At 42.7% G+C, this 56,217-nt stretch carries 53 protein-coding genes and 3 pseudogenes; 39 read left to right on the top strand and 17 right to left on the bottom strand.

Annotation, left to right across the window (positions count from 1 at the left end):
- Positions 1–90: 90 nt before the first annotated feature.
- Positions 91–2,352 (top strand): 5'-nucleotidase C-terminal domain-containing protein, encoded by a 2,262-nt coding sequence (locus ACWNM1_RS18840; protein WP_449602187.1) that lies wholly within the window; start codon positions 91–93, stop codon positions 2,350–2,352.
- On the opposite strand, the gene ACWNM1_RS18835 is transcribed toward ACWNM1_RS18840, so the two are convergent.
- The 3 genes from ACWNM1_RS18835 to ACWNM1_RS18825 all read right to left on the bottom strand — a co-directional run bounded on the left by ACWNM1_RS18835 (position 2,349) and on the right by ACWNM1_RS18825 (position 4,278).
- Positions 2,349–2,534, bottom strand: coding sequence for a hypothetical protein (locus tag ACWNM1_RS18835; protein WP_449602186.1), 186 nt, complete (start codon positions 2,532–2,534; stop codon positions 2,349–2,351). The two genes, ACWNM1_RS18840 and ACWNM1_RS18835, sit on opposite strands and share 4 nt — an antisense overlap.
- Positions 2,535–2,857: 323 nt before the next feature.
- On the bottom strand, positions 2,858–3,574 hold the full coding sequence (locus tag ACWNM1_RS18830) for a glycosyltransferase family 2 protein (protein WP_449602185.1): 717 nt from the start codon (positions 3,572–3,574) through the stop codon (positions 2,858–2,860).
- Positions 3,571–4,278, bottom strand: a complete 708-nt coding sequence (locus ACWNM1_RS18825) for a glycosyltransferase (RefSeq protein WP_449602184.1) — start codon at positions 4,276–4,278, stop codon at positions 3,571–3,573. The genes ACWNM1_RS18830 and ACWNM1_RS18825 overlap by 4 nt, the downstream gene beginning before the upstream one ends.
- Positions 4,279–4,630: 352 nt before the next feature.
- Here ACWNM1_RS18825 and ACWNM1_RS18820 point away from each other — a divergent pair, with 352 nt between their 5' ends.
- The 7 genes from ACWNM1_RS18820 to ACWNM1_RS18790 all read left to right on the top strand — a co-directional run bounded on the left by ACWNM1_RS18820 (position 4,631) and on the right by ACWNM1_RS18790 (position 9,426).
- Positions 4,631–5,203 carry a hypothetical protein gene (locus ACWNM1_RS18820; protein WP_449602183.1) on the top strand — a complete coding sequence of 191 codons (573 nt, stop codon included), beginning with the start codon at positions 4,631–4,633 and terminating at the stop codon, positions 5,201–5,203.
- Between the two features lie 68 nt (positions 5,204–5,271).
- A complete protein-coding gene (locus ACWNM1_RS18815) occupies positions 5,272–5,940 on the top strand; it encodes a hypothetical protein (RefSeq protein WP_449602182.1) in 669 nt (222 codons plus the stop codon).
- A complete protein-coding gene (locus ACWNM1_RS18810) occupies positions 5,903–6,913 on the top strand; it encodes a hypothetical protein (protein ID WP_449602181.1) in 1,011 nt (336 codons plus the stop codon). Before ACWNM1_RS18815 ends, ACWNM1_RS18810 begins: the two co-directional genes overlap by 38 nt.
- Positions 6,914–6,948: 35 nt before the next feature.
- Positions 6,949–7,698: a hypothetical protein gene (locus tag ACWNM1_RS18805; RefSeq protein ID WP_449602180.1), complete on the top strand. Its 750-nt coding sequence runs from the start codon at positions 6,949–6,951 to the stop codon at positions 7,696–7,698.
- 37 nt (positions 7,699–7,735) lie between these two features.
- On the top strand, positions 7,736–8,302 hold the full coding sequence (locus ACWNM1_RS18800) for a hypothetical protein (protein WP_449602179.1): 567 nt from the start codon (positions 7,736–7,738) through the stop codon (positions 8,300–8,302).
- Positions 8,303–8,364: 62 nt separating this feature from the next.
- Positions 8,365–8,823, top strand: coding sequence for an SMI1/KNR4 family protein (locus tag ACWNM1_RS18795; RefSeq protein ID WP_042189330.1), 459 nt, complete (start codon positions 8,365–8,367; stop codon positions 8,821–8,823).
- A 42-nt stretch (positions 8,824–8,865) separates the two neighbouring features.
- Positions 8,866–9,426 (top strand): DUF4303 domain-containing protein, encoded by a 561-nt coding sequence (locus tag ACWNM1_RS18790; protein ID WP_449602178.1) that lies wholly within the window; start codon positions 8,866–8,868, stop codon positions 9,424–9,426.
- Between the two features lie 312 nt (positions 9,427–9,738).
- Here ACWNM1_RS18790 and ACWNM1_RS18785 read toward each other — a convergent pair whose 3' ends face one another.
- Positions 9,739–10,314, bottom strand: coding sequence for a hypothetical protein (locus ACWNM1_RS18785; protein WP_449602177.1), 576 nt, complete (start codon positions 10,312–10,314; stop codon positions 9,739–9,741).
- Positions 10,315–10,537: 223 nt separating this feature from the next.
- On the opposite strand from ACWNM1_RS18785, the gene ACWNM1_RS18780 reads away from it, so the two are divergent.
- The gene (locus tag ACWNM1_RS18780) at positions 10,538–10,816 is read left to right on the top strand and encodes a DL-endopeptidase inhibitor IseA family protein (protein WP_449602176.1); all 279 of its coding nucleotides are present in this window, start codon (positions 10,538–10,540) and stop codon (positions 10,814–10,816) included.
- Between the two features lie 461 nt (positions 10,817–11,277).
- Here the strand turns inward: ACWNM1_RS18780 and ACWNM1_RS18775 are convergent, their stop codons facing one another.
- The 3 genes from ACWNM1_RS18775 to ACWNM1_RS18765 all read right to left on the bottom strand — a co-directional run bounded on the left by ACWNM1_RS18775 (position 11,278) and on the right by ACWNM1_RS18765 (position 14,388).
- The gene (locus tag ACWNM1_RS18775; protein WP_149646055.1) at positions 11,278–12,108 is read right to left on the bottom strand and encodes a carbohydrate ABC transporter permease; all 831 of its coding nucleotides are present in this window, start codon (positions 12,106–12,108) and stop codon (positions 11,278–11,280) included.
- Between the two features lies 1 nt (position 12,109).
- Positions 12,110–12,997 carry a carbohydrate ABC transporter permease gene (locus ACWNM1_RS18770; RefSeq protein ID WP_449602175.1) on the bottom strand — a complete coding sequence of 296 codons (888 nt, stop codon included), beginning with the start codon at positions 12,995–12,997 and terminating at the stop codon, positions 12,110–12,112.
- Positions 12,998–13,065: 68 nt separating this feature from the next.
- Positions 13,066–14,388 (bottom strand): ABC transporter substrate-binding protein, encoded by a 1,323-nt coding sequence (locus ACWNM1_RS18765; protein ID WP_449602174.1) that lies wholly within the window; start codon positions 14,386–14,388, stop codon positions 13,066–13,068.
- Positions 14,389–14,632: 244 nt separating this feature from the next.
- Here ACWNM1_RS18765 and ACWNM1_RS18760 point away from each other — a divergent pair, with 244 nt between their 5' ends.
- From ACWNM1_RS18760 to ACWNM1_RS18725, 8 genes are all read left to right on the top strand, one after another.
- Positions 14,633–16,204 (top strand): response regulator transcription factor, encoded by a 1,572-nt coding sequence (locus tag ACWNM1_RS18760; protein WP_449602173.1) that lies wholly within the window; start codon positions 14,633–14,635, stop codon positions 16,202–16,204.
- Positions 16,201–17,916: a cache domain-containing sensor histidine kinase gene (locus ACWNM1_RS18755; protein WP_449602172.1), complete on the top strand. Its 1,716-nt coding sequence runs from the start codon at positions 16,201–16,203 to the stop codon at positions 17,914–17,916. Before ACWNM1_RS18760 ends, ACWNM1_RS18755 begins: the two co-directional genes overlap by 4 nt.
- 174 nt (positions 17,917–18,090) lie before the next feature.
- On the top strand, positions 18,091–23,535 hold the full coding sequence (locus ACWNM1_RS18750) for a glycoside hydrolase domain-containing protein (protein WP_449602171.1): 5,445 nt from the start codon (positions 18,091–18,093) through the stop codon (positions 23,533–23,535).
- Positions 23,536–23,620: 85 nt separating this feature from the next.
- Positions 23,621–25,036, top strand: a complete 1,416-nt coding sequence (locus ACWNM1_RS18745; RefSeq protein WP_449602189.1) for an alpha-L-fucosidase — start codon at positions 23,621–23,623, stop codon at positions 25,034–25,036.
- Positions 25,037–25,430: 394 nt separating this feature from the next.
- Positions 25,431–26,111, top strand: coding sequence for a nicotinamide riboside transporter PnuC (pnuC, locus tag ACWNM1_RS18740; RefSeq protein ID WP_449602170.1), 681 nt, complete (start codon positions 25,431–25,433; stop codon positions 26,109–26,111).
- On the top strand, positions 26,108–27,118 hold the full coding sequence (locus tag ACWNM1_RS18735) for an AAA family ATPase (RefSeq protein ID WP_449602169.1): 1,011 nt from the start codon (positions 26,108–26,110) through the stop codon (positions 27,116–27,118). The genes pnuC and ACWNM1_RS18735 overlap by 4 nt, the downstream gene beginning before the upstream one ends.
- 27 nt (positions 27,119–27,145) lie before the next feature.
- Positions 27,146–28,039: an NUDIX hydrolase gene (locus ACWNM1_RS18730; RefSeq protein WP_449602168.1), complete on the top strand. Its 894-nt coding sequence runs from the start codon at positions 27,146–27,148 to the stop codon at positions 28,037–28,039.
- Positions 28,036–28,587 (top strand): NADAR family protein, encoded by a 552-nt coding sequence (locus ACWNM1_RS18725; RefSeq protein WP_449602167.1) that lies wholly within the window; start codon positions 28,036–28,038, stop codon positions 28,585–28,587. Before ACWNM1_RS18730 ends, ACWNM1_RS18725 begins: the two co-directional genes overlap by 4 nt.
- A gap of 140 nt (positions 28,588–28,727) precedes the next feature.
- Here ACWNM1_RS18725 and ACWNM1_RS18720 read toward each other — a convergent pair whose 3' ends face one another.
- A complete protein-coding gene (locus tag ACWNM1_RS18720; protein WP_449602166.1) occupies positions 28,728–29,600 on the bottom strand; it encodes an AraC family transcriptional regulator in 873 nt (290 codons plus the stop codon).
- A 189-nt stretch (positions 29,601–29,789) separates the two neighbouring features.
- Between ACWNM1_RS18720 and ACWNM1_RS18715 the strand changes: the two genes are divergently transcribed.
- The gene (locus ACWNM1_RS18715) at positions 29,790–31,865 is read left to right on the top strand and encodes a beta-galactosidase (RefSeq protein WP_449602165.1); all 2,076 of its coding nucleotides are present in this window, start codon (positions 29,790–29,792) and stop codon (positions 31,863–31,865) included.
- A gap of 43 nt (positions 31,866–31,908) precedes the next feature.
- On the opposite strand, the gene ACWNM1_RS18710 is transcribed toward ACWNM1_RS18715, so the two are convergent.
- Positions 31,909–32,454 (bottom strand): N-acetyltransferase family protein, encoded by a 546-nt coding sequence (locus tag ACWNM1_RS18710; RefSeq protein ID WP_449602164.1) that lies wholly within the window; start codon positions 32,452–32,454, stop codon positions 31,909–31,911.
- Positions 32,451–33,101, bottom strand: a complete 651-nt coding sequence (locus ACWNM1_RS18705; protein ID WP_341145682.1) for an NUDIX hydrolase — start codon at positions 33,099–33,101, stop codon at positions 32,451–32,453. Before ACWNM1_RS18705 ends, ACWNM1_RS18710 begins: the two co-directional genes overlap by 4 nt.
- A gap of 142 nt (positions 33,102–33,243) precedes the next feature.
- Here ACWNM1_RS18705 and ACWNM1_RS18700 point away from each other — a divergent pair, with 142 nt between their 5' ends.
- Together ACWNM1_RS18700 and ACWNM1_RS18695 are read left to right on the top strand one after the other, a co-directional pair.
- On the top strand, positions 33,244–33,765 hold the full coding sequence (locus tag ACWNM1_RS18700) for a hypothetical protein (protein WP_449602163.1): 522 nt from the start codon (positions 33,244–33,246) through the stop codon (positions 33,763–33,765).
- A gap of 5 nt (positions 33,766–33,770) precedes the next feature.
- Positions 33,771–34,205: a DUF5301 domain-containing protein gene (locus tag ACWNM1_RS18695; protein WP_449602162.1), complete on the top strand. Its 435-nt coding sequence runs from the start codon at positions 33,771–33,773 to the stop codon at positions 34,203–34,205.
- Positions 34,206–34,250: 45 nt separating this feature from the next.
- Here the strand turns inward: ACWNM1_RS18695 and kduD are convergent, their stop codons facing one another.
- From kduD to kduI, 3 genes are all read right to left on the bottom strand, one after another.
- Positions 34,251–35,009, bottom strand: coding sequence for a 2-dehydro-3-deoxy-D-gluconate 5-dehydrogenase KduD (kduD, locus tag ACWNM1_RS18690; RefSeq protein ID WP_042189303.1), 759 nt, complete (start codon positions 35,007–35,009; stop codon positions 34,251–34,253).
- A gap of 43 nt (positions 35,010–35,052) precedes the next feature.
- Positions 35,053–35,808: a DeoR/GlpR family DNA-binding transcription regulator gene (locus ACWNM1_RS18685; protein WP_076286209.1), complete on the bottom strand. Its 756-nt coding sequence runs from the start codon at positions 35,806–35,808 to the stop codon at positions 35,053–35,055.
- A gap of 132 nt (positions 35,809–35,940) precedes the next feature.
- The gene (gene kduI / locus ACWNM1_RS18680; protein ID WP_449602161.1) at positions 35,941–36,774 is read right to left on the bottom strand and encodes a 5-dehydro-4-deoxy-D-glucuronate isomerase; all 834 of its coding nucleotides are present in this window, start codon (positions 36,772–36,774) and stop codon (positions 35,941–35,943) included.
- 236 nt (positions 36,775–37,010) lie between these two features.
- On the opposite strand from kduI, the gene ACWNM1_RS18675 reads away from it, so the two are divergent.
- Positions 37,011–38,687: a hypothetical protein gene (locus ACWNM1_RS18675; RefSeq protein WP_449602160.1), complete on the top strand. Its 1,677-nt coding sequence runs from the start codon at positions 37,011–37,013 to the stop codon at positions 38,685–38,687.
- Between the two features lie 297 nt (positions 38,688–38,984).
- Positions 38,985–40,409 (top strand): aspartate ammonia-lyase, encoded by a 1,425-nt coding sequence (gene aspA / locus ACWNM1_RS18670; RefSeq protein WP_379423841.1) that lies wholly within the window; start codon positions 38,985–38,987, stop codon positions 40,407–40,409.
- A gap of 106 nt (positions 40,410–40,515) precedes the next feature.
- On the opposite strand, the gene ACWNM1_RS18665 is transcribed toward aspA, so the two are convergent.
- Positions 40,516–41,055, bottom strand: a complete 540-nt coding sequence (locus tag ACWNM1_RS18665; protein WP_449602159.1) for a MerR family transcriptional regulator — start codon at positions 41,053–41,055, stop codon at positions 40,516–40,518.
- A 212-nt stretch (positions 41,056–41,267) separates the two neighbouring features.
- Here ACWNM1_RS18665 and ACWNM1_RS18660 point away from each other — a divergent pair, with 212 nt between their 5' ends.
- The 5 genes from ACWNM1_RS18660 to ybaK all read left to right on the top strand — a co-directional run bounded on the left by ACWNM1_RS18660 (position 41,268) and on the right by ybaK (position 44,134).
- Positions 41,268–41,888, top strand: a complete 621-nt coding sequence (locus ACWNM1_RS18660; RefSeq protein WP_449602158.1) for a bifunctional transcriptional activator/DNA repair enzyme AdaA — start codon at positions 41,268–41,270, stop codon at positions 41,886–41,888.
- On the top strand, positions 41,878–42,411 hold the full coding sequence (locus tag ACWNM1_RS18655; protein ID WP_449602157.1) for a methylated-DNA--[protein]-cysteine S-methyltransferase: 534 nt from the start codon (positions 41,878–41,880) through the stop codon (positions 42,409–42,411). The genes ACWNM1_RS18660 and ACWNM1_RS18655 overlap by 11 nt, the downstream gene beginning before the upstream one ends.
- Positions 42,408–43,226, top strand: coding sequence for a radical SAM protein (locus ACWNM1_RS18650; RefSeq protein WP_449602156.1), 819 nt, complete (start codon positions 42,408–42,410; stop codon positions 43,224–43,226). Before ACWNM1_RS18655 ends, ACWNM1_RS18650 begins: the two co-directional genes overlap by 4 nt.
- Positions 43,227–43,312: 86 nt before the next feature.
- Positions 43,313–43,564, top strand: a complete 252-nt coding sequence (locus ACWNM1_RS18645; protein WP_042189285.1) for a YolD-like family protein — start codon at positions 43,313–43,315, stop codon at positions 43,562–43,564.
- 96 nt (positions 43,565–43,660) lie between these two features.
- Complete coding sequence (gene ybaK, locus ACWNM1_RS18640; protein ID WP_449602155.1) at positions 43,661–44,134, top strand: Cys-tRNA(Pro) deacylase; 474 nt, start codon at positions 43,661–43,663, stop codon at positions 44,132–44,134.
- Here ybaK and ACWNM1_RS18635 read toward each other — a convergent pair.
- Positions 44,123–44,875: a YdcF family protein gene (locus ACWNM1_RS18635; RefSeq protein ID WP_449602154.1), complete on the bottom strand. Its 753-nt coding sequence runs from the start codon at positions 44,873–44,875 to the stop codon at positions 44,123–44,125. The genes ybaK and ACWNM1_RS18635 overlap by 12 nt on opposite strands.
- A gap of 249 nt (positions 44,876–45,124) precedes the next feature.
- Between ACWNM1_RS18635 and ACWNM1_RS18630 the strand changes: the two genes are divergently transcribed.
- The 10 genes and pseudogenes from ACWNM1_RS18630 (at position 45,125) to ACWNM1_RS18585 (ending at position 51,881) form a co-directional block, all read left to right on the top strand.
- Complete coding sequence (locus tag ACWNM1_RS18630) at positions 45,125–45,247, top strand: hypothetical protein (protein WP_449602153.1); 123 nt, start codon at positions 45,125–45,127, stop codon at positions 45,245–45,247.
- Between the two features lie 36 nt (positions 45,248–45,283).
- A complete protein-coding gene (locus ACWNM1_RS18625) occupies positions 45,284–45,853 on the top strand; it encodes an RNA polymerase sigma factor (RefSeq protein WP_449602152.1) in 570 nt (189 codons plus the stop codon).
- The gene (locus tag ACWNM1_RS18620) at positions 45,846–47,327 is read left to right on the top strand and encodes a DUF4179 domain-containing protein (RefSeq protein ID WP_449602151.1); all 1,482 of its coding nucleotides are present in this window, start codon (positions 45,846–45,848) and stop codon (positions 47,325–47,327) included. The genes ACWNM1_RS18625 and ACWNM1_RS18620 overlap by 8 nt, the downstream gene beginning before the upstream one ends.
- A 56-nt stretch (positions 47,328–47,383) precedes the next feature.
- Positions 47,384–47,638 carry a hypothetical protein gene (locus ACWNM1_RS18615; RefSeq protein ID WP_449602150.1) on the top strand — a complete coding sequence of 85 codons (255 nt, stop codon included), beginning with the start codon at positions 47,384–47,386 and terminating at the stop codon, positions 47,636–47,638.
- Between the two features lie 107 nt (positions 47,639–47,745).
- The gene (locus tag ACWNM1_RS18610; RefSeq protein ID WP_449602149.1) at positions 47,746–48,156 is read left to right on the top strand and encodes a hypothetical protein; all 411 of its coding nucleotides are present in this window, start codon (positions 47,746–47,748) and stop codon (positions 48,154–48,156) included.
- 97 nt (positions 48,157–48,253) lie between these two features.
- Positions 48,254–48,704: pseudogene (locus ACWNM1_RS18605) on the top strand (DUF1569 domain-containing protein).
- A gap of 215 nt (positions 48,705–48,919) precedes the next feature.
- Positions 48,920–49,442, top strand: a pseudogene (locus tag ACWNM1_RS18600) (phosphotransferase-like protein).
- Positions 49,443–49,909: 467 nt separating this feature from the next.
- Positions 49,910–50,311, top strand: coding sequence for a GNAT family N-acetyltransferase (locus ACWNM1_RS18595; protein WP_449602188.1), 402 nt, complete (start codon positions 49,910–49,912; stop codon positions 50,309–50,311).
- A gap of 210 nt (positions 50,312–50,521) precedes the next feature.
- Complete coding sequence (locus tag ACWNM1_RS18590; RefSeq protein WP_449602148.1) at positions 50,522–51,322, top strand: hypothetical protein; 801 nt, start codon at positions 50,522–50,524, stop codon at positions 51,320–51,322.
- Between the two features lie 85 nt (positions 51,323–51,407).
- Positions 51,408–51,881: a hypothetical protein gene (locus tag ACWNM1_RS18585; RefSeq protein WP_449602147.1), complete on the top strand. Its 474-nt coding sequence runs from the start codon at positions 51,408–51,410 to the stop codon at positions 51,879–51,881.
- Positions 51,882–51,996: 115 nt separating this feature from the next.
- Here the strand turns inward: ACWNM1_RS18585 and ACWNM1_RS18580 are convergent, their stop codons facing one another.
- Entirely contained in the window at positions 51,997–53,013 is a 1,017-nt protein-coding gene (locus tag ACWNM1_RS18580) for a phosphotransferase (RefSeq protein ID WP_449602146.1), read from the bottom strand.
- A 26-nt stretch (positions 53,014–53,039) separates the two neighbouring features.
- Positions 53,040–54,083, bottom strand: a complete 1,044-nt coding sequence (gene rsgA / locus ACWNM1_RS18575) for a ribosome small subunit-dependent GTPase A (RefSeq protein ID WP_449602145.1) — start codon at positions 54,081–54,083, stop codon at positions 53,040–53,042.
- A gap of 828 nt (positions 54,084–54,911) precedes the next feature.
- On the opposite strand from rsgA, the pseudogene ACWNM1_RS18570 reads away from it, so the two are divergent.
- Both ACWNM1_RS18570 and ACWNM1_RS18565 read left to right on the top strand, forming a co-directional pair.
- Positions 54,912–55,331: pseudogene (locus ACWNM1_RS18570) on the top strand (phosphotransferase); the annotation flags it as partial.
- Positions 55,332–55,456: 125 nt separating this feature from the next.
- Entirely contained in the window at positions 55,457–55,939 is a 483-nt protein-coding gene (locus ACWNM1_RS18565; protein ID WP_449602144.1) for an NUDIX hydrolase, read from the top strand.
- Positions 55,940–56,217 lie beyond the last annotated feature (278 nt).

Below are 56,217 nucleotides of genomic sequence, written 5' to 3'. Positions count from 1 at the left end.
TGATTAGTCTTATAACGGTAGTATTCAGTCGGTACTTGCTGATGGAATGCTATCTTTATATAAAATTTACATAAAAGGAGAATGAACAGCATGCAGAAATTTGTTCCAAAGCGTTATGTCGGACTGTTGCTCACATTCATGTTATGCGTGACGGCCCTCATCACGCCTCTCTCTAGTAACAAAGTTCAAGCCGCAGAGGCAGAACCGGAAACAACCATAACACTGCTCGGAACGTCGGATATCCATGGAAGGTTTATGCCTTGGGATTACGCGCTTGACGGCCCGAACAAGACGGGCAGCTTGACTCAGCTGTACACGATTGTCAAAAAGGTTCGTGAAGAGAATCCGAACACGATTTTGCTTGATGCAGGAGACATGATACAAGATAACTCTGCAGAGTTGTTTAATGATCAACCGAAGTCACCTATGATGGTAGCTATGAATGAGATGAACTATGACGCATGGGTAATGGGAAACCACGAGTTCAATTTTGGGCTTGATGTGTTAGAGAAAATCTCCTCGCAATTTAAGGGACAACCCTTAGTTGGAAACGTATTCAAAGAAAATGGTGACCGGTATATGCCGGCTTATACCATTATTGAGAAGGCCGGGGTCAAAGTTGGCATTATCGGCATGAATACACCTATGATTACTGAGTTTGAAAAGGGAACCGACCACTTAGACGGAATTATCGTGAAAGATCCTGTAGAAGAAACAAAAAAAGCTATCGCTGAGCTAAAAGGCAAGGTGGATGTTATTGTTGGTCTCATGCATATGGGACTAGATAATGAGAATGGAAAAGCAGGTACAGGTGTAACGGATATCGCGAATGCGAATCCCGAACTGACTGCTATTTTCGCTGGACATATGCACACCCTAGTTGAATCGAAAACAGTGAACGGCGTGCTCATTTCTGAACCTAATAAATATGGATCACATATTTCGCGTATCGACCTGAAGTTCACGAAGCAAGGCGATAAAGTGGTTCTGAAAGACAAACAAGCAAAGGCGCTGGCAGTAAAATCCTCTGACGGTTCGTTTGAGGAATCCGATGCTGGACTAGAAGGCATTTTACAGCCATTCCACGAGTTCGCACGTGCGGACGCGAATACCATTGTCGCTGAACTGAAGGGAACAAACCTTGTCCCATCCAATGAAATGAAAGGCATTCCTGCTGTTCAAACCCAAGAGACGCCGTTATCGGACTTCTTCAGCGAAGTGATGCTTCACTATAGCAAGGCCGATGTCGTCGCCCACCAGATTGATAATGATAAGGCTAAACTAGACGTTGGGCCGATTAAGAAAAAAGATATTGCTTACAATTATCAATTCGCGCTTGGTGAAGTTACGGTGTATCAGGTAACAGGCAAAGATTTAAAAGACTATATGGAATGGGCAGTAGGTTATTTCAACTCGACGCGTCCAGGCGATGTAACCATCAGCTTCGATTCCAAGAGACGTGCCTCGAAATACAGCACCAATGATTTCTTTGGTGGCGTATCTTATGACGTTGATTTATCCGAGCCTTATGGAAGCAGAATTAAGAACCTGAAGTATGCGAGTGGGATTTCCGTGAAAGCAGACGATACGCTGAAGCTTGGAATGAACGCCTACCGAATGGAAGCCCTGAAAGCTAAAGGTGGCGCTCTGGAAGGAAGAACATTCAAGCAGCTCTGGTCTTCTAAAGATGCTACTGCCTATGGCGAAGATAAAGGTACCATTCGAAATCTCTCAATCGCTTATTTGAAAGATGTAAAAAAAGGCGTGTACGAACCAACAATCCATCATAATTGGAAAGTGACAGGTGTCGATACGACAGCACCAGCACGTGCAGATGTTGTGGAGTTAATCAATGATGGTATTCTATCTGTTCCAACAACGGAAGATGGTAAATATTCCAATATAGCTTCTATTAACATTCTAGATGCGGTAACGCAAGAAGAAATCGCTGCGCTCTCTACAAAAGCGAATGTAAACCAAGCGTTGTTCTCCGACGTAAAAACCAAAGGTGATTTCTATCAAAAGCTGAATCAAGCGAGAAAAACCTCATCGGATGTAGTAGTTAAAGAACAACCTAAACCTAGTGAACCTGCAGTTGTTGAAGAGCAGGCTAAACCAAAGCAAGTTCTACCTGTACAAAAACCTGCGGATAAAGCAGAGAGACTAGCTAAAGTTACAGCGTATTTCTTGAATGTACGGGCTAACGCCTCATCCACTGCAAAAATTTATACAGCAGTGCCTAAGGATACCGTCTTGGAGGTACTAAGCACCGATAAGTATGGATGGGTGAAGATTAACTTTAACGGCAAAGAAGCCTATGTGTACGGACAATATGTAAAAATGTTGCCTTAATCATAGCTGTGAAGTGCAATCTTAACCAAAAAACCAGCAAATCTCCTTTGACCGGAGACTTGCTGGTTTTTATTTACGGTCGATTCCTCCCCTTTGATGAACCGCAACGCCATCTGCCGGCTTTGACCTAGCGTGTTATTGATTACGATTGATCCTCCATCGCTCCATGATTGTTTTAGCAATGGCAAGCCCCATTTCTATAACTTGGTGCCGAACTTTTTAAAAAGGGGATTGGAATCATTACGTAATTCGGGCTGCTTCCTACTATTCTGTTGACACTCTTTGGGAGTGTTGCAACAGATAGATATATTAAAAAAGCCATCGTTGGTGCAACGGCTTTATGATCAGGACTCTGTTGTATTATATAGGCCTGCCCAAGTAAGTTACTGGAGATTTAGCTTGATAAATTTGTTGGATGACCATTTTGGCATAAATTTTCTGAACAGTTTTCTCAGCCGAATCCCAATTCGTGTTCAGTGGAGCTGTTAGCTTTTTGAGGATTAAATCAGCTTCGAGAGACGTATTTTTTGAAGTTTTTTACTTTTATAACTTTAACACTTTTGGATAAAAGCTTCTTGTCGCTGATGATCCAAGTGTGATCTTTGGAGTTTTTTCTACGAATTGCTGCGAAGTTATACCTGTTTCCTGCGTAAAGCTTAAAGCCATGTGCAGCGCAATCAGAACAGAACTTGACGCATTCCCCTCGGTTCCGATTTGGAAAAGAAATCTGTTCGAACACCTTGCGTTTAATGAGTAGGGTCGCACCTTGAAGATTGGTTACATATTTATTCTCCATACTGGGGTAACGAAGCAAAAGTAACTTCTTATCATTCAAATACATATAGTGAGCCCGTTTTCCAACGATATCTGCTTTAGTCTTATGGAGTATTTGCATGCTATCAGTTAAATAGTTGGAAGCGTAATAATCGTCATCATCAAATTTAGCGATATAACTATATTTCGCTAATTTCACACCGAAATTCAAACAAAATCCGAGGGAACGGTATTCCGGTACTTTAAAAACCCGTACATTCATATGTTTTTTTGCAGCAGTTATATAGTCATTGATCTTCAAACTATCATTATTTATGATAACGATAAGTTCTTTAGGACTGAAGTTCTGTCGTCGATAGTTATCAAACAGAGTATTTATACAGTCTGCTCGTTTCGTACAGGTCAGGATAGATACAGCAGATACTGTGGAATCAGTAGTCCTTTTCATAACTTGATCTTTGGACTACGTCCAACAAAGGCCTTATAATTTTTAATATTACGGATGATCTTATGGTTTGCTATTAAAGTGCTATCACTGATGATCCATGTGTGCTTTGAAGAGTTTTTTCTACGGATGGCTACGAAGTTATTCTTACTCGCAGAATAAACCTTATAACCTTTCTTTCTGCTTCTGCTGCAAAAAAGATCATCTTCACCCACGTTTTTATTAGGGAATTTCACATGATCGAATACTTTACGTTTGAAGACGAGTGTAGCGCCTGGGAGATGGGAAACTGTTCTATGTTCGTCATGTGCAAAACGAAGGATTAAAGTCTTTGAACCACTTAAATACATATAATGAGCTCGTTTTCCAAGAATATCAGCATTTGTTCTATTTAATGTCTGAATACTTTCCGTCAAATAATGAGGGGCATAATAATCGTCGTCATCGAATTTGGCGATGGTATGATATTTGCATTTTGTTACGGCATAGTTTAAGCAGGAACCCAGCGTTTGATGTTCTGGCTTACGAAATATCTTTATATTTTTGTGATTTTTAGCTAACTGTTGGTAGGGAGATAGTGGAATTGCATTGTTATTGATAATAATGATGAGTTCTTTTTGGGCATATCGTTGTCTGTTGTAATTTTGGAGTAGGTTGTTTAAATAATTTTGACGATTTGTACAGGTAATAATGGAAACACCATTCATTTAACCAACCCCTCAGATGCTTTTTTTGGAAAAAGTCTCATAATACGATATGTCCAAGTTAGGATAGAGTAACGGCATATTAACCTCAGGGATGCAAAAATGGATTTTTATAAAGAACACAAAACCACAGTCATGACTGTGCTATCGAGATCTAGCTCAGCTTGAAGCAACAATACAGTATCTACTAGATAATAATTGGGAAAATGAAACTCTTGTTACCCAGAAAGTGAAAAGTAGGGAGACTCAGGACAAATGATCACTATAATGGAAATAAGAGACATACTTAGATACAATCTATAGGATATAAACAAGAATCAGTCTGACTAAGAAAGCGATTAGAGGAGGCCATCTCGTGGGAAGATCATTCGCAAATTTGCATATCAAGTCGAACAACATTGAGAAGACTGTCGGAGCATTAAGAGAGCTAAGCGAAGGGCATGCCACAGTATTAGGCAAGCCAAATAATGAGGCTCAAGAGTTCAATGTTGTCATGTACGTAAGCAAAAGCAACGAGTACTGGATCAGCGTGCTCCATGATTATTTTGTATGGGGTACGGTGAAGAAGATCGGCAAAATGCTGTCTCGGCTTATCGAGGAGCCAGTGATGACCGCCGGATATATAAATGAGGAAATATTCGAGTTGTCGTTGTTCGAGAATGGAGATATTGAGGCCGAAAGAATCTTTTGTGAACAGTGGACGAGGGATGAATATGAACAACTCAAAGAAGAGCGTCTTAACGATGACTATTTGCAGAAAGCGTTGGATATCCGCAATGAGGATTTTGACGACTTCATTAGCATTACGAGTCCGGCACAAGCCGTAGATAAGCTGTCAGAACTCGTAAGAATGTCATTATGGAGCGATTGGGAGTGGATCCCGCACGAAGAAACTCTCAAAGAACGATTTGCGAAATATGAATTTTGAAAATACATGAGCAAATGGCTAAGGTCATCTGAGATGACACTTTAGAACATGGCGGTGAGAGAAAAGAAATGGATAGATTAAAGAACAGCGGATTTTATAAACTTAGATTCTTCATAAGGCCGGAAGAGTTTGAAAGCGTTTTGAAGCTTTTTGAGCATAAGCAAGCGCAATTTCATCTAACCAATTATGCCCAGACAGAGCATGACCGGAATCAGGTGTATGAGGCGTATCAATTATTTTATCATTATTTTACGGCAGAGGAAAAAAGAAATGATGGTCACCCTTTCTTTGTTTATGCCATTTCTGTTGCGTCTGATAATGAAAGCTCCGGATTTTTTGCGAGAAATGAAGGTGTCCATTTTCCTTATTACGGACAATGGGCAGAGGATGAATTGCCGTGTATCTTGCTTTCATTTCCTAAAGGCTTTCAAATGGATTTGGAAGATGAGAACGGGAAGTATTATATCTATGAGGATATCAGGGATCATAAGCCGTTAACATATAAGTTTTTCGATGAAATAAAAGACTCTATTAATAAAATGACAAAGCCGCTTCGCTTCTCAGCGCATGACGCAGATGCTATGAAGGAGCAAAAGCCTTCTGTGCGTATAAGCCATGATGCGATTCACGATTTGAGCAAATCGTGGATTTTCAGTAAATACGGACTTGTGATCAATGGCAAAAAAGGAGGATTAATGGATGCGGAAAATATGGAAAAAAAGAATTCTGATCAATAATCCTGCCCTGCTGGACCGGGATCTGATCGAGCGGGATTTGCACGACGGTAACCAAGTGATTATTCAATTCTCTCACCCGGATTTTTATGGCTCCATATTGGAAGATGTGGATGAGCTTTGCGCGCGCTGGAATGAGGATTTCGGAGTACGTTTCTACGCCCACTATTCGCTGTCTTTTGATTGTCATACTCTCTTGCGGATTCCTCATGTGAAAATGCTGCACCTCGATAGTCTCACCCAGGCACATAACACTGAAGCATTGGCGAAGCTGGATCACCTGCGCAGTTTGAGCATAGGTATATACGAGCTGGAGAATTCGGAAATTCTGGGGATTGATACGTTGCACTCTCTAAATAAATTAAACATTATCTCGGATAAAAAGACCCTCAACCTGCAATATTTTAAAGAGTTCTCTGATCTGGAGGAATTGCATGTAGGGGGTAAGGTTAAAAACCTTGATGCTGTAGGTTATCTGAAGAACTTGAATTATCTTGCACTGCATTCGATCAGTAAACTGCCGTTACATTGTATTAACCGGCTAAGGAAGCTGGAGCACCTTCGCATTTTGCTTGGAGGCCGGGAGCATATTCAGGAAATTGAAGAGAATACAATCGAGAACCTGGAGATCACTAGAGTTCGCGGCTTCCATGACCTGACCAATATTACGGCCTTTCAAGGGCTGAAGAGGCTTGTTATTGAGGATCAGATCCAACTGCAGGAAATCAGCTTTAACCAGGAAATGAAGGCACTGGAGGAACTTTCTATTAGGAATTGTAAAGGCTTAACCCGTTTGACGGGAATGGAGCAACTGCCTTTGCTGCACACACTTCGTATTCTCAAGACGGCAATCGATTTTGACTCCTTTATCCATCAGAAACTTCCAAATTCTTTATCTTCAGTGGAGTTTGCAACTTTCAAAAGTAAAGCAGACCGGGAAATACAACAATCTTTAGCAGAATTGGGTTTTCAATAAAAGGTAGGATCGTTCAGTTAACAGGAGGAGTATTTATGTACATCGTATCTCAGCCAAAACCGCTATCTGATGGACAGAACCAAGCCCTTGCGAAGGAAGACGTCACTGTTTATCCACAGGGCTACCTTCGGTTTTTGCGGCGATTCGGCGAAGGGACTTACAGAGGGTGGTTGAATGTTCAGCTTCCCGATGCGGAGGTGCTTAAACCTTTTGCCGAGTACGGATTATGGGAGCATGACGAAAACAGCCCCATTAGTGAACAACAGATCGGCGAGTGTATCGTTATAGGTACAACGGTGGACGGTGATTTTCTGGCTGTACATCCCCAGACAGCTGGGCTGCTCTGGCTACCCCGGCATGCGGAGCACGTAAAGGCGATTTCCCTGCAGGCACGTGAGCAGGAAGAAGAAGGGATGTACGCCTTGGTGCTGGATGAAATATATCGTCAGGTGTATGGAATCAGCCAAGGGGAGAGCATCTACTATGAACCGTGGACGGGCACTCGGAGCCATCTCTTTTTGCGTTTGCCACAAGGACAGGATCAGCTTACGCTGCCCGAACTGGCCGACTTATGCCAAAACGAATTTCCGCCGGATTTGTCCATTGAGAATGCCAATGCTTGTTTCCTGTTCTACCGGCAGCTGGGCGGCTATGTACGATTGAATTATGCCTACCAGCAAGAGGTGGCTGTCTTCTATGAACAGGATGCGGGGCAGGCGTTTGAAGTTATGGAGCAGTGGCTCTTGTCGAAAGGCTGCGAAGCGATCTCAGAAAATAACAGATGATCCGGATGCTCCTTAAGTGTGGGAGAGGGAGGTATGTATGAAACTAGTTTTTACTTTGGATACACATGGAACGTGTGTGGGTCAATTGAGAGATGAGCTGCTGCCCTTAGAGGAATTAGCAAATAGGTGGAAGTTTCCCTATGATATCTTTTTTGTATTGCGTGTTTTACCTGAAAGTTATGGTCGAACAACATCCAGACGTTTTGATAGCAGGGATCATACCCTCGAATTAGATATCAGCATAAGTTATGAACAGTACCAACGGATGTCCAAGCATGAGCAACGTGAGGTATTAGGCAGTCACCTTTGTAACTATTTGTCAGAGTCAGTCGCTAAATATAATAAGCATGCAGATAAGGAAACTCAAAATCAACTACTGGATCTGGTGAAAAAATGGATGCTTGAAAACAATTGGCTAAATGGAAAGTTAAATCAAGCACGGAAACTACTTTCGCAAGACATGGGTCTTTATGAAGTCAGCCAAAAATTGCAGATGCCATTAGAAGAGATTGAGTATATCCTTCTCCGTATGAATGACTATGAGCCAACTGACGTTCATCCTGATAACATTGTAGCAGGAAAAGCGCCGCCATATCATTTGTAGAAGATTGGAGAGATATCCAAAACTTACAATAAACCCATGTATAAGGAGAGGGGATCGAACTTATGTATGAGCGTTTGGCAGAAAAACTGAAAACGACCTCCGCTTTAAAATGGTTTCCTGGCCATGGTGCGGAAGAAAGCTGGATAGCAGAAGCTGAAGAGGAATTAGGATTCTGCCTGCCGCCATCTTATCGCTGGTGGCTGGTTCATTACGGTAATGCCCGGTTGGGAGACGGCAATATTCTAGCGATCGCAGCTCCGGAACATAGAGAGTATTACGACGGCGACCTTCTTTACATACATAGACTGAATAAAGCCGAGGAATGGTGGGTAGGTCGGTTTCCCCACAGACTGGACTTGTTCGTGCCGGATAGCGACGAGCTTTATTTTTTTGATACGTCTACTAGAGATAAACAGGGGGAATTTCCGATCATGTGTTATGATCTCATGAATGATTTGATCGACAAGTATGCTTCAACTTTTGCGGAATTTCTAGAACGGCTAATTGACGAGCGTTCTTAAATAACCTGAGCTGATCGACTAACGGAAAGGAGGACCATTATCATGAAGCCGATGCAAGAAATAGAGACGCTGGCGATAGAAATCGCCGCTGCTGCCAGAAAGTCATTTCGTGCTCTTTTTGAAAATGGCGAACATTATTATTACTGTACGCTACATACTACTGGCGAGGGACATGCGCCTAGCATCTCCGCCTGGTCGTGGGAAGCTTTGGAGATGGAATCAACCAGACAAGGAGACGAAAGTGACACACCGGGATCGACGATTGCTGAACTCATCAAATGGTCCTATGCCGATTCACCCTATTGTTGTTTCGGGGATGAGAACTTTGATCACGTTAAACAACGATTTGCTGAGCGTCCTTTCATTGCGGATCTTGAGAATGACGAAGGGAATCGTGAGTTTGATTTGAGGCTGAAGGCCATGGAGCTGGCAATGAAAATGCTTGATGATGAAGGCATGTTTGCCATGAATCAGCTGCGAGAGTCAGTATGTGTCCTTGTCGAAGTCATGCCGCCGGATGAGGTTAATACCGAAATTGCCCTACGTTTAAATCGGGCGGAATCACCGGTTATGCAAGCATGGTTGACGGAAGCGGCGGAGTAGAAGCTCATCTTTAAGGGAAGTGTCAAACCCTTAAAGGAAGGTGTTGAAAGACATTATGTTAAAGAAATTCGGACTAACAGCCTGTTAAATGATTTTACTTTCAGGAGTAGCAATAACTGCAAATTCATTAGCGGATTCTGTTACAAGAAAGACTCTGATTTGTAGGTGAGATTTATACAACGCACGGTGTGTTTCTACGGGCAGATCCATTAGGAGACGTTAGTCTCCCGTACTTAGGAATCTTGCCACTTTAGTCGCGAGTAGTTCAATCAGTTGCTGCCACCAGTGAAAGCCGGCAGTCTTAACAACAAACTAACCCACTCCTAGTAAGGTGTAATTAGTATATATTTTGCGACTGATCGGAAATCTAAAGCTGATTCTGAAGCCTGAATCTTGTGCTCTGATAGTTAGTAAAAAACGGGAGCGTATTAATCCGCGAATTAAACTGTTCAGTCTTGCCGTATTACCTGAATTAATTGCGGCAGTGACACGCGTTGCAAATGGAATATCAGTCGCCAACCTGAGGTATAAGGGAAGAATAGCTTGTACTACTACGAGATGTTCTCCCACTTTATACTTACTTTGAGCGGGGTCAAGAAAAAAACCGTTGACGTATAGTCGATCCCGCATAGGTGTACGAAAGCCGAAACTGTACCCTGATCCCAATTCTGCAATTGGGGCATGGCTTACCTTAATAAACAGTCTTTCCATCTGCACAAAATCAATCTTATTCACCGCTTGTACCCATGCAGCTGAGTATGCTGGATTGCGCACGATTTCGCGATAGAAGGGCAGCACATTTCGTATCGTTCGTCTTAAAATTGCAGGTGTTATAGATTCGTTTTGTTGTTTGCGAACGGGGAGTTGACGTTTTCTTTTCTTATTCAATATGCTTCCCACCTTGGAAATTCAGTTATCTGCAACATATGCTTTACCGGAAAGATGCGTTTGGACATTTCATCGAAAAAGCACTCAAGGCATGATGCGGCTGCCGGTAGGATCGATATTCATGAAATGAAAAATCATGAAACACGAGGACCCATCCTTGCCGTGCCTTCCATAAGGTAACATACATAGAATGCAATGGAAGAGCGATAAGGAGGGAGACGGCATGGTTTCGAGAAAACGACTTATGGCATTTATTCAGAATGCGGAAAAGGCATGGGAGAAAGTAGTCTTTTCGTATGATCTAAACAGTCCACCGATTCGAATCGGTGATTTTGATTACTACAGACTTCCCTTGCGGTTCTCGACCCGAATCAAAATTTTTCGGTATTATCGCCAATTTTGGAACAATGTGTACGCAAATCGTATGATCTGCTCCGCAGATTTTAAAAACATTCGAGGACGTCTTTACTCTCCTGATGCAGATACGGGGGGGGTTGCCTAGCAGAGTGTTGGGTTTGAAAATTATAAAACAGACAAGCACAAATATAATAGTTGATGCTATTCTAGGTATTCCAGGCGACTCAATCGCTGATGGGGAAACTATTCGTTATTTCATCTTGCGCAACCCATCCACCCAAGTACTTACGATCAATTTACGCAGAAGCCGATATGCCGATTACCGTTACGATCCATGCAAAAAAAAGAGTAGGATACTAAGAAGGAAAGAATAAAATAGCGCCTGTTATATAGGGAGATAAATTATTCATTGAAAAAACTGATTGCAGAAAGAAGAGCTAGAGCTTCTATATTGAGATGGATAGTAGCTAAATCGGTAAAATGAATTATTGAACTAACCAAAAACGTTACTTCAATAAAACAGCGACAGCCTAGGACTTTTTTCTCGTCCTGTGCTATCGCTGTTTTAATTTCTAGGTTCAGTATGAACCCCTTGTCATTAACTCCCTATCCCTTTAACGAACCGGACGTAATACCGTTAATGATATATTTTTGCATGAAAATGTAGAACAGAATGAGTGGTGCGACCGCTAGGAGCATCATCGGGAAGAAATTCGTCCAGTCCGTCGAGAATTGCCCAATATTGCGGAACACTTCTAAGAGTAATACACCCTTTGAACGGGATTGCAAGAACAAGAGCGGTGTCATGAAATCATTCCAGACTCCCAGCGTATTCACGATCGCTACAGTGGCAATCACCGGCATAAGCAGCGGGAATACAATCTGCAAGAAAGTTCTCCACACCCCACAGCCGTCTACTTTTGCTGCTTCTTCCAGTTCAAATGGAACGGTAGAACCGATAAAGCTTTTAATTAAAAAGATAGAGAGCGGGAGGCTGTAACAAATTTCTATAAGAATAACACCCGTGTGGGAATTCATAAGTCCAAGCTGGGATACTTGTTTATAAAGTGCCAAGATCCCCATTTGGTACGGTACCATCATCCCAACCATGAATAAAAGGAACACGAGGCGATTGAAGCGGTTCGTATGTCGTACCAAGCTGTAAGCAGCCATTGCAGAAAACATAACAATACCCGCGACGGAGGAAATCGTAATGAGAAGGTTATTTCCTAACACATGGAAGTAGTTCATTGCTTTAAAGGCGCGAACGTAGTTGTCGAATGTGATATTAATTGGAAGGCCCATCGGACTAGAGACTGCATCAGCTGGGGTTTTAAAAGTCGTGATAATCAAATAGTAAATAGGGATCAAAAAAATCGCGGCTATGACGATCAAGAGAATTTCAGTAACGGCAGACCCTTTAGTATATCGATTCATATTACCGCCGCTCCCACATTTTGATTAGTGTAAAGTGAAGAAAGGTGATGAAGCCAACGAGGATCACGAAGACGATTCCGAATGCGGCTCCGTAGCTATAGAAACCTTCACTGAGCCCTTTTTTGATCATGAGTGATACGATCGTTTCAGTAGAATACCCCGGGCCACCTCCAGTCAAGGCATAAACAATATCAAATACCTTCATCCCGCTTATCATCCCCATAACCGTATTGAAGGTGATCGCTGGAAGCAGTAGAGGAAGCGTGATATAACGGAACAATTGCCACCCGTTCGCTCTGTCGATCTTCGCCGCTTCATAATAATCTGTTGAGATGCTCTGTAAGTTGGCCAAATAAATAACCATTGTGTAACCCACCCACTGCCATACGGAGGCGATGATGACTGAGTAGAGCGCAAGACGCGGATCTCCGAGAAAATTGATGCGTTCGAAGCCAAGAGCAACTACTAGTTGATTAATCAAACCGAAGTCGGAAGGTGAGTACATAAAATTCCAGAGAAAACCGATAACTAATACGCTGAACACCGCAGGAAGGAAGAACGCAGCCCGCAGCAGATTTTTTGTTTTTAATTTTTTATTGAGAAATACCGCTAATGGAATGGCTAGCAAATTCTGTCCGAGCATCGCGAGTACTGCATAGATTAAAGTGTTGCTAATCCCTGTTAAATAGAGGGAATCTTTAAATAGAGCGATATAATTGTTTAGTCCAACATACTTGACAACAACGGGATGCACGTCTGACCAGTTCGTAAAGCTGTATACAGCGGTCTTTAACGTCGGATATATGAAAAAGGTACAATAAATAAGTAAGGCAGGAAGCAGAAGCAGAACATAATTGATTTCTCGTTTGAAAATGTTTGGTTTGTTCATATGCAACAACCTTTAGCTTATAGGATGTACAAGGAGCAAATCGCTTTGCCCCTTGTAATTTATACGACCTATTTAGATTTCTCCAACAGTTCAACTGCTTTTTTGTCTACCGCTTCTAGCACTTGTCGAGGCGTTTTAGTACCTGCTATGATTTCTTGAATACCTTTTCCTAGATCTGAGAAAGCAGGGCCAGCAACGCCCCAATTATTAACAGGGTACATGACATTGCCCGCCTTGAAAGCTTCTTGAGCACCGTTGTACTCTGCTGGCATTTCAAAAGTAACCCCTTTCAAAAAAGAGGAACCTCCTTTATTATCGACCCAGTAAGCATTCTGACCTTCTGGTGTAGATAACAGGTCAAGCACCTTGTACGCTGCATCCTTGACTTTGGACTTCGCATTCAAACCAAACGATACCCCTGGACCACCGACCATCCAACCCGGGCCACCTTTTGTACCCAGGTTCGGGAACATATCAATCTTCATGTCAGGCGCCTTTTGCTTAAAGGTTTCCATATACCAAGGACCTGCTTGGAACATCGCTGCCTTGCCACTTGTAAACTCGTCAATCGCTTGTTCTTCTTCAAGCCCAAGCATATCTTTGGTGAAGACACCACGTTTCAAGTATTCAGTCCATGTCGTCAAAGCAGGCTCCAGGGCATCGACCATTTTTGAGTTTCCTTTACCAAAATCATCGTTCCATTTTTTTCCTTCGGTTGTGCCGATAAATTCATTAAGTGCTAAACCAAGGAAGGACTGGCCTGCTACGTTAGGATTTTTTAGACCGATTGCTTGCGGTTTAATTCCATTTTTCTTAAGTACTTCAGCTACTTGGAAATACTCATCAAGCGTTGTTGGTACTTTTAGGTCATATTTGGCAAATAGATCAACATTATAGTAAATCCCGTTAAACCAACTAGCTTGCGGCAATCCGTACAGTTTATTATCAAATGTCGCGGTGGACGTGCCGGTTTCATAATACTTGCTAGCATAACGTTCTGTTAAATCTTCGAAATATCCTGTCTTGACGGTATTTGCATCGATTACTCCACCGATAATGTCAGGACCTTCGCCTGCTGCAAGCTGGGTCTTGATGACATCAACGTAAGTCTTGTTATCGATGAACTGATACTCCACATCTATATCGGGAAGTTTATCTTTGAATAATTGCAGAAGTGCCTTTACACTGTCTTCTTTGTTCCAATATGATAATCTAACCTTCACTTTTTTTACCGGTTCGGGAGCCTTTGATTCTTTCGGCGCCGCCGTTGTATCATTTGGTGTTGCACTTTCCTTTGTGCTGCTGTTGTTCGTACTGTTGGAACTGCAGCCTGTTATGAGGATTGACAAGGCGAGTAAAGCGGTAGTGGGAATTAACCACGTTCTCTTCATACAAAGACCTCCCAAATTTAAAATTTGTTTTGCGGTATAGATATCATTTTAATGTAATGCCATTTCCATCGAAATAACAGATTTTTGCGAAATCTAACAGAATCCATCTGACAATAGGGACCAGGGTCATGTGGTTAATGTAACATGGTAGGAATAGGAATGCCTAGTGTGCTATGCTTTGGTTTATAGTGAGTATCCTCTGGAAGTGAGTAAATACCACCCGCTAAACGGATAGGGGGAAAATATGTATCATATTCTAGTAGTCGATGATCAACAAGCCGAAATCGATGCTATTGAATGGCTTATTCAGAAGCATGCTCTACCCTTTTCTGTTGCTCAGGCCAACGATGGGGAAGTAGCACTGGAATATATTAGGGGCCATCATGTAGATCTGTTATTCACGGATATTCGCATGCCATTCATGGACGGTCTAGAGTTAATCAAGCAGGCAAAGATAGTCATTCCGGACCTTAAGGTGCTTATTTACAGTGCTTATGGGGAATTTGAATATGCACAAAAAGCGATTCAACTTGGAACCGTTAGTTATATGTTGAAGCCGATCGATGTGAAGGAATTCCTCAAAATATTCCAATCCATAATCGCTATACTAGAGGACGAACGACTTCAGAGAGAGAAGGACGAGTTGTTGATCAAAGGTTTTCATAAAGGAGTGGCGTATGAGAAAGAAAAGCTCCTGTTTGATCTCATTCAAGGTCGTGAGAGTGACGTCCATTACGAGGAACGAGCAGCTTTTGCTGGACTAAATCATCTGGAAAATAAGCGGATGTATATGATTATGATTGGATTGCAAAATCACTTTTTTGATCAACATCATACGGAAGCGTTTAAATTTCTTCAATCGACTAGTAAACATGAGATGCTTTTATTACATATCAATGAATACCAAAGCATCATGCTCGTCGTAATTGATCCCGCTTCAAAGAACAGCGATAACGGGCAAGAGCTTATGACTTATGGAGAAAAGGTTAAAGAATGGCTGGAGACTCGCTTCGACCGGCGATGTTTAATTATTGTCGGTAGTCCGGTAGATAAGCTAGAGGGGCTTCATGGCGAGTTCACCCAAATGGAAGAGTTAATGAATTTTCGGTTTTTTTTGGATAGAAGTGTCGTTTGTTCCAAAGATGCCGAAAGCATTCATGACCATATAGACGACGAATCGTTAGAGCTTATGCTTAAGGAGATTTATACTTCCATTGCACGAAATGAATATCGTACACTCGAGCATCAAATAGAGTATCTCATTGCGAGTATGCGAAATAGTAAGCGCTTTAGTTCTATGTATGCCAAACTTTTATTTACAGAAATTTTGAAAAAAGTAGTAGAGCTTCAAGGCAAAAAAAGCAGCAGTTTACTAAAGGAAGGTTTGGAGCGAATCGCACTTTGCAATTCAATTGCTGAGTTGAGGCAAGTCATTTTATCCGTTTTTCAGGAACATTTGCTGCAAATTAAAACGAATACAGATGATCAATGCCGCAAAGTAATTGAAGATGTACAGATACTCATCCAGATGGAGTACGGAAATGATATTGGGGTTGACTATTTAGCTAATCGTGTCTTTTTATCGCCAAGTTATTTAAGTTTCCTCTTTAAAAAAAGTACAGGTCAAAGCCTAATCAAATATATTACAGCTGTACGTATGGAGCGAGCGAAGGAGCTACTGCGAGATTCAACGATTAAAGTTGTTGATATTGCCAGTACAGTTGGATTTGCGAATACTTCCTATTTTAATTTAATGTTTAAGCAGCATAACGGCCTGACTCCTATTCAATATCGGGAGGGTGGCGGAAGAAGATGAGTCTGCTCAAATTTATTCGTAATATCCGCCTGCGTCAGAAATTATTGCTTTCATATGTGATTGTTATCTTCATGCCAACGATTGTACTGGGCTTGTATGCCTATCAAAGTTCCAAAGCTTCATTGAAAAGCCAGGTTGAGCAAAGCGCGGATAACGAGGCGAGGAAGCTGGCGTTAGAGATCAGTTACCGTCTTCAGAGGCAGGAGGTGTCAATGAAATCGATAGTTTTCCATCCTGCGCTTATTGATTTGATGAGTAACCCGGATCAGGATTTGTACGCTCAATTTAAGACGTTGAATGATAAAATTGAACCTATTTTTTTTAATTTAATGTATATGGTTGGGGATATGACTGAGATTATGTTGTATTCTGAGAATCGGCAATCCGAATTAGGAAACTTCATTACGCCTTCTTCAGCAGTTAAGGATAAGGATTGGTATGAAGCGACAAAGAGCAGCGAGTCAACGAAGTGGTGGTTCGAGGATGGAGAATTGTTTGCCACACGAGTGATTCGCGATATCGATCTTCAAATCGTGAGCGCTGAACTTTACGTCCGGTTTGATTACAATAAAATCTTTGGTGATTTCATTGGCAAGATGAATGAAGGTAGGGGCATCATTATTACCGATCAAAAGAATCAGCCGGTGTTAACAGAGCATGCCCCGCAGATGGATGATGTTCAGCTTCAATCCCTTTCAAGGAGTGGTACTTCAAAAGCAAGCTTAGGTGGCGAATCCTACCTAGTTATAAACAAAGATATTCCACAAACCGATTGGGTCCTGCATTATTTGGTTTCCGATAATCAATACAATACAGGCATTCGCAATATTTTAAGCGCCACGGGTATCATTGTACTCATCTGTATGGTTTTCCTCAGTATTATTATCTTCTTGTTCTCTGAGACGCTGTTAAGAGGAATCGAGAAATTAAACACCAAAATGAAGATGGTGGAAGATGGTGATCTTACAGTTGTTGTTTCCACGAATTCCAAGGATGAAATCGGGCAGCTTACCGATCGTTTCGGTTCTATGCTTAAACAAATTAATCAACTCATTTCGGAAGTATATCAAACAAAAGTCACGCAAAAGTCAGCTGAACTCAAAGCGCTGCAAGCTCAGATCAATCCTCACTTTCTATATAATTCTTTATCTTTAATTAATTCCAAAGCGATGCGAATCGATGCTCAAGAAATTAGTGACTTGGTAAATAACCTTTCTAGTTATTACAGAACGACTTTAAATAAAGGGAAGCAAATTATTGCGATTCAAGATGAATGGACTAACGTTCAAGCATACATACATATTCAATTAGCTATGCACAATTCAAGATTTGACGTAGAATTCGATGCCGACGACAAGGTATTTCAATTTGAAATGATTCATTTGATTTTACAGCCGATAGTTGAAAATGCGATTATGCATGGCATCGATCTGAAGCGGGAGGGGCGAGGTAAGCTCATCCTGCGGGCAAGTCTTGAGGGTGAAGATATTGTTTTTGTCGTGGAGGATAATGGCGTCGGTATGGAACCGTATATGATCGCACGTATTCTTGAACATGAAAGTTCCGGCTATGGGATTAAAAATGTGCAAGAAAGATTACAGCTCTTATTTGGATCTGAGTACGGGATCAATATTCATAGTCAACCTGGGATTGGCACTTCCGTTATCGTACGCATACCGCAGTATCGTCACATCAGAGAAGAAGATTCATGATCACATAAGGGCCAATGCTCATAAAAGCATAGCCCTTTTTTTGTTTACAATCGAAATCTGTTAGATTTCAAATAATACTCTTATATAGCAAGAATTCAATTGAGATTATAATGCATAATGTGAGCGCTTTAAATGTGTTCTAAAATTAAATGAATATGAAAGGATGGTTGATCTATGTTCAAACGGACAATGTATACAATGATCTGTTTCATGATTCTAGTAAGTACATTTTTCCAGGGCAATGCGCCTAGTGTCCATGCTGACAGTAACAACCTGGACGTGTGGGTGGAAAATGCATTGAAAGCTGTATATAGGACCAGCACGATTCCCGCAAATCATGACAACAGCATTGATCTTGTTTCAGCCAAGAACGAATACGAAAGTGAGAAAATTGCTGTAAGAGGCACAAGCGATTTTAAGATTACAGGAATTGAATTTTCCGATCTTGTATCTCCTGGAAATATGATCTCAAACAGCAACTTAAGCTATCATTTTGAAGAATACATGCTTGAGGATACCGTGCAACCCAATCAATATCGACCGGATTTGGTAGGCACGCAAATCTACCCCTTATCCGAAATTCCCGACCCGCTTTCGAATGATACCTCTATAAATGTAGCAGCAAATTCAACTCAGCCCATCTTAATAACGAATTATGTCCCTGCCGATGCTGTTCCTGGCCTCTATTTCGGTATAGTTACGGTGAAATCAACTTTGGGCGATTATCAAGTACCTATTAACGTTGAAGTTGCTAACGCTGCAATCCCTCCAACCTCTGAGGCTAATTTCGTTAATTATCAATGGTCGATGACGAATGGTTTTATGATTGGAGGTAATCCACCTGAGATTGTAGATGATCCTTTAACTCAGTCTAGTTATGACGTTGGCGAGAACTATTATGGAGTGGAGACGTATAGCGATGAGTGGTTTGAGCTTATGGATAATTTCGCCAAGACCATGACGGACTATCGCCAGAACATGATTTGGGTTCGTACAGACTTATTATTAAATGAAAAGGGTACAAAAATGGTGTCTTTTAAAGCCGGGATACCGGAGAATATCGACTGGTCTTTGTTCGATCGATATGTTCAAACCTTTATGGATAGAGGAATTACTCATTTTGCGAACATACACTTGATCCATGCGTTAGAACAAATGCCACAAAGTGAGAGACCAAACAATAATAATCCACAAGATCCGTGGAAAACGTCGGTACCTGAATTCGATTCACTACCTGTTACAGACGCTTATCTTACGAACTACTTGACAGCATTGCACGATCATTTAGAGGAAAAAGGTTGGCTTAATGGCTTCACTTGGTATCAGCATACTAAGGACGAACCTAACGGTTCGAGCATTACAAACTATATGACCTATATCGCTAGAAAAATAAAAGAGGTCGTTCCGGATTTCAAGACTTTGGATGCTGATGCCGCCGGTACTCTAATGAACGATACCATCAAACCTTATGTGGATGTGTGGGTCCCGTTAACCCCAGTTTTCGAGGACAAGAAAAGTCTCTATAAAGCGGAGCAGGCGGCAGGCAAAGACTTATGGGTGTATACTTGCGATGCGAATCCGGCTCCGTGGTTGAACAGATTCTGGACGCAGCCCATATTGACTGGCAGACTGTTATTCTGGAATCTTAGTCAAGAAGGTGTACAAGGACACTTACATTGGGGATGGAACGTATGGTATGTCCCTCATTATGGAGATTCTACGATCGTATATCCAGACAAGGAACATATGACGGTTAAGAGCTCACTGCGTTACGAGGCCCAAAGAGACGGACTTGAGGAATACGAATTGATGCACCAACTCAAGCAAACCAATCCTGGGCTTGCAAAACGTATAGTAGATAGCGCTGTTAACCCATCTGATCCGAGAAAATATACCCTGGATAATGAATATATCAGCAAGCTTCATGATTATCTGGTTAAAGCGGCGGCCGGAGAAACATTGGGTGAAATTCCTGTGCCAACTAGTCCCTACGATGGGCAGGATGTACCTATGACTTACATGACCGATAACGCGACCGATGAGATCACTTTTGATGGTGAATGGTTTGCAAAAAGCCGGAAATACGCTTATATGGGCGGTGTTCAAGGCACGTTAAAAGCGGATGATGAATTGACCTATACTTTTACAGGGGCTGGCATCGATCTTATCGCGGAGAAAAATGAAGGCTCCGGTAAAATTGCTGTATCCATCGACGATTCCGCTCCAGAGATTATAGACCTATATGAGAAAGTTCAACTCGATTCGATATCGGTATACAGCAATCATAACTTGTCATCAGGCAAGCATACGATCAAGGTAGTGAATCTGGAGAACAAAAACCTATTCGTTGACGGCTTCAGAGTAAGCATGTATGAAGGACAGGAGCTCTATGACGGAACGCTGCAAAGTTTGGAAATGACTAACATGTCGTCGGTTATTTTTAATAAAAACAATATCAATTACCAGGCCATTATTCCGAGCGATGTAGATGTGATCACGATTACGCCAACACTTACGGATGCAAATGGCACCCTGGAAATCAACGGGTTACCTTACCGCAGCGGTGAGAGGCTTACATTCAACATCCCTACAGGCAAAAGTAAGATCCTTATTCGATCTACCGCAAGTGATGGGGAAACCACGAGACTCTATACGTTGAACTTTCTCAAAGGGAATGTAAATCAACCGACCACTAATATTGCGAGAAGTTATTCAGCTATTACAGCAACAGCTGCCAGGGTAGATAGTAGCGGCTATGGTGTTTCAAATATGGTTGATGGAAGTTACGGTTCCATGTTTGCTAGTATAAGCGGGTATACGAGCATTGTACCATTCCCACATGAGATCAATCTTACTTGGAATCAACAGATGACCTTTAATACAATTGTCATGGCCACGCCATCAGGATTATTACAGGGGATAACGGATATAGATGTTGAGGCTACTTCAGATGGAACGAATTGGACCACCATTGCAAAGAGGGTTCCAATTCAATGGTTTAGCAGCACAGACGACAACAAGATGGAATACACATATGCGAATATCCCTACAGTTAATGACGCGCTGAAGCTAAGGATACGGGTGAATGACGCTAACAATACGTATTGGGGCATATACGCGCTATATGAGCTTGAGCTTTATAACCTTCCAGACAACGGAGAGATTCACCCTACAGCAGACGGAACGCTTAGTAATTTAACAATCCCTAATGTTCCTACTTTTACATTTGACAATAGTACGATGACCTACTCAGTAATGATCCCGAATGATCTAAACTCCATCGAGATTACGCCAACACTTTCGGACGGAGCGGGTAGTTTGCAGGTCAACGGAAAGAATGTCGCCAATAACACAGTGCAGACTTTTGACATTCCATTCGGAAAAAGCGTAATTCATATTAGGTCCACTGCAAGCGACGGGACAACTACAAAGCTCTACACGTTGAATTTTCTCAAAGGAATTGAGGATGGGCTAGGCACCAATATTGCCAGAAGCTATTCTGAGATTACAGCAACGGCAGAACGTGAAGGCGAGGACTATAGTGCCAAAAAAATGGTTGACGGTATTATTTATACCATGTTCGCGAGTTCGCGAGGCTACAAAAACGAACATCCGTTTCCGCATGAGATTAATCTTACTTGGGAACAACCGAAATCCTTTAACACCATCGTCATGGCTACGACATCTGGATTAATTCAGGGTATTTCCAATATCGATGTTCAGGCTTCTACAGACGGAATAAACTTTGAAACCATAGCAAGTGGGGTTCCGATCCAATGGAATAGCAACGAAGACGACGGCGTTATGGAGCATACCTTTGCCAATATTCCTGAAGTACGAGATGCGCTAAAGCTCAGAATAAAGATCAACGATGCGAACTATATGACATGGGGTATGTACGCTATGTATGAGCTTGAGCTCTATAATCTCGCGGATAACGGAGAAATTGGCGAGAACAGTAACACGATCACTGCGAGCGCGGGGGAAAACGGAACGATCAGTCCGAACGGCGCCGTTGTAGTCAATAAGGGTGAAGATCAAACCTTTACATTCCATCCGAACAATGGATACGAAGTCGACAAGGTGCTGTTAGACGGTACCGCTGTGACGGTGACCGAAAACGTGTATACGGTTGCTAACATAACTGCCGATCATACGATCAATGTTACGTTTAAGCAAAAGGAGACAGGTGGTGAGAACAGTAATACGATTACGGCGAGCGCGGGGGACAACGGAACGATCAGTCCGAACGGCGCCGTTGTAGTTAATAAGGGTGAAGATCAAACCTTTACATTCCATCCGAACAATGGATACGAAGTCGACAAGGTGTTATTAGACGGTACCGCTGTGGCGGTGACCGAAAACGTGTATACGGTTGCTAACATAACCGCTGACCATACGATCAATGTTACGTTTAAGCAAGAGGAGACAGGTGGTGAGAGCAGTAACCCTCCGGCGAGTGGTGGAAACGGTAGTGTCCCATCTACAAGTGGTACAGTCGATGGAAATACTGATGCTCATATACTTGTAGTGACAACGGAAGATCTTACTTCTCCAGCCACTAATGGTGTTGTGACGATCGCAGCCAAGGATAAAGAGAAAATTGTATTTCCTACTAATGCAGCAGAACTGCTCGGCCATCATCAATTGGTCATTCAAACGGGTCTATTCACGTTGGAAGTACCCGCTGAATTACTTAAACAGTTAACGGATAAATTGTCCGCAGAAGATAAACGAAACAGTACGATTGAGCTAATCATGACTCTCTTATCCGAATCCGATGCTAACAACCTTCTAGCGATACGGCAGTCTTCCACGCATGCCAAAATTAAAATTTCCGGCAATGTGATCAACTTTAGCTTATCGATTGTCGGAAAAGATGGTAAAGTGACAAGCTTGAACAGCTTCGATAAACCGATGACGATTCGTTTCAAAGCGGATCCTTCCTTAAATCCGAAACTGACTGGCATTTACTATTTGGCAGACAACGGTACGCTGGAATATGTGCGAGGCACGATTATTAACGGAGAATGGGTGGCTGATATTTACCATTTCAGTAAATATGCGGTGCTCGAATTCAAGAAATTATTTACCGATGTTAAATCCACTCACTGGGCGGCCGATGCGATCGAACAGCTAGCGGGAAAACAACTTATTGAAGGCACTAGTGCGGTAATGTTCGAGCCAGAGCGTTCTATAACACGGGCCGAATTTACGGCGATGCTTGTTAAAGCGTTGAACCTGACATTAGTGGGCGAATCGAAATTTTCGGATGTATCGAAGGGTGCCTGGTACGAGGGAGCTGTTTCCATGGCGGTCAAAGCAGGCATTGTTAAAGGAATTAGCACAACGTCATTCAATCCCGATGCTAAAATCAAACGCGAAGAAATGGTCACTATGATGATGCGGGCGTATGTTATCTTGAAAGACGTCAAGTTGAACGGAAAGACGGCTTCTTCCTTTACCGACGAATCCGCTGTGGCAGCCTGGGCGCTTGAGTCAGTAAGAGCAGCAGCGGCACTTCATTTAATTAACGGGCGGGAAGCAAACAAATTCGTTCCGGGCGGGATCACTTCCCGTGCTGAAGCAGCAGCTTTGCTCAATAGAGTTATACAGTAGCCGGGTAAACCCCCAATTTCTATATTGGGGGTTTACAAGTAATAATTACTCTGATGTGACGCGGAGAATCGAAGGAGGCAACCCGATGAACGATATGGAAATCAAGGAGCTTCAGCAAGCAGATGCACCGGAACTGATAGAAGGCGTCCACGGTTACAGCAGTGAGACGAATTGGGTGAAGCCGGAAAATCCAATTACGCTGGAAAGGTTGGAATGGTTCAAGGATCAGAAATTGGCCCTAATGATGCATTGGGGACCTTATTCGCAGATCGAGGTCGAGTCCTGGATTCTCAGCGACGAAGACGGTGATTGGGCGCGTAAAGATGTTGAATGGACGAGTGACTACGAAGAGCTGAAGCGCGAATATTTCGGACTCAACCGCACGTTCAATCCTATCCGCTTCCAGCCGGAGCTATGGGCGGAAATCGCTGCCGAAGGCGGGTTTAAATATTTGATTTTTACGACAAAGCATCACGACGGATATTGCATGTGGGACACACATACGACGAATTACCGAATTACTGGTTCTGAAACGCCATTTCATGCACATCGCTATGCCGACGTCTGCAAGCATGTGTTTGACGCTTTCCGCAGCAAGGGGCTTGCGATCGCCGCATATTTCTCGAAGGCGGATTGGCAATCGCCGTATTATTGGGCGCCAGGAATGGAACGGGGCAGCAATACGTGGAGAGGGCCCTCGTACTCCCCCGGGGAATACCCGTGGCTGTGGGAGCAATTCGTCGATTTCACCCATGAGCAAATCATGGAGCTGATGAGCCGTTACGGCCGGATTGATATTTTGTGGCTGGATGCGGGCTGGGTTAAAGATAGTGACCAGGTAAAGCAGGACATTCGATTGGGCGAGGTTGTCGAGCGCGCCCGTCAAACGCAGCCGTGGCTGCTATCCGCGGATCGTACAGTCGGAGGGTCTTACGAAAATTACGTGACGCCGGAGCAAACGATTCCGGAGCGTCCGCTGAACGTACCGTGGGAAAGCTGTATTACGATCGGCACACAGTGGGCTTTCAAATACGATGACCAGTATAAATCGGGGAGAGAGCTCGTTCGCATTCTGATGGAAGTCGTATCCAAAGGTGGCAATTTGGCGCTTAACGTAGGCCCTCAGCCCGACGGACGATTGCCGGCTGGGGCGGTTAAGAGTATCAATGAGTTGGGCGAATGGATGAAGGTTTACGGTGAAGCGGTATACGGCACACGCGTGTGCGGACCGTATTTTGCCGGTTCCTGCTCGTTCACCTCGAAAGGAAATACCGTATACTGTACCTACTTGTATGAAAGCGCAAATGAAGCCGTAGCCAAGGTCGTTCATATTCCTTATAAGGAGCCCGTTTCAGGCATCGAGCTTGTCGGAAGCGACGCTTTACTGCAGGTTGAGCGTACACCGGAAGGAATCTCGATCACGCTTCCGGATTGCGAATTGAACGGGCAGGCTCCGATCGCCCATGTTTTCCGCATGCAGAAGGGCGAGGAGGCAAAGTGAACGATAAGATTCTTAGCCTTATGCTATATACGGTGGGGTCTATGGCAATAATACGAGCGCATTAGCATAGAAGAAGAAGCCCGATGACAAGTACATGTTCGAACACCTACCCGCGTAAATCGCGGGTTTTTTCCTTTGTCAGCATATATTCTTGTCAGAAATCATTGTTATGAATATGTACCGATTGCCGATTCTCGAAATAGGCTTATGCTAAGGAAGAGGATACCGACCCTGGACTGGGCCAGACTTAAGTTGGAAATTATTTTCGCTTTTTAATTGCATCTCCCTCGCCTTTTTGCTATATTTGATATTAACAAAATGTTAATATCAAAATGTTACTAACAGATAACTGAAGGTGAAGGTTAGGGCATTTAATGAAAGCGAGGGGATGAAAGTGGATAAAACATGGGGTGGCTGGAATCTGTTTGAAATCGTCTGGCTAGTTTTGTTTACCTCTATTGCTGTTGCGTTTACGTTTATTTCTAAAGATTCCTTATTCGGTTTTACGGTCTTTATCACCGGGGTGCTGTGTGTGGTGCTCGCGGCGAAAGGAAACCTGATGAGTTATGTTTTCGGAATGTACAATACCGTCGGTTACGCGTATTTGGCTTACATCAACGGTTTGTTTGGAGAGGTCATGTTGAATTTGTTATTCTTTGTTCCTATGAATGTCGTTGGCTTCTATATGTGGAAAAACAACCGCCAAGACGGCAATCTATCCATGCGACAGATGGATCTTAAGTGGCTGTTCCTTGTCGGAGCGGTCTGCGTAATAGGCTGCCTGCTACTGGGAATCGGGCTATCGTTCATCCCAGGGCAGAACTCGCCTTATATCGATGCGATTACGACGGTATTATCCATCGTGGCTACCTTTTTAATGGTCAGTAGATTTAAGGAACAATGGCTGGTCTATATTGTTTTGAATATGTTTACGGTGCTGTTGTGGGTCATTCGGATGGTGGAAGGCAGTGGCGAAGGGGTGCTGATGATCGTCATGTGGAGTGCGTATCTGGTTAACGCGGCATACGGCTATTACAATTGGAATAAAGGGGCTAAGGAGGTGTCGGCGGCATGAAGACGCTTGGATTAACGCTGGGGAAGTTTGCTCCTTTGCATAAAGGACATCAATTCATGATCGAAACGGCGTTGCAAGAGGTCGACGAATTGATTGTGGTAATCTACGAAACGACGGTGACCCCGATTCCGCTTCATATTCGGGCGAACTGGATCCGCAAGCTTTATCCGACGGTCCGGGTAATCGAAGCTTGGGACGGTCCAGACGGGTATTCGAACAATCCGGAGCATGAGATTCGAGAGGAGCAGTATATTCTGGGGCTATTGAAGGGCGAGCAAGTGACGCATTTTTACTCCAGTGAGTTTTACGGCGAGCATATGAGTGCTGCTTTGGGCGCAGCGGACCGGCGGGTGGATGAAGCCCGTGAGCGGGTGCCAATTTCGGCCACGATGGTACGTGCCGACCCTTATAAATACCGCGAATTTGTTAGTGATGTCGTGTATAGGGATTTAATCACGAAAGTGGTTTTTGTGGGAGCGATGTCGACTGGCAAATCTACAATCACCGAAGCGCTGGCGGTTCAGTATCGTACAACCTTTGCGAGTGAATATGGGCGTGATTACTGGACCGAGCATCAAGTAGATCGCAGAATCTGCCTAGAAGCGTTCGATGAGATCGCTTTGGGCCATATCGAACGTGAGGAGGAGGCGCTGCTGGAAGCTAACCGATATCTCTTTGTCGATACCAATGCAATTACCACATATATGTTTGCTTTGGATTACCACGGTCGGGCTCCTGAGCGCTTAGCCCGGATCGCATTAGAAAACGCGCAGCGCTACGATCTGTTTTTCCTGTGTGACGATGATATTCCTTATGAGGATACATGGGACCGTAGCGGGGATCAGAAGCGGCATATTTTTCATAAGCAAATCATTGCGGATTTGAAAGAGCGGCGGATTCCCTATATCACGTTGCGAGGAAACCTGGAGGAACGAATGCACATAGTAAGCGAGGTCTTGGCAAAGTTCGAGCCCTACCGGAACTATTTCGGAGAGTTGAATGGCTAATATAAAGAACAAAGGAGGCAAGGATACATGAATATATTGGATCGCGATGGACTTACGGAACGTCAATTTTTAGAGCAGTACGATGCCGGGGATTTCGAGCGGCCTTCGGTGGCTGCGGACATGGTCATTTTCACCGTTACGAACACGGAGGCGGACAGCTACCGCAAGCTTCCGGAAAAAGAGCTGCGAATTCTGCTCATTCAGCGGGGAGGTCACCCGTTCCTTGGCAATTGGGCACTTCCAGGCGGCTTTGTCCGGCCGGACGAGACGACGGAGCAGGCGGCGGTGAGGGAGCTGCGTGAGGAAACCGGCGTGGATGACGTATATTTGGAGCAGTTGTATACCTTCAGCGATGTTGGAAGGGACCCTCGTACCTGGGTGATGAGCTGCAGCTACATGGCCTTAATCAACAGTGATCAGGTACAGCTGAATGCAGGAGATGACGCTGCCCATGCTGCCTGGTTTAAGGTAACCTATCGACTTCTGCGCGAGCGGAAAGAGATTATTGAGGATGGGTATGTGAAAACGAAGGAATACGAGCTCAAGCTAAGCAACGATGAAGAAGAGTTTACGGCAGTTGTCGGTCGGACAATGATGTCAAAGTCGGCCTCTACGTCAACCACACACTCTATCGTATCAAATGATGGATTGGCTTTTGATCATGCGAAGATTATCGCTTGCGCTATTGAGAGACTGCGGGGAAAAGTGAATTACACCGATATTGCGCTAAACTTGATGCCGGATCTCTTCACTTTGACGGATCTACAGCAGGTTTATGAGGTGATCTTAGACAAAGAGCTGCTGAAAGCCGCATTCCGGCGTAAAGTAGCGGATCTCGTAGCGGAGACTGATCATTATACTGAAAATGCGGGACACCGTCCTTCCCGCTTATATCGGAGAAATATGGAGGAATATCAATGATATACAATATCGAGCAGTTAAGAAAAGCTTATATCGCGGGCAAAACGTTCAAGTTTGTGTTCTTCTGGGGCCATACACCGCCAAAGCACGACGGCGTCGACAAAAGCTGCTTCAGCCAATGGTGGATGAGTCCTTTCGTGGTAGAGGGGATCGAGTATTCCTGTGTCGAGCAGTTTATGATGTCCGAGAAAGCAAGACTGTTTGGAGATGACGAAATGTTGGACGCGATCCTTAAAGCTAAGCATCCCAAGGAGATGAAAGCCTACGGGCGTGCAGTAAGAAACTTCGAAAATGACACTTGGGATAAAGAATGCTATAACATTGTCAAAAGAGGAAATATAGCCAAATTTTCGCAGAATTCGAAGCTTGGCGAGTACCTCAAGTCAACGAAAAACCGTATTCTCGTCGAAGCTAGCCCACAGGATCGCATTTGGGGAATAGGCATGAGCCAGTCCAATCCAGATGCGGAGAATCCCGTAAAATGGCGGGGTAGGAACCTACTTGGATTCGTGCTGACCGAAGTGAGGGACGAGTTGCTGAAGGGGTAACTTCTACCGGAATTGCTATATTGATAAAAGGAGAGGGGCCCTTCTTCTGGATGCAAGAGAGATAACTGATTCTAAGTGTGATGCAACAAGATGTAGTCCCATATTTAAATGAAAAGATAACGATATCCCTTTGGATTTCGTTATCTTTTTTGTTCACCCTCTAAAAGTCGAAGCTTCATCACCCCAGGTGTACAGCCATAAGTATTTCGGAAGATTCGGATAAAATAATTCGTCTCCATTCCCAGTTGAATCGCAATATCCTGAACGAGAATATCAGCATTCTCTGTCATTAACTGTATCGCACGTTCTAGTCGCAGATTCTGTAGATATTTATGTGGAGTTACGGCATATTCCTGTACGAATAGACGCTGGAAATGCTGGACGGAATACCCCACAGCAGCTGCTAGATTGGAGATAAGGAGTGGCTCAGTATAATGTTCGTTAATAAGTTCAACCGATTTAGCCAACGCTTCATTACGCACAGACTCAAGTTCTAAACGACTGCCAGAGGAGTGTATGGATTCAGAACGACGTAACATCAGAAGTAATCGATATAGGGTTATAGATAGATCCTCCATCCCTTGCTCGTCTTGACGACTAGCCGTCTGATTGTTCACCGTATGCCAGATCTTTCCGATTTCCTCCCAACATTGTTCAAAATGAGCAGGATGATAGGAGAGAGAAGGGAGAAGGCCGATCCCCTCCAGCATTCCTTGCGATTGACTCCCTTCGATTCCGATGAAACCCACATGCCATGGTTCATGTGAGGTAGGATAATATTCGTGTCCTCGATCCGGTGGGAAAGCGAAAGCCATTCCAGGTTCTAGTATGGTTTCAGTACCGGTCTCCAGATCACGAAACAACCCAGTTCCGGTACGAATCAGAAAAATTTGATGAACAGGAAAACCTGTAGGGCGCACATGATGAAATTGTATATGACGACCTACAGAGTAGGGATACAAGGGAAGCGTCTCAGCGTCGCGCGGTAGTTCTATCAGTGAAAAAGGAAGCACGATGATTCACCTCATATTCATTTTGTACTATCACTTCGAGAGTATATTCCTACTGATCGGGATGAATTTTCTTATATTATAAATAGTATAAATGATGATTCGTGAATTTGATAGTTTAAGCATCTAGCGTCTCATCAGAGAATAGTCCCATTCAGGAAATGGGCAGAATTGAGAGGATGATCTTACATTATGACTAAAAAACACACCCCGATTAGCAGCAAAGCTCCAGTGATGCTGCACGGTGCCGATTATAATCCTGAGCAATGGCTGAAGTACCCAGAAATTTTGCGTGAGGATATTCGTCTGATGAAGCTTGCGAATTGCAATGTGATGTCTGTCGGGATTTTTTCTTGGGTATCCCTAGAGCCTGAAGAAGGTGTGTTCACTTTCGATTGGCTCGATAGTGTTTTGGATTCTTTTGCAGAAAATGGGATTTATGCTTTCCTGGCAACTCCTAGTGGAGCACGACCTGCTTGGATGTCTGAGAAGTACCCTGAAGTTCTAAGAGTGGAACGTAATCGTGTTCACAATTTACATGGCTTCCGTCATAATCATTGCTTCACCTCGCCTGTGTATCGGGAAAAGACTGCGATTTTAAATGCGAAGCTAGCAGAACGTTATAGCCAGCATCCTGCGGTTATCGGTTGGCATATTTCGAATGAGTTCGGTGGCGAATGTCACTGTGATCTTTGTCAAAATGCTTTTAGAGATTGGTTAAAGGTCAAATACAATAACAGTCTGGATGAGGTGAATCATGCTTGGTGGGCTACTTTTTGGAGTCATACCTACACTTCATGGACACAGATTGAATCCCCGGCTCCACATGGAGAGACGCAAGTACACGGCTTGAATCTCGACTGGCGGCGGTTTGTCAGCGAACGGACGATTGATTTCTGCCAGCATGAGATTAATACTGTTCGCCCTTACAATCCAGCATTGCCAATTACTACGAATATGCATATGATCGATGGCATTGATTATCGCGAACTAGCCAAAATTCTGGATGTTGTCTCATGGGACGCTTATCCAGAATGGCATTATACTGAAGACGGTGACGATGCTAGACTGGCAGCATGGACGGCGATGCACTATGATTTAATGCGTTCTTTTAAAAAGAAACCGTTTCTGCTCATGGAAAGCACGCCGTCTCTTACGAACTGGCAATCGGTCAGTAAGCTGAAGCGTCCTGGCATGCACAAGCTCTCTTCACTTCAAGCGGTAGCACATGGTTCGGATTCCGTTCAATATTTCCAATGGCGTAAAAGCCGGGGCTCTAGTGAGAAGTTCCACGGTGCAGTTGTTGACCATAGCGGCCACTCCGAGACTCGTGTGTTTAAAGATGTAACAGAAGTAGGTAAGACGCTGGCGGGAATGACAGAAGTAGTAGGTACATCAACTCCAGTAAAAACAGCGATTATTTTCGATTGGGACAACCGCTGGGCGATCAAGGATGCGCAAGGTATTCGTAATTCCGGATTGCGTTATGAGGAGACTGTACTACAGCATTATCGCGCTCTTTGGGAGCTAGGCATTCCAGTTGATATGATCGGATCGGGAGATGATCTGTCCGCTTACAAGCTCGTGATCGCACCTATGTTATATCTGATCAGTGAAGAGAATGGAAAGCGCATCGAGAAGTTTGTGGAGCAGGGCGGAACTTTCCTGGCAACCTATTGGTCTGGTGTCGTTAACGAAACGGATTTATGTCATTTGGGTGGATTCCCTGGACCACTACGCAGAACGCTCGGCATTTGGGCAGAAGAGACCGAAGGTCTGCATAGCCGTGATTTGAATGGTGTTGTAATGCTGGCGAGCAATGCACTTAATCTTAGTGGAGATTATGATGCGCATGAAATTGCTGAGCTGATCCACTTGGAAGGTGCGGAAGCATTAGGCACTTATCGCAGCGATTTCTATGCTGGCCGTCCAGCGCTTACGGTAAATCGTTTCGGTGAAGGAAATGCGTATCATCTCGCTACTCGTGTAAAAGACACCTCTTTCTACGTTGAATTGTATGCTGCAATCACTGCAAAAGCGGGAATTACTCGTGCGCTTAATAGTGAGCTTCCAACTGGTGTGACAGCGCAGCTTCGTACGGATGGAGAGAGTGATTATATTTTTGTACAAAACTACAGCGGCAGTCCGCAAGCGGTTAAATTAGATGGAGCGGATTATACGGATTTGTGCTCAGGCACTGCTGCTCCGTCTGTGTTAAATCTAGCTGTAAATGATCTCGCAATGTTGAAGCGTAAATCGTTAGTATAAAAAGAAGGCAGGACCTGAGGATTTCAGGTTCTGCCTTTTAATATCAATCCATAAATCGTCCCATCATAATCGTGTTATAGAATCTTCCGTCCGAAAGGCACTTATCATTTTTTAATATTCCCTCGATCTCAAAGCCAAGCTTCTGATAAAGTTTAACAGCTTTGTCGTTCGTTTCGAGGACATTTAAAGTGATTTTTTGGATACCGTTAGCGTCAGCCCATGCAATCGATTCTGCTAGAAAATTGTTTCCGATTCCATATCCCCAATAATCCTGCAGCACACATACTCCAAACTCAACTTTATGAGCAATTCTTTTTAAAGGATTGCCTTCACATCGAGAGAACCCAACGATTCGATCTTCAACTACTGCGACTAGAAATAAATTTCTTGGTTCCTCAGAATCTGATTGAATAAGCTGCTGAAACCCTGTTTCGTCTATAAAAGCCTCACCTGGTTCTCTGTCTAAATTCTCGGTCTCGCCATCGATTTGTACTCGTAACTCGGACAATGCCATAGCATCCGTAGTGAATGCAGATCTAATGGTGTATTGGATTCCTTTCACGGTAAATGTTCGTTGATTAATAATCATTTGTCCTCCGTTACTACTGGTGATTTTAGAAATATAGCTTCGATACCCTCGATAATACGAGTATAATAACCCACTTCATGGGGTACAAAATGGGTCTTGTCTACATCCTGCTCAATGGTAATTCTATGTCCATGCGGATCGATTTGAAAACCGTTGACTTGTAGACTATGTATTTCTCCCTGCCAAAATCTGCGGAAATCAGAGAACTTAGCTTTGACAATGCCGGCGACCTCTTCTTTTTGTAGCTGAAAATCTTCTAGACGATAGGGATTGTTATAAACAAAGACATGCGCTCGTTCATTATCGATAAGTTTTTCTTTTTTCATACTATAAGGAATTGTCCCTAGCGGGATCAGGTCTTTTAAGGATAAATCCAGTCCCAGCTCTTCATGAACCTCGCGTGTTCCATCTTCTACAGTTTCGTTTGCTAGCAAATGTCCGGCGGCCGTGATGTCCAGTAGTCCCGCATAATCTTGTTTCTGTTCACTCCGAAGTTGTAAATAGATATAGGGTATTTCCTGATCTTTGCTTATAAACCAGCAGTGGAAAGTCTCATGCCAATGTCCTAACCGATGTACCTCTTCACGTGGAGCCGTACCTGTTCGGTTGCCTGCTTCATCAAAAATGGTAAGTATCTCATTATGCATAGAAAAGCTCCTTTGTGATGATTTTTTCTTTCTAAAGCCTATCATAAAAACGTTCGAATTACCCTAAATGTTAGGGAGGTTCTTATTGACAACAGCTAGAATGAAATGTATATTTTTGGATGTTAATCAAAGGAGGAGTTAAATGAATTTAGTAACCATGAAGCAGAAGGATTTGGACAGTTTTAATGATGAAAGATTAGGATGGGTCTGTATGGAGCCTACCTTTCAGCAAATTCGCGCAAAATCACCATCGATCAAATCCGAAGTGATCTCAAAGCTCACAGATGGACAGAAAGCACTTTGTATGTTCAGAGTGATGCATGATCACAGCCGTAATTCCCAAGGGGAGTATTATGCTTGGATTTCTTACATGCAAGACCTGCCGGGGTATTGGACAGGGGTGATGGGAGGCATACGATTTTTTGGCGATGATCCAATGCAACTTTTGCTTCAGGAAACAAAGGCATTTCTTGAGGAAAGAAACAATAGACTTGGAGTACAGTGGGTTGATGCTGCCATCACGGATCTTGAGCGTGACCCTGAGTTGTTGAGAGAGATGAGTGGTTTATTTGAACGGTTTAAGAACATAGCCGAAGATAGCCACAGGTTGATTGGCGAGTATATTCGGGCACATCCGGGAGAATTTGTGGAGATAGAAGACTAATAATTATGAAAAAAAGTAAATTATTTTTATTATTTCTTATAGTAATAAATCTGCTTCTTTATGGAGTTCCCTTATATCACAGTTATAATTCATTTCAAAATCTTGTACTGGATCGAATCGATGCTACTCAAATCACCTCCATTAGAGTTCTTAAGAGTTCTAATGACCAAGAAATTAAAGTGGATGACCCGAAAGAAATTGAAAAGATCATACATGAGTTTTCTGACGTGAAATTAAAAAGAAGTGTTGCATCAGAACGACCTGCGGAGACCTATTGGATAAGAATATATGTAAATAAAGATCAGCGCTTTGGAATGACACTCTATGACACAGAATACTTGTATTTCAGCGATCGATCTAGTAATAGTAAGTATCACTCTGGAAATTTTAAGATTACTAGTAAATTTGCTGGGGAATCCATTACAAGTTTGTTTAAGTAAAAATAACCCGCTGCCACAGGCAGCGGGTTAAATATTTTAGGTTATTTATCTAGCCATCCATCCGCCGTCAACATTAAGAATATGACCATTCAAATAGTCGGAAGCTGCGGAAGCTAAGAATACGGCAGGGCCTTTAAGATCATCAGGTGTTCCCCAACGTGCAGCTGGAATACGATCTAAGATCGCGTCCGAACGACTTTGGTCGGCACGGATCGGAGCTGTATTTTCAGTCGCCATGTAGCCTGGTGCAATCGCATTGATGTTCAGACCGGAGCCTGCCCATTCATTGGCAAAAGCTTTAGTAAGACCTGCAACCCCGTGCTTACTCGCGGTGTAGCCAGGGACATTGATTCCGCCTTGATAGGAGAGCATAGAGGCGATGTTAATGATTTTGCCGGATCCTCTTTCCAGGAAGTGGCGGCCAGCGATCTGAGACAGAAGGAACACTGTGTTCAAGTTCAGGTTAATAACATCGAACCAGTCTTTTTCACTATGGTCTTTTGCCGGAGTACGGCGGATCATTCCTGCACAGTTTACGAGAATGTCAACATGACCAGTCAGTTCAAGGGCTTGGTCAAATGTGTTTTGCAGGTTGCTATGATCACTCAGGTCAGATTCGATGCTAACCGCTTTTACACCAAAAGCTTTTGCAGCGTTTACGGTTTCTTGACTTGTATTAAGAGATACGGATGCAATATCCGCACCTGCTTCTGCGAAGGCAAGGGCAATGCCTTGTCCAAGACCTTGAGCTGCACCGGTTACGAGTGCTGTTTTACCTGCCAAGCTGAATAATGATGATGACATTATAAATTACGCCCCTTTGATTTAAATGGATTTGATTCCGTTATTACTCACATTCAATGGCAATGCCGGCGCTGCGGAACTGTTCTGCTGTTTCGGGAGAGAGTCCTTTATCTGTCAAGATAACGTCAACTTCCTGCAGAGAAGCGAATGTACGCAGCGCAGTTTGGCCGAATTTATGATGATCCACAACCGCGAACACTTTACGGGCAGTAGACACAAGGGCTTGCTTAAACTCAATTAAATCTCCTGTATAAATAGAAAGTCCATGTTCGATATGAACAGCTGTCGAGGACAGAAATGCTTTTTGAATATTAAGTTGTTGCACATAGGAGACGGCTTCAGGGCCGGCCAACATATTGCGGACACGGTAACCCCCGGGAACGACGAGACGAATATGATCTTTGGGAACCAGTTCGCTGATGATGTATACATCATTGGTGACTACCGTTAGCGGCATATTGTCCAGGCGTCGGGCAATTTCAAGCGTTGTGCTCCCGCCGTCAAGAGCTATAATATCGTCCTGTTCAATATGAGCAAGCGCGCGCAAGGCGATCTCCGTTTTTTCGTCGGAATACTTATCCAGTGGATCCTTAGAGGGCAAAATACCAAACTGGTCGCTTTGTGCCAGCACAGCTCCGCCATGTACACGCACGATCAGTCCTTGCTCCTCCAGCTTGCTTAAATCCTCACGAATTGTTTTTCCCGTAACCTGTAGCTTATCGCTCAGTTCATTCACCGTTACATCTTTTTGGTTCAGCATAACTTCCATAATCATCTCATGTCGTCGTATCGGGTTCATCCGCTTGCCTCAGCTTTCCGTAATTGATTAAAATTATAAGAAAGTTTAAGTTTCACGCTAGACTCTTCCTTATAATTCTCGCACAAACGCTTATCGTCCTTAAAAGGACGCCGAAGGCGTTTTAGCTTGTCTCTATTGTAGTTCTTTCATGGATACGGGGTCCATATCATCATATCTTTTATTATCGCCAGCCATACTCCAGATAAAAGTATAGTTATGAGTACCAACACCACTGTGGATGGACCAGCTTGGAGAAATAACCGCTTGTTCGTTTTGCATTACGATATGGCGAGTTTCATTAGGCTCTCCCATCAAGTGGAACACAACGGAATCGTCTGGTAGATCGAAATAGAAATAAGCTTCCATCCGGCGTGGATGTGTATGTGCTGGCATCGTATTCCACATGCTACCTGGCTTCAGTTGAGTCATACCCATAACTAGCTGAGCACTTTGCACGCCATTTGTATGAATAAACCGGTGAATGGTACGCTCATTGGAGTTCTCCAAACCGCCCATCGCACCAGATTCGGATTCAGCCAGAGTGGTTTTGGTAGTTGGATAGGACTGGTGAGCAGGTGCAGAATTCAAATAGAATTTAGCTGGCTTGGAAGCGTCTGCACTTTTGAAGATAACGTCTTTAGAACCTTGACCGACATACAGACATTCCTTGAAATCTACTTCATATTCTGTACCATCGACAATAACCGAACCTTTACCGCCAACATTGATGATCCCCATCTCACGGCGTTCCAAGAAGTAAGTAACCCCAAGTTCTTTAAGGTCAGTTGTAAGTGCAACTTCTTCCTTAACAGGATTAGCACCGCCAACGATCATACGATCCTCATGGGTAAGTACAAGCTTCAGCTCATCTGGTGCAAAAATGACAGGAATGTGGAATTCCTTACGGAGGCGATCAGTGTCAAACTGCTTAACTTCATTAGGATGGGATGCAAAACGTCTTTCCATGGAATATTCAATCTCCTTCACAAGCATATTTTCGTTCGTATAGGTACAATTTACTCCATTCATGTTCATATTACAAGCGTTTATTTTTAAATATTGGTTCATTTAAGTTTATTTTTACTTTTTTAATAATTGCCAAATGAACGGAAAGTGTGCACAATAGATCTAAAATGCTTAGTTCTCATTTATAGGATTGTTATCATACTATTGAAAATTGAGATGTGGGAGGTTGAACTTGAATGCTGGAGTCGAATGGTATTCAGAGTACTTATCAGGACCGTCAACAAGAAATCATTATAAGTATAGCGCTGGAAGCGCAGAGACGGCCACTGCTTGAGAGTGGACTCTGGTTCCACGATGATGTGCGAAATAACTTTTATTATGCCTCATATCTTTTTGCAGCTGCAGTAGATGATTCTTTGTCGTTGCCTTTTGACCGGGAAGAAGCGAAACAGAAGGCACAGGATGTGCTGCTAGAGACATTAATGCTACAGAATCGTCAACCTGGCACGGAGCTATACGGGCACTGGCCGCTTGGATTGAATCCGGTTCCACGTGAGGCATCGCCGCATGAATTGCCTGTGGAAATTATGGGCAGTCTGATGGCCTACTTTTGCAAAAGATATAGTGGAGCACTAAACGCTCAACTTCGCATTGTCCTGAATACAGCATTTGGACACATTTATCGGAGTGATTTCTACCGTAAGCCGGTAATCACTTTTGGACATCATGAAGCGAAATATACAGCAGCAAAGCTGATTTTTGGTACTATGTTTGCAGATGATGTGCTCGTTGAGGATGGTCGGCAAAGTTTGAAGGACACATTGACATACATCCGCTCTAAGGGTATGCCAGAATACGGCAGTCTCCCGTGGTTCTGGCATTGGATACAAGCGTTTACCTGCGCTTTGGAGCTTGTTCCAACAGAGGATACGGATTTAATAACTACTCTTAAAGACATGCTTGATCATCTTTGGAAGGTAAGAGCAGAGTTTTATTTACGTGGAGCTTGGGTGGGTGCACATTCTAGAGGTTGGCCACATGATGTACCAGGGGATGCTAATGTGCTTCATGACTATGTTCAGTTCGGGGACTTCAAGCTTTCTGAGGCAATGCCACGCACGGAATACGCTGGACTCCTATTCTATAAAGCACCAGATGAGGCTTTAACAGCAGCGATGAATCGCCAGACGCCAGTGGAAACCACCAAGATTACACAGAAGGTAGTCCCAGCAGATCCGAACGCTCAACCGTTACTTCATTCTTATGCCTATATTACTGAGGTTTTTGCAGCAGGCGGAATGTGGGAACGGGTAGAGGAATTTGATAATGAACAGCTCCGTTGGGCTTTCTCTCTGCCTGTGAATGGAGAAGGAGGGTCCAACCAGCTATATTTCTTCCATCCAGGTCAAGGCTACAATGAGGGAGATCCACGCCATCAGAGCCGTTATATGGAGGTCCTCTATCACAAGAATGTAGTTATTTCTTTATTTCCCATTCCTCAGGGGGAAAAGAATACGATCATCGGTGTTCTTCCTCATGGGGAGTGGATGCAAGATCCGAACGCCTTGTTCGGTCAGGTTGGGGAAGTCTATTTCGCAATTTATTTATCTCAATCGTACCAACTACAGGAACGTCCGGGATACATTGAGGTAACCGTTCAAGGGATGCCGGGTGGGGTGATCGTTGAGGCGATCGGTGTTAAGGAGTCTGCTGAGCGTGGCATCATCGGACTGGATGCATTTGTAATAGCTATGGCCCATAATGAACCTAAGTTTGAGATGGAAGACGGATTGGCGGCTCATTATACGACCAGTAATGGCAATAGATTGCATTTGAGTATGAAGAGCGAGTCAGAGCAACCGCGAGCTTTGCTGAATGGTGTGAAGATCTCTTTGGAGAACTATACGGTTTAATAAGAACTCAACATAGTTGTAAGTTAAGTTTGGATGGAGTCGACCTTAAGGTCGGCTTTTTTATATTATAAATGCGCATACTAGGCTATAGCTTCATTTGGAAATTTACTCCTAATAAAAACCAGCTTTCCTTTAAGGGCAAGGCTTTCGTAATCTTATTTGAAATTAATTACATTAATCTCTAATTTTATGAGAGACATTTATCACAATAAAGGTTAATATCTAAGTGAGACATATGAATGAATGCGCTTTCTTAAATCCGTTCAAACCTAACTCAAAGAATGCGAGGGATTTACTGTGACAGGAACTGAATTTCGTGTAGAAAATGATTTTCTAGGCAGCAAACAAGTAGATAAGAACGCATACTATGGGATTCAGACATTACGCGCAGTAGAGAATTTTCCAATTACGGGTTATAGAGTGCACAATGAATTAATCAAAGCGATGGGGATCGTAAAGAAAGCCGCTGCGCTTGCAAATATGGAAATTGGCAGGCTCTATCGTGGGCTTGGAGAAGTTGTTGTGAAAGCAGCAGATGAGATCATCAAAGGTCAATGGCACGAACAATTTATTGTAGACCCTATACAGGGTGGTGCAGGTACCTCGTTAAATATGAATGCCAATGAAGTCATTGCAAACCGAGCATTAGAGCTGCTTGGTCATGAAAAAGGAGACTATCGTCATTTAAGTCCCAACTCTCATGTGAATATGGCGCAGTCAACAAATGATGCATTCCCGACGGCTATTCATATTGCGACGCTTTCTCTTCTGGAACAACTGCTTGTTACGATGCGCAGAATGCATGAGGTGTTTGCAGACAAAGCCAAGGAATTCGATCCGGTTATAAAAATGGGACGCACACATCTACAAGATGCAGTGCCGATTCGTCTGGGCCAAGAGTTCGAGGCTTATCGCAGAGTACTTGAGAGAGATATCAAACGTATTGAACATACACGTCATCATTTGTATGAGGTGAATATGGGGGCAACGGCTGTAGGAACTGGATTAAATGCTGACCCTCGATATATCGAAGTGGTTGTAGAGCATTTGGCTGAAATAAGTGGATTGCCGTTAGTTACTGCAGATCATCTTGTGGATGCTACGCAAAATACAGATGCATACACAGAAGTGTCTGCTGCCCTAAAAGTCTGCATGATGAACATGTCCAAGATTGCTAATGATCTTCGACTCATGGCCTCCGGCCCGCGGACAGGGTTTAATGAAATTTCACTACCTGCTCGTCAGCCTGGTTCCTCCATTATGCCAGGTAAAGTTAATCCGGTTATGGCAGAGGTCATCAATCAGGTAGCTTTTCAAGTGATAGGAAATGACCATACAATCTGTCTGGCTTCCCAAGCGGGTCAACTGGAACTGAATGTTATGGAGCCAGTTCTAGTGTTTAATCTCATTCAGTCCATCAGCATCATGAACAACTCCTTCCAAGTCTTCACAGATTTCTGTCTGGCTGGTATTGAAGCCAATAAAGAGAAGCTAGAGCGGGATGTGGAGCGGAGTGTCGGAATCATTACTGCGGTTAACCCGCATTTGGGCTACGAAGTGGTTTCTCGTATTGCTCGTGAGGCGATTTTGACAGGAGAATCTGTTCGTGAATTGTGCCTAAAGTATAATGTGCTATCCGAGGAAGAGCTCAATCTGATTCTGGACCCATACGAAATGACGCATCCAGGAATCGCAGGCTCAGCTTTATTGCAGAAGCAATAGGGATTACCTAACCGTTAATCGCTGACTTTGTCATCCATGTCCTACGATATTTAAAAAGAACCTACTTCAACGTTAGTTAGAAGTGGGTTCTTTTTGTGTTTCAGGCTTACAGGAAAAAGAATGAGCGTAATAGGCCACGTTTTCTTGGTGGAGAGGGCAACCTTGCAGTAGTAACGGGATGGGAAGCTTCATTAGATGTGAAGGCGTTGCCTTTTGAACCTTGCATGGGTTCTAGGGTTGCCGCTAATTGTTTGATCATTATCCGCAGATCCTCAAGCTCCTCACGCTGTTGAAGCAACTGTATCATGACTACTTCGTCGGCTTTTTGATCGAGTGTACGTTCAATATAATGAATCCGGGATAATATATCTTGCATAGGCTCTGCGTCTGTGGGATGAAGTGGATCTTGCGGTGATGAGGACATCTGTTTTTCATTCGAGTCAGTTAATTGAATACTCTCTAGTGGTTCTCCGTGATTAATGCGGTCTTTAATATGACTAAGCAAGCTGATTTGCTGCTCTGAGAATGTATAGTGGCCAAACCGGTCTTTTGGAAAAAAATCAGGGAACATAGCAGCCCAACGTTTGATCGTAGTCTGGCTAACGGACAGCAGCTCTGCGGCATCCTTTGTTTTCAGAATTTCCATTTTGATTCCTCCAGTTCAGGTAGTCATGTTATGAGTAATTCGTTGTTCAATTGCTGCTCCCTGCAAGGCTGACAAAGGAAGTGCGGATTCGATAAACAAAGTGTAATTACGAGCAATCTCACCATTCTTGTATTTCACTATCTTGCTTTTACATTCTAGAATGAGTACAACTGACCCTGAAGCGGGGTATACTTGGTTTAGAGGTGAATCGTATGGATAAGAGTGGAGAAGTGGAAAAGATGACTGAGGAGCAATGGCAGGCTATTTTGCAAAATGATGCAGCTTATAACGAAAAATTCTTTTATGCTGTGAAGACTACGGGAATCTTTTGCCGACCTTCCTGTAAGTCCAAAGCACCTAATCGTGAGAATGCACGCATCTTTCAAAATGCAGAACAAGCATTAGAATCTGGATTTCGTCCCTGTAAAAGATGCAAACCGACGGGTGAGCGGCTGCCGGATAAGGAATGGGTGGCTGTAATGACTGAATATATCGACAAACATTATCATGAACCTCTTACTCTTGAAACGCTGGCAGAAGTCTGTCATGGAAGCCCTTATCATCTCCATCGAACCTTCAAGAAAGTAACGGGAATCACTCCAGTGGATTATATACAGCAAAAGAGAATCGATCAGGCATCTGAATATTTGGTTACCACGGATCGGGCTGTAGCTGATATTGGAATACATGTGGGTCTGCAAAATACGTCGTATTTTATTACCTTATTTAAGAAAAAGACGGGGCACACCCCAACGCAGTATCGGCAGCTTAACAAATTAGAATTAACGAATCATTCTGAATTATTCTTGGAGGTACAGAAAAATGGAGAGTAGACAAAATGCAATCATATACTGGACATTGCTAGCTTATAAGGAATGGAGTTTCTATATCGCAGCGTCGGAGAAAGGATTAAGTTATGTGGGGTCGCAGCAGAAGCCATTCGAAGAAATGAGTGACTGGATCAGCCGTAGATTTCCTGAAAGTAAACTGGTACAGGACGATGAGAAAATGGTTCCATTTGTACAGGAACTGATCGAATATTTGCAAGGGGTACGGCAGGCATTCAGCATTCCTTTTGACTATCGTGGGACTCCATTTCAACTCGCGGTGTGGAAAGCGTTATGTGAAATCCCATATGGACAAACGTGGTCTTATTCGGACATCGCCACACATATTCAAAAGCCTGCTGCAGTACGCGCGGTAGGGACGGCCATAGGTGCAAATCCGATACTAATTACGGTGCCCTGCCACCGAGTCATTGGCAAGAATGGAACATTAACTGGCTACCGCGGGGGATTAGAGATGAAGACTAGGCTGCTTAATTTGGAAAGTGGAAAGATTGCTCAAGAATTATGAATATTGAGATCCATTACAAAACCCCAAAGACCTTACTAAATAAAGGGACGGGTTATCTGAACGGATATAGTCATTCTTTAAACCCATATATCGGCTGTACTTATGGCTGTTCTTATTGTTATGTGCGTCAAATGCCCGTTTCACTGTTTCGCCAAGAGGAATGGGGAACGTGGGTAGATGTCAAACTAGAAGCTTCAGCTATCTTACGCAAAGAACTCCAGAAAGCAAAGTCCAAAGGACCGGTCTCCATCTTTATGTCCTCTAGCACAGATCCATACCAACCGATTGAGCACAAGGAGCAGGTAACAAGAGCTTTGCTGGAGGTTATGGTGGAGACCCCGCCCGATTTTCTGTTCGTGCAGACGCGCAGTCCGCTCGTACGTAGAGATATAGATTTATTATTACGCTTAGGAGACAAGGTTCGCGTGAGTATGACTGTAGAGACGGATCGTGAAGATATTCGCAAAAAATTCACACCAAGTGCTCCGCCCATATCTGCAAGATTTAAGACACTGCAATTACTGCGTGAAGCGGGCATTCCTGTTCAAGCTACCATCGCTCCGGTATTGCCGAGCAGCACGTCTTTTCCAGAGATCCTAAGGGGGTTGGTGAATAGAGTCTGTATCGACGATTATTTTATGGGGGATGGCAGTGGGGGCAAACGGACACGGAGATTAGGTATTTACTCTCTTTATGAAGAGCTGCAATTGGAAGATTGGTACGATCCGGCGGCTTATCACAGGGTGTACGATGGACTCCGGAGTGTTTTTAGTGAAGATGAGCTTTTCTTGAGCCAGAAGGGGTTCGAGCCTTAAACTGAAACATGTTATAATAAACGAGAGCATTCATACTTAGTATTTTAAAATACTTAATACCTGTAATCGCTTATTGGAGGAGTAGAGTGGCAAAAGCAAAAGTAGCCAAGCGGCCCACAAGAGATGAATTTGTACTTGAGGAGCTAGGCAATCAGTTAGTTGAAGCCAAGCAAGAAGGTTCTGAGATTTTATTGACCGTATGGGGAAAAGAAGAACAGGTGCGCGGAACGATTGTAGAAATGGACTCGCGGACTGGAAAAGTACACATCAGTAAAAACGAAGGTATCGAAAAAGTTCCGTTTATGGATATTATGCAAGTTAATTATCCCAGAGATTAATGGGAACGCAGCAATAAGAGGTCCTGTGAGCCATGTTGGCTTTGGGGCCTCTTTGACCATATAGTATCGAATAGATTAAAGAGAGGTAGATCAGATATGGCAGTAACCAAAACCAACGCGATGCGAATGCTAGATGCGAAGAAAATTGGATATGAAGTGTTTGTTTATGACAACGAGGATGGACTAATCCATGGTACAGCAGTTGCGGAGAAGATAGGAAAGGCGGCTGAGACGGTTTTTAAAACTCTGGTCGCTCATAGCGGAGCAAATCTTTATGTATTTGTTATACCGGTTGCAGAGGAGCTGGATCTCAAAAAGGCGGCCAAGGCCGCCGGAGAGAAAAAGATTGAGATGCTGCCAGTGAAGGACTTGCAGCAGTGGACGGGTTATATCCGTGGTGGATGTTCACCAGTCGGTATGAAAAAGCTATATCCAACGTTCATTGATAGCAGCGCAGAAAGTCAGGAAACGATAGCCGTTAGCGCCGGAAAAATTGGTCAACAAATGGATGTATCACCGCAGCTTCTTGCAGGGGTAACAAATGCAAAATTCACAGATCTAATGAAATAGATGAGCAACAAGAAGACCTAAATACTCCTTCAAGGCTGTGCCTGTAGTCGAGATGGCTCCTGGCGAAGGAGTGAACTTTGAGGGTTGCAACGAAAATTCAGCGCTGGCGATATAATCTGTAGGAAAAGCTTGCGCTGTTAGCCCTGCATTCTTGAAGTGCTGCATCGAGCGGGGCATATGAAACCCTGATGTGACTAGTACAGGACGCTTAAGTCCCTTCTCTTGTAGGATTGCGGCGGTATTTAGAGCATTCTGCTCCGTGTTAAGAGATTGATTGTCGGTCAGGATATCCTCTTCGGGGACACCGAGTCCAAGGAGTTGTCTTTTGGCGATATCCGCTTCATTACCGCTGTCGGAGAAGACTTGTCCACCAGAGAATAGGATGGGTAAACCACTTGTATTATGTAGTCGTACAGCTGTAATTAGCCGATTCGCTGCTGATCCATATAAGTTGCCCTCGCCATCAATATCCGGTGTCCCAGAGCTTGCGCCTCCACCAAGCACAACGATGACATCTCCTTGTAATGTATCCGGTTGAGGATATTTTCGTTCTAAACCTCCGATTAACGCATCGCTGACTAAGGAAGTCATGGAGAAATACATAAGCAGTGTAACGCCAAGCAGGACAAGCGCAGGACGACGGTTCTTTTTCCATAACCAAATGACAAGACCGAGCAGAAGTAGGATGAAAAGTCCTGGAGGAAGCACAAAGCTGTATACAAATTTGATGATGTAAATCAACAGTATCAACCGCCTTCGTAAAGTATGAGTTCAGGTTGTATTGTAACATGAGTTGGGGTGTTCCAAGTTGCACAAAAGACCGAAACGGTCTTTTTTTATTTGATGAGAAACCTAATCTAGAACTTGATTGGGAACGGCATTAAGCTAAAAGGCAGGTTAGTTGAATAAATTTTTCCTAAACTCCCAACCTTTTTCGTTTTTGCTGCAGTATATATTTAAGTGCCACCGATAAGAAGGAGCTTTTAAAACATGGATAAACAACATGCTGACCGTGTCATCAAGGATTACATCAAGCCGCTATATGGTTTTGCTTTGAACAAAACGGGAAAAGTTTTCTCCTCTTTTTATGAACCAAAATACGAGAACTGGTGAATAAGAAGTGAAAGGAAAAACGAGGAGGTCTTTTAAGTGAAAGAAAATCATCATTTTCCAATACCCAAGGAAGGAGGTTCAGTTGATTTTGAAACACTTGTTCAACCTCATTTAACTAGTGCATTTCGAGTCGCTTTTTTGATCGTCCATGATTATCATCTAGCTCAGGATGCCGTTCAAGAAGCACTATGGGAAGCTTATAAATCACTTTATCGATATGATAAACGAAAAGGAACATCGTTTCGAGCTTGGTTTATAAAAATTGTGACACATCGTGCACTTAATATGGTACGTAGAAAGAAAAATACGGAAGAATATATGGACTCTATTGACCCTGGGCAAAACCCATTGGAGAGTATTCTTCAAAAGGAGAAAGAGCAACAGATTTGGCGAGCGATTCAGATGATGACACTGAAACATCGCTCTGTAGTTATTCTTTACTATTATGAGGAGTTTAGTATAGCTGAAATTGCAAAAATCCTTGGTGTATTTGAGGGGACGGTAAAATCAAGGCTACATAAGGCCAGAAACTTAATTGCTGAAAAAATACAAGTTAACAAAGAAACACAGGTATTTACCGAGATGGGAGTGAACATGCATGACTAATCTTGACAAACAAATTGCACAAACTCTAAAAAATGTTGCTGGAGAATTGGATCAGCCTAGTTTTGTGATTCCTGACCAAGTGGTAGTCTATAAAAGAAAAAGGTCGCGTTTACTAAGCACTTTGGTACTTCCTGTCTTAATCAGCTGCGCTTTGCTTCTAACGATATCGGTGAGTCCTACCTTTGCGGCCTATGTTAAATCGCTATTTAATGGTTCTGATAAAGAACTGCAATATGCAGCACAGGAAGGTTTTTCACAGAAGGTAAATGCCTCTGTTACTGATCGGGGCTATACTCTTGAAATAGAGGAGATATTGGCTGATCCGATGAGAATTGTGGCTGTTTATTCGATCAAGGATCAGCAAAAGAACTTTATTCATCCGGATAAGCTTCACATAAGTAACGTAGAGGTAACAGATTTGAAAGGGAATGTAATTAAAGAGACTAAAACGTATATGGTAGAAATCCAAGAAAATTATGGATATCTCACTCTAAAAAAACCGGGGGAAACAGAAGAACAAAACCTTTTATTACTGTTTGAGGGGAATCAGATCGACTCTGTTAAAGGAAATTGGGCCTTACAGATTCCTATTGATATAGAAAAAGCAATTAAGGCATCCAAGGTGCTACCAATCGATAAAACGTATACTACACCACAGGGACTGCAAATCAATCTAAATAGCATTATGCATTCACCGACTGCTGCCCGTGTGGATTATGAAACGAAATGGACGGAAGAGGCAAAGAAAAGATTAGTAGAGGAAAGTAAACAAGTGAAAGGAAAACTAGATTCAGTTGATCCTTATGTTCGCTATGATGATTATAAACTGAATTTTCATGTTGAAAATGAAAAAGGAGAGAAAGTAAAAGATTTAACTAGGGCGCTTGATATTCCACGCAAGGCTGTGGGAGAATACGGTCATTCTAATCGGAAGTATGGATTTGCTCCACTGTCTCCTGATCATCAATATACACTAGTATTGGATTCTTTAGAAAAAACAGAACCGTATGAGCTAGGTGTATCATTTGAGCCAAAACAGCTTGCCGAAAAACCTGTAAGAGTAGATGAGGATGGCAAAACGATTGAGATCATGTCTGTAACCTTTGACGAACCATTAAATGAAGCATCTCCAAAGAATGAGAAGCACGCTACTATTTTGCTAGAGGCTTATTTAAAGGATATATCATATATTAATGTAGCAGATACGATTTTAATGGATGATGACACAGATAAAATTATTAATCGTTTTGGTTGGACTATAGAAGATGAAAAGGGCAAAATATTCAATGTAACAGGTGGAGATTTTAAAATGATGGGAAAGGATGAACAAGGCAGAAACCATATCCGAATAAAATTGCAAAGTGATGAAATGAAAGAGCTCCCTCAAAAGCTCAGTCTTACTTCAGAATTGGCAAAAAAGAGCTATGACCTGGATTGGAAAGTACCATTGCCAATGCCAAAAGAAGATAAATAAGAAAAGCGAAAGAGGAAAATTGTCTTATTGAGCGATAAAGGAGACGGGTGAATTATATGCCAAATGATTATGGTTGGGGGATTTTCGTTGCTGATGCTTCAACTGATTTTCCGAATTTCTTTCCAATCGGTATTTATACCACACGTGAGTTAGCCATTAAAGAAGTCGAAGCTTTGCCAAGAGATCACAATTATCAATTACTTCGAATGCCGCTAAATGAAAACTTCGCATATTACCATAGAAAGAGTAGTAAGTTGGTTGGAATGGATACGATCCATCATGAACATTTTCATTTCAAAGATGAAAGTTAACCGATAGCGGTTGCTTCGGCAGCCGTTTTTTATTTGTTCAACTAACGGCAGGTTAGTTGAACTAAATTTTATGTTAAAATGTGAATAAATCTGTTTATCGGGGTTGAATGATGATTAATTCGGCTGAAGAATTTGTAAGGTTAAGGCTTAGTGATAACATGGAGGAATATCTGAAGGCTGAATGGAATGAAGCACCTTTTGAGGTTTGGTTACAAGTAATTGAAACGTACCCTGAAATGCGTGAATGGGTAGCACATAATAAATCAATTCCTATTGAGATTATGGAAATTCTAGCTGACGATGCAGATGAAAGGGTTAGATTTAATGTTGCTACAAAAAATCGACTACCAGAAAATTTACAAATGAAACTGGCAAAAGATTTAGATAGCTCAGTTAGAAAACGAATTGTCTATAACAAAAAAGCGACATTTCGAGTTTTAACTATTTTATTGAACGATGATGACGAAGATATAAGAGTAGTGGCGAAGAATAGGGTTGATGAGGGACGACATAGGTAAACGTTAGTAGAATAGCGGTTGCTTAGGCAGCTGTTCTTTATTTGTTCAACTAATGGGCAGGATAGTGAGCAAAAGATAAATTTAATGGAGCGTGCCAGTGGAAAATATATATAATGAATTGCATACAGCAGAAATATTGAACCGTATCGAGAATTTAAGTCCAAATTCAAAACCACAATGGGGAACAATGAATGTTGCTCAAATGTTGGCTCACTGCTCAGCATTTCAAGATATCGCATTGGGAAATTCCTTTCCCCCTAGATATTGGCTAGGAAGGTTAATAGGAAGGTTTGTGAATTCTATTTTCTATAATGACAAGCCGGTACCACACAATATGTCAACAATTCCGACCATACTTATTGTAGATGAAAGAGAATTTATGACAGAAAAAGAAAAACTGAAACACAAGATTTTAACTTTCCAAAGTAACGGTCCGGAGAAATGTTCATCCCATCCTCATCCTTTTTTTTGGAAAGTTTACTCCTGAGCAATGGGGTAAAGGGATTTATAAACATCTAGACCATCATTTAAGACAATTTGGTGCTTAGTATTTTTTCGATGATTAATAATTGTTCAGTTTAGTGCAGTAACAACACTTCGCTGTGCTAACGGGACTCGATAGAGGAATAGCGGTTGCTTCGGCAGCCGTTTTTTATTTGTTCACTTACGGTAGTATAGTTCAATTATAGTTGTTTTTTATTTCCAGACTTAAAGTTTAAATATTAAAATGAAATTAATTGAATTGATAAGGAGTATTAACAGGATGAACAAGGGTAGAATCGTATTTTTAAACGGTGTGACGAGTTCTGGAAAAACATCAATAGTAGATGCTTTACAGTTAAAATCGCATGAATTTTTTTATGTTGTTGCCAATGACCTTTTTGAAGAAATGATAGGTGAACGTTATCTTTCGTGAAGATTATTGGAAGTATTTAAGTGAAGCAATTGTCATGATGTATCATACAGCCAAATTATTTTCTGACCATGGTAAAAATGTACTTATTGATGGCATTATGGTAGAAAGGCCTGAGTTGAAACCGCATTATGAAAAAGTGAACAATATATTTTCTGGTTACCCATTATACATTGTTGAAGTGTTTTGCCCTTTAGACATTTGCCGTCAGAGAAATATTGCACGAGAAAATAGAACCGAGGACCAATCTGATTGGCAACACAAAATCATGGCAAAAGGTATCCGGTATAATTGTAAAGTCAACACACATTTAAACACTTCCGAAGAATGCGCAGATTTGATTTTAAAAAGTATATTTGAAGATGAAGTTTGAATTACTATGCTCGAGATGACACATTCCGGTAACGGGGAAGGTTAGTATAATAGCGGTTGCTTCGGCAGCCGTTTTTATTTGTTCAACTGTCGTTCAGGTTAATTTAACAAGGAACTTATTTAAAGATGAAATTTGAAGGGAGAGATGAAATGATAGAATTATCTAAAGAAAACTACGCTCACGTTCTGCCATTGTTGAAAAATCTAGCATATAAACCTGTGTTTGCATATTCCGTAATTGAGCGAAATCAATCTGGAAAAGTGTTCGTTGATCATAACGAAAATCCTACCTGCAGTCTTATTATCAATTCATATGGACAGTATCTTTTGGTTAAGAGGGGCGACAATGAATGCTTCATGAGTGATGTAGTTGCGATATGAACAAAATCATTCAAAATACTACGATCTTTATGCTTCAACACCGGAACTACTGTTTCAAATTAGCGATAGTTTAGCGGGAATGACTGTATTATTGCACCGTTCTTCTTTTACATTCGATCGATCCACATTCGATCGATCCAAATTCCAACAAAAAAAACTAACGCATTACCAGAACAATTTGTTATGAAACGGATGGATAAAGCGCTATTCGATAAATACAAAAATGAAATGGACGCTTCTTATGATTCGCTATGGAGTTCGGCACAACACTTTTCGGATCGAGGGTTTGGTTACTGTCTTGTGATGGATGATGATTTTGCAAGTGTTTGCAATTCTTATTTTGTAGGTGGAGGGTATGCGGATATCGATATCGTAACCGTTGATGAATACCAGAATAAAGGGCTAGCAACACTCACGGGTGTAGCATTTATCGAACATTGTCTGAACCATAATCTAGTGCCGAATTATAATTGTGGACGCTGGCAATGAACGATCGATACAGCTAGCGAAAAAGTTAGGATTTGCAAAAAAATATGATTTTCCAATGATATGGTGGCATCAGGATCAGAGTATAATTAGTGATTATTTGAAAAGATTCAATTATTAAAAAAGAGAGTTTAAAACGGAAACTTTCCAAAATGACAGGAGTAAACCGGTGATAAAACTATTATTAGATGAAAATACATGGGAGGTTTAGCTATGACGATTAACCGTGAGACCATTCTAAACGCAATTGTATCAGACCTTGGAATTGAAGATTATATTTTAGCTATCTGGCTAGAGGGTTCAGATGGTACTAAAACTTTGGACGAGTATTCTGATATCGATTTGGTGTGCTATACGAAAGAAGGCTGCATAGATGCTGCATTTACCCGGTTGGATGCCTGTATGCATCGATTAGGAAAAGTAGATATTGCCTATGAAGAAACTGGCCGACCCACAAATAACCGCTACAAGGTTTACCACCTACAGGAGTCATCAGATAGTCTTTTAATCGACGTGACGATCCAAAGTGAGAGTGTCCCTGTTTTATTCATTAACGAAGACAAAACCGTCGTACCAGTTATATTGATAGATAAGATAGGTATCGTGAAATATCAAAACGTTGATCACATGACTCACCATTCACAACTTCAATCACAATTGATACGTGCTCAGGGTATTTACATTCAAAGGAACCGGGCTGTCAAATATACAAAACGCGGGCTTTTTTTAGAGTCGTTGATTTACTATCATAAATATGTTGTGAATCCACTTGTAGATGTACTTCGGATCATCTATACACCATTTCAAGCTGACAGCTTCTTGATTCATGCGTCTCGGGATTTTCCTGTCGAAGTGGTACTAACCTTGGAAAAGTTATATGGTGTAAAAACCATAGAAGATATAGTAGATCGCATCGAATTGACAGACGAATTGTTTCGTAATGCCGTAGCAGAGGCTGATATCATGCTGTTACAATCTAAAGAAGGCGAAAGTTTAACGGATACCAACCCATAATCATTACTGGGTTATTATGAGTGATCGCAGCTATATAACTACGTGAACGCTACTCAAAATAGAAATTCAAAATGGAGCGATTGAATTGTTTATCCAATCCTTTGAAGACGAAACACTTGAGCTATCTTTGTCCATATTTGTGGAAGATATCCGTGCCATACTTAATAGAAAGTTGCAAAGCATTTACCTTTACGGTTCGGCCATACACAATGATTTATCCCCGGGATACGGGGATTTGGATTTTCTCGTCGTAATTGGAGAGGGCCTAAGCCAAAATGAAATCGAACTTTTAAACAAACAGAGATCCAATTATAGATCATCCCTTCTTAAAAGATCCGTCGATAGACAAATACCCAACCTCTACACCGATATGCTTGAGGGTGCCTTTCTTACGATTAATATGCTGAATGGTGAAAAGGGCAGTGGCTTATGGTGGGGAACAAAGCGCGAATCCGTCTGGACGGAAAATCAATTAGACCTGTTCACCCTGTATACGATCAAGGAGCAGAGTATCTTGTTATATGGTGAGTCCCGTTCGCTAACAGAACACGTTAGTTAAGTGGAGTAGTGACAGTCTAGGACTTTATTTCCATTGTCGATTCACCGAATGAGAGTAATGAAAGAAACTCCGAAAACCCACTATATTCAAGGGGTTTCGGAGTTCTTTTTTAGAGTCAACCCTGCGTAGGGCTGGTCTTCATTTCATGGATTTTTTGGAGCGTATGAAGACACTTTGTTTTCTCGTCATCGCCCTCTGTGTGGAGATACCACTCTACAAGCCTGTACCCGAATATGAGAAGGATCAATTCGAAGACGCAATTATCGGCGATAGGGGATGCATCTGCATACTCAGAAAAACCTTTGTAATACGCAGGGACACATCGATGGTAGTATTCGACCATGTGATCGATATCCGCTTCATCCGCAATCAAGCTTGCGAGATCCTCGCCCATGTAGCCCCAACCGCATGTATCCCAGTCGATGAGTGCGATTTTCCCGTCGGCATAGATCAGGTTGGTCACCCAGAAGTCCCTGTGGCATAGGACTAGGGGCAATTGCTCGATGCGGGCGAGTATCTCATCTGCGTGCTCATCGATGTCAATGAGCATTTGCCGCATGTGCTGCGGGAATTCACAGTTCTCCGAGCGTATATAATCGTAGACGACTGGCCACGACCGGTAATGCAGATACGTATTCTTCATGAGATTCGTATGGCTCAGGTTGGTCAGGCTCTGCAGCACAGCAGGCTTCTCCGCATACAGCTTGCCTTGATAGCGTCCTAACTCCAGTGCAGCCTGTTCATACATGTCACCAGTTAAGTCTAAACCGGTTAAGCCATCGAAATATTCCAGCCACAGCTGGAATTCATTTTCTTCGGCATTCATCTCCGCATGGTAACATGTTGGCCAGCGGAAGGTATCCGAGAACGTCGTTCCCAAGTCAGACATATAGAGATCATACTCCCGGCGCCAGGAATCCGGATCGTTGTAACGTTCCCATTTCTTTTGAATTTTCAGCACCATACGGTACGGTATTTTTTCACCATCCGCGGTTTCGGCGATCCCGTTTACCAGATGCACATTTCCCACAGTTCCGCCCTGTAACGGCATGGTTTGGCAGTCAGCCGAGATAATATCCTTCTTGAACTGTCGGCTTAAGGCATAGATCAGTGTTTCAAATTTAATATTCATTTCTTCCATCCTCCGTTTTTCTTCGTTTACTTGCTTGACATAGCTATCGTTTTATTTCGAGCCCTTTTGTCGATGAGGTAGCTTGTTTTGTCCTGGACATACTTGTGCTCATGCTGCTGGGCAACATAATACTCCCACCGTTCACGCGGTAACGAACCGTCGGCAAGCGCGGCGAGAACGGCACAGCCCGGCTCGCCCTGATGGCCGCAATCTGTAAACCGGCATTGCGGGAACCATTCCTCCACATCGGTAAAGCTTGCGCTTATGCCTTCGCCGGCATCAAAAAGCCCGAGCTCCCGCATTCCCGGCGTATCGATGACCATCGCACCGGAGGGGAGCATGAACAGCTGACGGTGCGTTGTCGTATGCCGCCCCCGGCTATCAACCTCTCGGATCGCCTGAACCCTCATTACGTCCTGTTCTATCAATGCATTGAGCAGAGATGATTTACCAACGCCGGACATGCCGAGAAAGACGACTGTTTTACCTGGCATCAAGTAGGTAGCGAGTTTGTTCAGCCCCAGGCCGGTATGACTGCAGATCGCATGAACTGGCACATTAGGGATGCTTTGTGTAACTTCTGCGAGCGGGAGATTATAATCTTCAACGAGATCAGCCTTGGTCAGAATGACGACTGGCTGACTGCCGCTCTGACTAACTTGTGTCAGGTACCTCATGAGGCGGGTAATGTTGAAATCCCAATTCAAAGAAGAAAGAATGAACACATAGTCAAAGTTGGTTGCAACGACCTGTTCCCGCACGGTTTTGGCGTAGCCTACGGCATGCCCTGAGTAATCTGCGCGTGAGAACTTGGAACGACGGGGCAGTACCGTAACGATGAGCGAATCTCCGCTCTCGTTGTAGCGCAGCAAGACGAAATCCCCGACGCACGGAAAATCTACGCGTGTTTCCACGCTGTGATAGAATGCTCCTTTGAGCACCGCCGTTACTTCGCCGCGTTCGGTCATGACCGTGAAGCGCTCGCGCCGAAGCTCTGTCACCCTGCCGGGCAATAATCCGTTGGGAATTGCTTCTGTTTCTGTATATCCATAGGTTTTCAGATTTATCATAGTTTTTTTGTTAGCTCCTTTAATGTTGTTTTTGGACGCAAAAATGCCACGGACAAGCAGCCTCTAAAGAAGCTGCTGTCACGCGGCATCAGGACGCAAAAAAGACACGACCTTCATCGTATCCTGCAAACAGCAATATTCACGAAAGGTTACTTCGGATGGCATACCAAATAATAGGGGCGTTTCCCCGCTTTTTTCGCGTATGCCTACTATTCAGTTTTAAGACCAAACCACCATATAAGTAGTTGCCATTAAAACACATCTCCCTTCGTGTCAGGAACTTGCTTATCGCTAAGCTTTCTATAAAATAACCTATTATGGAAAAAAATCAATGCCTGAAAGCGCAGATTGTTGGCCTGCTCCATCGAGTCTGCCGTTGATAAAGAACTCGCGAGCATTAAAAGTAAGCGTGAACGCTTCCTCAAGTTGTTTGAAGGAAACGGCGATGGTATATCAAAGATCAGCGAAATTGCAGAAATCGACAAGATACTCATTGAATACTAATAATTCATCATTCAGCTAACGGCAGGTTAAGTGGGAGTTATTTACAAATAGAATATCCTATCCACTGAAATCAAGTAACGGTGAGCTAATTGAAAAGATGAATGGTTTTTTTGTTGTAGCATTCCATAAAGGTCTTGGTGCCTCACGAACTAGCTAAAAAATATGTTCCTAGTACAGCCGAGATAACACGATACGACTGGCAAAAAAATAGTTATCTTCAAGAATTCATAACTTATATTCCGTCTTCCCAGAACCTTGTAATTGCTCATTTTGAATCCTTGATGCAGAGGGGTCCACAAATTATCACGTGATAGTGAAAATTTTGGACTTATTCATGGTGATTTTTGTTTTGGTAACTACACAGTTCAACCAAATGTAAGCATCACTGTATTTGCTTTTGATGAATGTCAATACGGATGGTTCACGCAAGATATTTCTGTTAACTTATTCTATGGTATTGCAGTGCCTAGTCCAGATGAAGATGTTCCAACTTTTGTGAAAAGGTATCTAACTTCGTTCTTGGAAGGTTACGAAAAAGAAAATACGATTGATATAAGATTATTAAGAGACTTACCACTATTTATGGATTTGAGACAAGTTATTCTTTATTCAGCTCTCTATCGAAACGGAAACATTGAAGCACTCGATGGTTGGTCTAGGGAGTTCTTGAAGCGTGTCCGATATAATATGGAAAACAATATTTCACTGATTGAACCCGATGATATTTTAATTTTTATAACTTAAAAGAGCAATAACATGAATAAACGGCAGCCAAGTTGATGGGCTGCTGTTTCTCAACTAACGGGCAGGATAACACAATGCTTATATGGAATATATTTGAAAAAAAGATACTATGAGGAGTGAAAAATTTGAGATATAGAGCGTGTTCACTTTGCATTATTAAAAGAAGAGAATCAATATTACTTGAACAATTCCCGGAAGAAGAAGGTATCATTACATTTCGCCCAGTTGGTGGCACGATTGAGTATGGAGAAGATAGTAAATCAGCTGTAATACGAGAAGTAAAAGAGGAAATTAATATTGATATTATTGAACCAAAATTGATAGGGATTATCGAGCACATCTTCCCTTGGTACGGAGAAATTGGACATGAATATGATTTTATTTATGAAGCGAGCTTTAGTCGAATGGATAACTATAACAAGAATGAATTTGAAGGGATTGAGGGGGACAAAAAGTTTATAGCTGTTTGGAAGAACTTAGATGATTTTGAAGAAAACCTTCAGTATAAACTTGTTCCTGACGGTCTTTATGAGATGCTTACAAGTGGGCAAATTTCTGATATTAAACAAATTAACACAAAAGATTTATTGGTTTTTAAAGGGTCTTGATTTAACCTAGCGGGACACGTTAGTGGAATAGCGGTTGCTTCGGCAGCCGTTTTTTATTTGTTCAACTAACGAGCAGATTAGCTGAGTAACAGAAATGTTGATATTGGATCAGATACCAATAAATTGAAATTTAAAAAATGTCTAACGTCTATACTGTCATAGCGTAATAAAAAGGGGTTTCTAAGTGTATTAAACCTGTGTGGTTTGGTAGGATATTTATATTTTTTGAGAGAGGTGTTAACTTGAAGAAAACATTCATAATCATTTTAATAATTGCA

Source organism: Paenibacillus sp. Marseille-Q9583, assembly GCF_976954365.1.
The sequence above is the reverse complement of the archived record's forward strand: the minus strand, read 5'-3'. Positions and strand labels throughout refer to the sequence as shown.

Excerpts from the sequence above, each read along its gene's own strand:
- ACWNM1_RS18840 (WP_449602187.1), top strand. The coding sequence starts at position 91 with ATGCAGAAATTTGTTCCAAAGCGTTATGTCGGACTGTTGCTCACATTC.
- ACWNM1_RS18830 (WP_449602185.1), bottom strand. The coding sequence starts at position 3,574 with ATGAAAAGGACTACTGATTCCACAGTATCTGCTGTATCTATCCTGACC.
- ACWNM1_RS18825 (WP_449602184.1), bottom strand. The coding sequence starts at position 4,278 with ATGAATGGTGTTTCCATTATTACCTGTACAAATCGTCAAAATTATTTA.
- ACWNM1_RS18815 (WP_449602182.1), top strand. The coding sequence starts at position 5,272 with ATGGATAGATTAAAGAACAGCGGATTTTATAAACTTAGATTCTTCATA.
- ACWNM1_RS18810 (WP_449602181.1), top strand. The coding sequence starts at position 5,903 with ATGCGGAAAATATGGAAAAAAAGAATTCTGATCAATAATCCTGCCCTG.
- ACWNM1_RS18805 (WP_449602180.1), top strand. The coding sequence starts at position 6,949 with ATGTACATCGTATCTCAGCCAAAACCGCTATCTGATGGACAGAACCAA.
- ACWNM1_RS18800 (WP_449602179.1), top strand. The coding sequence starts at position 7,736 with ATGAAACTAGTTTTTACTTTGGATACACATGGAACGTGTGTGGGTCAA.
- ACWNM1_RS18795 (WP_042189330.1), top strand. The coding sequence starts at position 8,365 with ATGTATGAGCGTTTGGCAGAAAAACTGAAAACGACCTCCGCTTTAAAA.
- ACWNM1_RS18790 (WP_449602178.1), top strand. The coding sequence starts at position 8,866 with ATGAAGCCGATGCAAGAAATAGAGACGCTGGCGATAGAAATCGCCGCT.
- ACWNM1_RS18780 (WP_449602176.1), top strand. The coding sequence starts at position 10,538 with ATGGTTTCGAGAAAACGACTTATGGCATTTATTCAGAATGCGGAAAAG.
- ACWNM1_RS18775 (WP_149646055.1), bottom strand. The coding sequence starts at position 12,108 with ATGAATCGATATACTAAAGGGTCTGCCGTTACTGAAATTCTCTTGATC.
- ACWNM1_RS18770 (WP_449602175.1), bottom strand. The coding sequence starts at position 12,997 with ATGAACAAACCAAACATTTTCAAACGAGAAATCAATTATGTTCTGCTT.
- ACWNM1_RS18765 (WP_449602174.1), bottom strand. The coding sequence starts at position 14,388 with ATGAAGAGAACGTGGTTAATTCCCACTACCGCTTTACTCGCCTTGTCA.
- ACWNM1_RS18760 (WP_449602173.1), top strand. The coding sequence starts at position 14,633 with ATGTATCATATTCTAGTAGTCGATGATCAACAAGCCGAAATCGATGCT.
- ACWNM1_RS18755 (WP_449602172.1), top strand. The coding sequence starts at position 16,201 with ATGAGTCTGCTCAAATTTATTCGTAATATCCGCCTGCGTCAGAAATTA.
- ACWNM1_RS18750 (WP_449602171.1), top strand. The coding sequence starts at position 18,091 with ATGTTCAAACGGACAATGTATACAATGATCTGTTTCATGATTCTAGTA.
- ACWNM1_RS18745 (WP_449602189.1), top strand. The coding sequence starts at position 23,621 with ATGAACGATATGGAAATCAAGGAGCTTCAGCAAGCAGATGCACCGGAA.
- ACWNM1_RS18735 (WP_449602169.1), top strand. The coding sequence starts at position 26,108 with ATGAAGACGCTTGGATTAACGCTGGGGAAGTTTGCTCCTTTGCATAAA.
- ACWNM1_RS18730 (WP_449602168.1), top strand. The coding sequence starts at position 27,146 with ATGAATATATTGGATCGCGATGGACTTACGGAACGTCAATTTTTAGAG.
- ACWNM1_RS18725 (WP_449602167.1), top strand. The coding sequence starts at position 28,036 with ATGATATACAATATCGAGCAGTTAAGAAAAGCTTATATCGCGGGCAAA.
- ACWNM1_RS18715 (WP_449602165.1), top strand. The coding sequence starts at position 29,790 with ATGACTAAAAAACACACCCCGATTAGCAGCAAAGCTCCAGTGATGCTG.
- ACWNM1_RS18710 (WP_449602164.1), bottom strand. The coding sequence starts at position 32,454 with ATGATTATTAATCAACGAACATTTACCGTGAAAGGAATCCAATACACC.
- ACWNM1_RS18705 (WP_341145682.1), bottom strand. The coding sequence starts at position 33,101 with ATGCATAATGAGATACTTACCATTTTTGATGAAGCAGGCAACCGAACA.
- ACWNM1_RS18700 (WP_449602163.1), top strand. The coding sequence starts at position 33,244 with ATGAATTTAGTAACCATGAAGCAGAAGGATTTGGACAGTTTTAATGAT.
- ACWNM1_RS18695 (WP_449602162.1), top strand. The coding sequence starts at position 33,771 with ATGAAAAAAAGTAAATTATTTTTATTATTTCTTATAGTAATAAATCTG.
- kduD (WP_042189303.1), bottom strand. The coding sequence starts at position 35,009 with ATGTCATCATCATTATTCAGCTTGGCAGGTAAAACAGCACTCGTAACC.
- ACWNM1_RS18685 (WP_076286209.1), bottom strand. The coding sequence starts at position 35,808 with ATGAACCCGATACGACGACATGAGATGATTATGGAAGTTATGCTGAAC.
- kduI (WP_449602161.1), bottom strand. The coding sequence starts at position 36,774 with ATGGAAAGACGTTTTGCATCCCATCCTAATGAAGTTAAGCAGTTTGAC.
- ACWNM1_RS18675 (WP_449602160.1), top strand. The coding sequence starts at position 37,011 with ATGCTGGAGTCGAATGGTATTCAGAGTACTTATCAGGACCGTCAACAA.
- ACWNM1_RS18665 (WP_449602159.1), bottom strand. The coding sequence starts at position 41,055 with ATGGAAATTCTGAAAACAAAGGATGCCGCAGAGCTGCTGTCCGTTAGC.
- ACWNM1_RS18660 (WP_449602158.1), top strand. The coding sequence starts at position 41,268 with ATGGATAAGAGTGGAGAAGTGGAAAAGATGACTGAGGAGCAATGGCAG.
- ACWNM1_RS18655 (WP_449602157.1), top strand. The coding sequence starts at position 41,878 with ATGGAGAGTAGACAAAATGCAATCATATACTGGACATTGCTAGCTTAT.
- ACWNM1_RS18650 (WP_449602156.1), top strand. The coding sequence starts at position 42,408 with ATGAATATTGAGATCCATTACAAAACCCCAAAGACCTTACTAAATAAA.
- ybaK (WP_449602155.1), top strand. The coding sequence starts at position 43,661 with ATGGCAGTAACCAAAACCAACGCGATGCGAATGCTAGATGCGAAGAAA.
- ACWNM1_RS18630 (WP_449602153.1), top strand. The coding sequence starts at position 45,125 with ATGGATAAACAACATGCTGACCGTGTCATCAAGGATTACATCAAGCCG.
- ACWNM1_RS18620 (WP_449602151.1), top strand. The coding sequence starts at position 45,846 with ATGACTAATCTTGACAAACAAATTGCACAAACTCTAAAAAATGTTGCT.
- ACWNM1_RS18615 (WP_449602150.1), top strand. The coding sequence starts at position 47,384 with ATGCCAAATGATTATGGTTGGGGGATTTTCGTTGCTGATGCTTCAACT.
- ACWNM1_RS18610 (WP_449602149.1), top strand. The coding sequence starts at position 47,746 with ATGATGATTAATTCGGCTGAAGAATTTGTAAGGTTAAGGCTTAGTGAT.
- ACWNM1_RS18590 (WP_449602148.1), top strand. The coding sequence starts at position 50,522 with ATGACGATTAACCGTGAGACCATTCTAAACGCAATTGTATCAGACCTT.
- ACWNM1_RS18580 (WP_449602146.1), bottom strand. The coding sequence starts at position 53,013 with ATGAATATTAAATTTGAAACACTGATCTATGCCTTAAGCCGACAGTTC.
- rsgA (WP_449602145.1), bottom strand. The coding sequence starts at position 54,083 with ATGATAAATCTGAAAACCTATGGATATACAGAAACAGAAGCAATTCCC.